Annotated in this window: 55 protein-coding genes (1 of these 55 running past the window's edge); 31 read left to right on the forward strand and 24 right to left on the reverse strand. The window is 41.0% G+C overall.

Going from position 1 to position 57,671, the window contains the following annotated elements:
* Positions 1–209: 209 nt before the first annotated feature.
* Entirely contained in the window at positions 210–950 is a 741-nt protein-coding gene (locus VJ786_RS00005) for a hypothetical protein (protein ID WP_134776011.1), read from the forward strand.
* Between the two features lie 61 nt (positions 951–1,011).
* On the opposite strand, the gene gcvH is transcribed toward VJ786_RS00005, so the two are convergent.
* Complete coding sequence (gene gcvH, locus VJ786_RS00010; protein ID WP_134776010.1) at positions 1,012–1,392, reverse strand: glycine cleavage system protein GcvH; 381 nt, start codon at positions 1,390–1,392, stop codon at positions 1,012–1,014.
* A gap of 74 nt (positions 1,393–1,466) precedes the next feature.
* Between gcvH and VJ786_RS00015 the strand changes: the two genes are divergently transcribed.
* Positions 1,467–2,660 carry an anhydro-N-acetylmuramic acid kinase gene (locus tag VJ786_RS00015; protein WP_336556966.1) on the forward strand — a complete coding sequence of 398 codons (1,194 nt, stop codon included), beginning with the start codon at positions 1,467–1,469 and terminating at the stop codon, positions 2,658–2,660.
* 82 nt (positions 2,661–2,742) lie between these two features.
* Here the strand turns inward: VJ786_RS00015 and VJ786_RS00020 are convergent, their stop codons facing one another.
* From VJ786_RS00020 to VJ786_RS00065, 10 genes are all read right to left on the reverse strand, one after another.
* The gene (locus VJ786_RS00020; protein ID WP_134776008.1) at positions 2,743–3,405 is read right to left on the reverse strand and encodes a DUF2461 domain-containing protein; all 663 of its coding nucleotides are present in this window, start codon (positions 3,403–3,405) and stop codon (positions 2,743–2,745) included.
* 4 nt (positions 3,406–3,409) lie between these two features.
* Entirely contained in the window at positions 3,410–4,207 is a 798-nt protein-coding gene (locus VJ786_RS00025; protein ID WP_336556967.1) for a phosphatidate cytidylyltransferase, read from the reverse strand.
* A complete protein-coding gene (locus VJ786_RS00030) occupies positions 4,197–4,427 on the reverse strand; it encodes a putative signal transducing protein (RefSeq protein WP_134776006.1) in 231 nt (76 codons plus the stop codon). The genes VJ786_RS00025 and VJ786_RS00030 overlap by 11 nt, the downstream gene beginning before the upstream one ends.
* Positions 4,405–5,334, reverse strand: coding sequence for a CPBP family intramembrane glutamic endopeptidase (locus VJ786_RS00035; RefSeq protein ID WP_134776005.1), 930 nt, complete (start codon positions 5,332–5,334; stop codon positions 4,405–4,407). The genes VJ786_RS00030 and VJ786_RS00035 overlap by 23 nt, the downstream gene beginning before the upstream one ends.
* Positions 5,334–5,999 carry a DsbA family oxidoreductase gene (locus VJ786_RS00040; RefSeq protein ID WP_134776004.1) on the reverse strand — a complete coding sequence of 222 codons (666 nt, stop codon included), beginning with the start codon at positions 5,997–5,999 and terminating at the stop codon, positions 5,334–5,336. The genes VJ786_RS00035 and VJ786_RS00040 overlap by 1 nt, the downstream gene beginning before the upstream one ends.
* Positions 6,000–6,128: 129 nt before the next feature.
* Entirely contained in the window at positions 6,129–9,443 is a 3,315-nt protein-coding gene (locus tag VJ786_RS00045) for a S41 family peptidase (protein ID WP_336556968.1), read from the reverse strand.
* A gap of 151 nt (positions 9,444–9,594) precedes the next feature.
* Positions 9,595–10,335, reverse strand: coding sequence for a zinc ribbon domain-containing protein (locus VJ786_RS00050; RefSeq protein WP_099367181.1), 741 nt, complete (start codon positions 10,333–10,335; stop codon positions 9,595–9,597).
* Entirely contained in the window at positions 10,335–11,432 is a 1,098-nt protein-coding gene (locus tag VJ786_RS00055) for a Nif3-like dinuclear metal center hexameric protein (RefSeq protein WP_336556969.1), read from the reverse strand. The genes VJ786_RS00050 and VJ786_RS00055 overlap by 1 nt, the downstream gene beginning before the upstream one ends.
* A gap of 1 nt (position 11,433) precedes the next feature.
* A complete protein-coding gene (locus VJ786_RS00060; protein WP_134775993.1) occupies positions 11,434–11,919 on the reverse strand; it encodes a hypothetical protein in 486 nt (161 codons plus the stop codon).
* 47 nt (positions 11,920–11,966) lie between these two features.
* Positions 11,967–12,680: an SAM-dependent methyltransferase gene (locus tag VJ786_RS00065; protein ID WP_134775992.1), complete on the reverse strand. Its 714-nt coding sequence runs from the start codon at positions 12,678–12,680 to the stop codon at positions 11,967–11,969.
* A 292-nt stretch (positions 12,681–12,972) separates the two neighbouring features.
* Between VJ786_RS00065 and apaG the strand changes: the two genes are divergently transcribed.
* From apaG to VJ786_RS00085, 4 genes are all read left to right on the forward strand, one after another.
* Complete coding sequence (apaG, locus tag VJ786_RS00070; RefSeq protein ID WP_099367185.1) at positions 12,973–13,359, forward strand: Co2+/Mg2+ efflux facilitator ApaG/CorD; 387 nt, start codon at positions 12,973–12,975, stop codon at positions 13,357–13,359.
* Between the two features lie 103 nt (positions 13,360–13,462).
* On the forward strand, positions 13,463–15,310 hold the full coding sequence (locus VJ786_RS00075) for an ABC-F family ATP-binding cassette domain-containing protein (protein WP_336556970.1): 1,848 nt from the start codon (positions 13,463–13,465) through the stop codon (positions 15,308–15,310).
* Positions 15,311–15,364: 54 nt separating this feature from the next.
* The gene (gene mnmG, locus VJ786_RS00080) at positions 15,365–17,224 is read left to right on the forward strand and encodes a tRNA uridine-5-carboxymethylaminomethyl(34) synthesis enzyme MnmG (protein ID WP_134775990.1); all 1,860 of its coding nucleotides are present in this window, start codon (positions 15,365–15,367) and stop codon (positions 17,222–17,224) included.
* A gap of 200 nt (positions 17,225–17,424) precedes the next feature.
* The gene (locus tag VJ786_RS00085; RefSeq protein WP_245153248.1) at positions 17,425–18,978 is read left to right on the forward strand and encodes an Ig-like domain-containing domain; all 1,554 of its coding nucleotides are present in this window, start codon (positions 17,425–17,427) and stop codon (positions 18,976–18,978) included.
* A 27-nt stretch (positions 18,979–19,005) separates the two neighbouring features.
* Here VJ786_RS00085 and VJ786_RS00090 read toward each other — a convergent pair whose 3' ends face one another.
* Both VJ786_RS00090 and nadB read right to left on the reverse strand, forming a co-directional pair.
* A complete protein-coding gene (locus tag VJ786_RS00090; RefSeq protein ID WP_099367189.1) occupies positions 19,006–19,524 on the reverse strand; it encodes a gamma carbonic anhydrase family protein in 519 nt (172 codons plus the stop codon).
* A gap of 9 nt (positions 19,525–19,533) precedes the next feature.
* Positions 19,534–21,123 (reverse strand): L-aspartate oxidase, encoded by a 1,590-nt coding sequence (nadB, locus tag VJ786_RS00095; protein ID WP_099367190.1) that lies wholly within the window; start codon positions 21,121–21,123, stop codon positions 19,534–19,536.
* Between the two features lie 495 nt (positions 21,124–21,618).
* Here nadB and nadA point away from each other — a divergent pair, with 495 nt between their 5' ends.
* Both nadA and thiL read left to right on the forward strand, forming a co-directional pair.
* On the forward strand, positions 21,619–22,617 hold the full coding sequence (gene nadA / locus VJ786_RS00100) for a quinolinate synthase NadA (protein WP_134775988.1): 999 nt from the start codon (positions 21,619–21,621) through the stop codon (positions 22,615–22,617).
* Positions 22,618–22,619: 2 nt separating this feature from the next.
* Entirely contained in the window at positions 22,620–23,657 is a 1,038-nt protein-coding gene (gene thiL / locus VJ786_RS00105) for a thiamine-phosphate kinase (protein WP_134775987.1), read from the forward strand.
* Between the two features lie 328 nt (positions 23,658–23,985).
* On the opposite strand, the gene VJ786_RS00110 is transcribed toward thiL, so the two are convergent.
* Positions 23,986–25,593, reverse strand: coding sequence for an acyl-CoA carboxylase subunit beta (locus VJ786_RS00110; RefSeq protein ID WP_134775986.1), 1,608 nt, complete (start codon positions 25,591–25,593; stop codon positions 23,986–23,988).
* Positions 25,594–25,727: 134 nt separating this feature from the next.
* On the opposite strand from VJ786_RS00110, the gene VJ786_RS00115 reads away from it, so the two are divergent.
* Genes VJ786_RS00115 through VJ786_RS00125 form a run of 3 tightly spaced genes read left to right on the forward strand, consistent with a single transcriptional unit; the run spans position 25,728 to position 28,456 of the window.
* Complete coding sequence (locus tag VJ786_RS00115) at positions 25,728–26,876, forward strand: acyl-CoA dehydrogenase family protein (RefSeq protein WP_099367194.1); 1,149 nt, start codon at positions 25,728–25,730, stop codon at positions 26,874–26,876.
* A complete protein-coding gene (locus VJ786_RS00120; RefSeq protein ID WP_134775985.1) occupies positions 26,869–27,720 on the forward strand; it encodes a hydroxymethylglutaryl-CoA lyase-like TIM-barrel protein in 852 nt (283 codons plus the stop codon). Before VJ786_RS00115 ends, VJ786_RS00120 begins: the two co-directional genes overlap by 8 nt.
* Positions 27,710–28,456: an enoyl-CoA hydratase/isomerase family protein gene (locus tag VJ786_RS00125; RefSeq protein WP_134775984.1), complete on the forward strand. Its 747-nt coding sequence runs from the start codon at positions 27,710–27,712 to the stop codon at positions 28,454–28,456. Before VJ786_RS00120 ends, VJ786_RS00125 begins: the two co-directional genes overlap by 11 nt.
* Here VJ786_RS00125 and VJ786_RS00130 read toward each other — a convergent pair.
* Complete coding sequence (locus tag VJ786_RS00130) at positions 28,453–29,202, reverse strand: segregation and condensation protein A (protein ID WP_134775983.1); 750 nt, start codon at positions 29,200–29,202, stop codon at positions 28,453–28,455. The two genes, VJ786_RS00125 and VJ786_RS00130, sit on opposite strands and share 4 nt — an antisense overlap.
* 111 nt (positions 29,203–29,313) lie before the next feature.
* On the opposite strand from VJ786_RS00130, the gene dxs reads away from it, so the two are divergent.
* Both dxs and dnaA read left to right on the forward strand, forming a co-directional pair.
* The gene (gene dxs, locus VJ786_RS00135) at positions 29,314–31,242 is read left to right on the forward strand and encodes a 1-deoxy-D-xylulose-5-phosphate synthase (RefSeq protein WP_134775982.1); all 1,929 of its coding nucleotides are present in this window, start codon (positions 29,314–29,316) and stop codon (positions 31,240–31,242) included.
* 354 nt (positions 31,243–31,596) lie between these two features.
* On the forward strand, positions 31,597–33,024 hold the full coding sequence (dnaA, locus tag VJ786_RS00140; RefSeq protein ID WP_099367199.1) for a chromosomal replication initiator protein DnaA: 1,428 nt from the start codon (positions 31,597–31,599) through the stop codon (positions 33,022–33,024).
* Between the two features lie 345 nt (positions 33,025–33,369).
* Here the strand turns inward: dnaA and VJ786_RS00145 are convergent, their stop codons facing one another.
* The 6 genes from VJ786_RS00145 to VJ786_RS00170 form a co-directional block, all read right to left on the reverse strand.
* Positions 33,370–33,828, reverse strand: coding sequence for a hypothetical protein (locus VJ786_RS00145; protein ID WP_134778356.1), 459 nt, complete (start codon positions 33,826–33,828; stop codon positions 33,370–33,372).
* Positions 33,829–34,336: 508 nt separating this feature from the next.
* Complete coding sequence (locus VJ786_RS00150) at positions 34,337–34,717, reverse strand: DUF4890 domain-containing protein (protein ID WP_336556971.1); 381 nt, start codon at positions 34,715–34,717, stop codon at positions 34,337–34,339.
* Between the two features lie 79 nt (positions 34,718–34,796).
* Positions 34,797–35,822 carry a tetraacyldisaccharide 4'-kinase gene (lpxK, locus tag VJ786_RS00155; protein ID WP_134778354.1) on the reverse strand — a complete coding sequence of 342 codons (1,026 nt, stop codon included), beginning with the start codon at positions 35,820–35,822 and terminating at the stop codon, positions 34,797–34,799.
* Between the two features lie 2 nt (positions 35,823–35,824).
* Positions 35,825–36,286, reverse strand: coding sequence for a gliding motility lipoprotein GldH (locus VJ786_RS00160; RefSeq protein ID WP_134778353.1), 462 nt, complete (start codon positions 36,284–36,286; stop codon positions 35,825–35,827).
* An 11-nt stretch (positions 36,287–36,297) separates the two neighbouring features.
* Positions 36,298–37,728: a PSP1 domain-containing protein gene (locus VJ786_RS00165; RefSeq protein ID WP_209023083.1), complete on the reverse strand. Its 1,431-nt coding sequence runs from the start codon at positions 37,726–37,728 to the stop codon at positions 36,298–36,300.
* Between the two features lie 10 nt (positions 37,729–37,738).
* Positions 37,739–38,881 carry a DNA polymerase III subunit gene (locus VJ786_RS00170; protein ID WP_134778475.1) on the reverse strand — a complete coding sequence of 381 codons (1,143 nt, stop codon included), beginning with the start codon at positions 38,879–38,881 and terminating at the stop codon, positions 37,739–37,741.
* 129 nt (positions 38,882–39,010) lie between these two features.
* Here VJ786_RS00170 and dnaN point away from each other — a divergent pair, with 129 nt between their 5' ends.
* The 15 genes from dnaN to VJ786_RS00245 all read left to right on the forward strand — a co-directional run bounded on the left by dnaN (position 39,011) and on the right by VJ786_RS00245 (position 52,360).
* A complete protein-coding gene (gene dnaN, locus VJ786_RS00175) occupies positions 39,011–40,132 on the forward strand; it encodes a DNA polymerase III subunit beta (protein ID WP_099365138.1) in 1,122 nt (373 codons plus the stop codon).
* Between the two features lie 13 nt (positions 40,133–40,145).
* Complete coding sequence (locus VJ786_RS00180) at positions 40,146–40,802, forward strand: DedA family protein (protein WP_099365137.1); 657 nt, start codon at positions 40,146–40,148, stop codon at positions 40,800–40,802.
* Between the two features lie 71 nt (positions 40,803–40,873).
* Positions 40,874–41,518: a DedA family protein gene (locus VJ786_RS00185; RefSeq protein ID WP_134778350.1), complete on the forward strand. Its 645-nt coding sequence runs from the start codon at positions 40,874–40,876 to the stop codon at positions 41,516–41,518.
* Positions 41,519–41,576: 58 nt separating this feature from the next.
* Complete coding sequence (locus VJ786_RS00190; protein ID WP_245153247.1) at positions 41,577–42,149, forward strand: CAP domain-containing protein; 573 nt, start codon at positions 41,577–41,579, stop codon at positions 42,147–42,149.
* A 40-nt stretch (positions 42,150–42,189) separates the two neighbouring features.
* A complete protein-coding gene (locus tag VJ786_RS00195) occupies positions 42,190–43,062 on the forward strand; it encodes a YicC/YloC family endoribonuclease (protein ID WP_336556972.1) in 873 nt (290 codons plus the stop codon).
* A 1-nt stretch (position 43,063) separates the two neighbouring features.
* Positions 43,064–43,633, forward strand: a complete 570-nt coding sequence (gmk, locus tag VJ786_RS00200; RefSeq protein ID WP_099365133.1) for a guanylate kinase — start codon at positions 43,064–43,066, stop codon at positions 43,631–43,633.
* A gap of 2 nt (positions 43,634–43,635) precedes the next feature.
* Positions 43,636–44,214: a nicotinate (nicotinamide) nucleotide adenylyltransferase gene (gene nadD, locus VJ786_RS00205; RefSeq protein WP_134778347.1), complete on the forward strand. Its 579-nt coding sequence runs from the start codon at positions 43,636–43,638 to the stop codon at positions 44,212–44,214.
* 71 nt (positions 44,215–44,285) lie between these two features.
* Positions 44,286–45,065 carry a 5'/3'-nucleotidase SurE gene (gene surE, locus VJ786_RS00210; protein ID WP_134778346.1) on the forward strand — a complete coding sequence of 260 codons (780 nt, stop codon included), beginning with the start codon at positions 44,286–44,288 and terminating at the stop codon, positions 45,063–45,065.
* Positions 45,066–45,383, forward strand: a complete 318-nt coding sequence (locus VJ786_RS00215) for a hypothetical protein (RefSeq protein WP_134778345.1) — start codon at positions 45,066–45,068, stop codon at positions 45,381–45,383. It begins immediately after the preceding gene.
* The gene (locus VJ786_RS00220; RefSeq protein WP_134778344.1) at positions 45,346–46,215 is read left to right on the forward strand and encodes a 1,4-dihydroxy-6-naphtoate synthase; all 870 of its coding nucleotides are present in this window, start codon (positions 45,346–45,348) and stop codon (positions 46,213–46,215) included. Before VJ786_RS00215 ends, VJ786_RS00220 begins: the two co-directional genes overlap by 38 nt.
* A 129-nt stretch (positions 46,216–46,344) precedes the next feature.
* Positions 46,345–49,641, forward strand: coding sequence for a preprotein translocase subunit SecA (gene secA / locus VJ786_RS00225; protein ID WP_134778343.1), 3,297 nt, complete (start codon positions 46,345–46,347; stop codon positions 49,639–49,641).
* Positions 49,642–49,646: 5 nt separating this feature from the next.
* Positions 49,647–50,102, forward strand: a complete 456-nt coding sequence (locus tag VJ786_RS00230; protein WP_099365128.1) for an SPOR domain-containing protein — start codon at positions 49,647–49,649, stop codon at positions 50,100–50,102.
* A gap of 12 nt (positions 50,103–50,114) precedes the next feature.
* Positions 50,115–51,305 carry a M20 metallopeptidase family protein gene (locus tag VJ786_RS00235; protein WP_099365127.1) on the forward strand — a complete coding sequence of 397 codons (1,191 nt, stop codon included), beginning with the start codon at positions 50,115–50,117 and terminating at the stop codon, positions 51,303–51,305.
* Between the two features lie 3 nt (positions 51,306–51,308).
* Positions 51,309–51,875, forward strand: a complete 567-nt coding sequence (locus VJ786_RS00240; RefSeq protein ID WP_099365126.1) for a hypothetical protein — start codon at positions 51,309–51,311, stop codon at positions 51,873–51,875.
* The gene (locus tag VJ786_RS00245; RefSeq protein ID WP_134778342.1) at positions 51,872–52,360 is read left to right on the forward strand and encodes a GNAT family N-acetyltransferase; all 489 of its coding nucleotides are present in this window, start codon (positions 51,872–51,874) and stop codon (positions 52,358–52,360) included. Before VJ786_RS00240 ends, VJ786_RS00245 begins: the two co-directional genes overlap by 4 nt.
* A gap of 4 nt (positions 52,361–52,364) precedes the next feature.
* Here the strand turns inward: VJ786_RS00245 and VJ786_RS00250 are convergent, their stop codons facing one another.
* Positions 52,365–53,672: a M20/M25/M40 family metallo-hydrolase gene (locus VJ786_RS00250; protein ID WP_099365124.1), complete on the reverse strand. Its 1,308-nt coding sequence runs from the start codon at positions 53,670–53,672 to the stop codon at positions 52,365–52,367.
* 124 nt (positions 53,673–53,796) lie between these two features.
* Here VJ786_RS00250 and VJ786_RS00255 point away from each other — a divergent pair, with 124 nt between their 5' ends.
* The 3 genes from VJ786_RS00255 to VJ786_RS00265 all read left to right on the forward strand — a co-directional run bounded on the left by VJ786_RS00255 (position 53,797) and on the right by VJ786_RS00265 (position 56,316).
* Positions 53,797–54,111: a rhodanese-like domain-containing protein gene (locus VJ786_RS00255; protein WP_099365123.1), complete on the forward strand. Its 315-nt coding sequence runs from the start codon at positions 53,797–53,799 to the stop codon at positions 54,109–54,111.
* A 199-nt stretch (positions 54,112–54,310) separates the two neighbouring features.
* Positions 54,311–55,735 carry a Glu/Leu/Phe/Val family dehydrogenase gene (locus tag VJ786_RS00260; RefSeq protein ID WP_099365122.1) on the forward strand — a complete coding sequence of 475 codons (1,425 nt, stop codon included), beginning with the start codon at positions 54,311–54,313 and terminating at the stop codon, positions 55,733–55,735.
* 332 nt (positions 55,736–56,067) lie between these two features.
* Complete coding sequence (locus VJ786_RS00265) at positions 56,068–56,316, forward strand: DUF6358 family protein (RefSeq protein ID WP_099365120.1); 249 nt, start codon at positions 56,068–56,070, stop codon at positions 56,314–56,316.
* A 23-nt stretch (positions 56,317–56,339) separates the two neighbouring features.
* On the opposite strand, the gene gcvT is transcribed toward VJ786_RS00265, so the two are convergent.
* A complete protein-coding gene (gene gcvT, locus VJ786_RS00270) occupies positions 56,340–57,419 on the reverse strand; it encodes a glycine cleavage system aminomethyltransferase GcvT (RefSeq protein WP_134778341.1) in 1,080 nt (359 codons plus the stop codon).
* Between the two features lie 81 nt (positions 57,420–57,500).
* Positions 57,501–57,671, reverse strand: the final stretch of a protein-coding gene (locus tag VJ786_RS00275; protein WP_336556973.1) for a pseudouridine synthase. 513 nt of this gene lie beyond the right edge of the window; the window shows 171 of its 684 coding nt (coding positions 514–684); its start codon lies off the right edge, out of view — the gene reads right to left on this strand; its stop codon occupies positions 57,501–57,503.

Raw genomic sequence — 57,671 nt, forward strand, 5'->3', positions numbered from 1 at the left:
AAAAACAAATTTTCAGAAATCCTTAGAACAAAAATGACCGAGTAAGATAAATCTTGTACTCAGTCATTTCTTTAAATCTCATTAAAAAGTTGAGACTTTTTCAGTGCCCTCCATTCGTGTTGAGGCCTTTTTATTTTAACAATATTTGCTGATTATTCTTTATATTTAAAGAGAACTTTTAAAAATCAGATTACTATTAACCATAATTCATGAGAAAATTATTCTTATTATTTCTGTTGGGAACAGCTGTTTCCACAGTGAGTGCACAGACTACCGAATTTAAAATCAAACTGCCATTAAACAAAACGTTTACCCAAGTTGCAAAAGCCAAAATTGATGTGGAAGGAGGAACTGGAGGAACTATAATGGATATGAATATCAAGACAGAAATGACGGCCAGCAAATTGGAAAACAATATTTACACCGTTGATAACGTCATAAAAGCGGTAAAAATTGATCTTGATGCAGGTATGGCACAAGGAAGTTATGATTCTGAAAACCCTTCAGACGATGAAATTGGAACCATCTTCGCGGCACAGTTTGAACCATTACTTGGTAAAAAGATGGCAACGAAAATGACCGAAGCGGGCGCAGTGAGCAGCGAAGATGAAGGGACAACCGCTCTTAGCCCTTTTGAAAACCTAACTTCTGGATCTGTATTACCGGATAAACCAGCGGCTCCAGGATATACATGGACAACCAAGGAAACTGCAAATGAAATGACAGTAATTAGGAATGCTAAATATCTTTCCAAAACAGCAGAGGGATACAATTTTGAATTTACAGGAGATATCCAAGATTCATCAAATACCAAAATAGGTAATTATTCAGGTACCTACATATTAGATACCAACACCCATTACCCAAAAGTAATGACAATAAAAATGAAATTGGATCAAGATGGGCAAACCATCAATTTAGATTTGAACAATATCGTCCAAGGTTTATAACCTTCCCATAAAAAAAGAGGCAGATCCGTGGATCTGCCTCTTTTTTTATGTATTAAAATACTTATGCGTTAACTTCTGATTTATATTGATCAGCAGAAAGCAAGCCATCAACATCAGCAACATTGCTTAATTTAACACGGATAATCCATCCTTCACCGTAAGGATCAGAGTTAACCAATTCTGGAGATGCATCGATCGCATCGTTTACTGCCAATACTTCTGCATTAACAGGCATAAAAAGATCAGATACAGTTTTTACCGCTTCGATAGTTCCGAAAACCTCATTAGCAGCAACCTCTTCACCAACAGTATTGATATCAACGAATACGATATCGCCTAATTCGCGTTGCGCGAAGTCTGTAATACCAATAACAGCTTCATCACCTTCCACACGAATCCATTCGTGGTCTTTGGTGTACTTTAATTCTGAAGGAAAATTCATGTCGTAATTATTTGTTTTTCCTTCAAAAATAGGATTAAGAATGCATATTACAAATTTAAATGTATTTTTATCCTATGAATACCTGCATCGAAAGCCTTTACCGCATCGCCCAGAAAAAGGAACGTTTGATCCTCGGATTAATGTCCGGAACTTCCCTTGATGGTCTAGATATCGCGCTTTGCCGCATCAGTGGTTCTGGCCCAAGCTCTAAAATCTCACTTGAAAAATTTATAACCCTGGATTATCAGGATGATTTCCGGAACTGGATTAGGGAAATATTCGCCAAAAGGCAGATTGATCAACAGCTACTCTGCGGAATAAATGCTTATGTAGGCAGCACACACGCTGCTTTAATCCTTGAAGCATTAGCTTCTTGGGGCTTAGCTCCTGCGGATATAGACTTGATCGCCAGCCATGGGCAAACCGTCTTTCATGCGCCTCAATCCCTGACAAAAGACCATCGCTTACCCAATAGCACCCTACAGATCGGAGATGCGGATCATATTGCTGTTAAAACAGGTATCATCACCCTATCCGACTTCCGGCAGAAACATATTGCCGCCGGTGGCGAAGGTGCTCCTCTAGCCGCTTATGGCGATTACCTGCTCTTTAGCGACCCTAAAGAAAACAGGATCTTATTGAATATTGGAGGTATCTCCAACTTTACCTTCCTTCCAAGCATCGGTTCGGAACAAAAAGCCTATGCTACCGATCTGGGTCCTGGAAACACCATAATGAACCAGTTCATGCACCAACATTTCGGATTGGAAATGGACAAGGATGCTGAGATGGCCAACAAAGGGAAAGTACAGTCCGAACTGCTAGATCTATTGCTGAATGAACCCTTCCTGAGCCTGGGTTTTCCAAAAACCACCGGTCCAGAGTTGTTCAACCTCGTCTACCTGGAAAAGAAAATAAAAGATAAAGATCTGGAAAAGCTTTCCAAGGAGGATATCATGGCAACGCTCAATACCTTCTCGGCCAAGACCATGATACTGGGAATCCAAAAAGCCACTGCAGAACTGGAAAGTTTTCAGGTGTATGTAAGTGGTGGCGGACTCCATAATCCGCTGTTGATGAAACAGCTGGAAGAGACCTTTCCTAATCAGGTTCAGTCTTTCTCCAATTTAGGAATAAATCCTGATGCCAAGGAGGCTTGTCTATTTGCGGTGCTGGCCAATGAAACCGTAGCAGGTAATCCAGAAGATGTGAAAAACATCAAGAACTCCCCTGCTGTCTGTATGGGAAAGATCAGCCTCCCTTTATAAGTGCTGTTTGATAGTAATAAGCGCTTTTTGATGTTTATAACCTCTGATAGATAAACTCTAATAGACGGATTAAACTGCTTTATTATTGCTCAATCGCCTGATGAATAAAATCCTTAAAAGGAATCATCGAGGAATAGGTCTCAATTACCGTATTTAAAGCCTTAGGAGACTCCATTTCCTTTCTGCTAATATTCTTATGCAAGATAAAGCTTCGGTGCTTTAAAAGGTCTATATTCGGGTTATCTGCCGCATATCCTGCAGGAGGTCGCTGCAATCTATCTTCTGCAGACATTTCCTCCGCTTTCCAGCCCCCTTTTTCCAATGCCTTGAACAATTCCTCCGCACTGTAATCGATCTCCTGACGAATGGAATCCAAATGTTGCTTTTCTGGCCTCCAATAGCCTACCGCCAAAAAAGTTCCTTCCGGTTCAATATGGATATAATATTCCGGCCCGGCCAATTTTCGGCCATCAATGGAAATACCCGCTGCAAACCAGGATTTATAAGGATCCTTATTCTTTGAAAACCGAACATCCCTGTAAATCCGGAACAAGCATTTCTTTGCAGAGATATCCGTATTGATGTGGGGATCCAATTTTGAAAGCTCCAAAATGATCGCCTCAATAAATGCCGTTACATTCGCTAAAGCAGCCTCATAAGCCGGTTTATTTTCCTGGAACCACTCTCTGTTGTTGTTCTCTTTCAGGTTGTTCAAGAAATCAAAAGTAGATTTTTCGATCTTCATGCTATTAAAATAAAGTCAGTACGATAAAAACCAATGGTGCAGCGATCAGCAGTCCATCAAAACGATCCAGAAAACCACCATGGCCAGGCAAGATCTGTCCGGAATCCTTAATGCCTAAGCTTCTTTTCAACATGGACTCCACCAGGTCACCTAAGGTTCCAAAAATCCCGATGATCAAGGCCATAGAGATCCATTGGATCTGCGTTAGTCCTACAAAATAATGGTTCAGTAATAAGGAAACCAAAATTGCCAGGACTACCCCTCCGATAAAGCCTTCCCAGGTTTTATTCGGGCTGATACGTTCAAATAATTTATGTTTTCCTAATGCTCTGCCCGATAGGTAAGCGCCCGTATCATTGGACCAAAGCATGATCAAAAATCCCATCGGGATATTCGGATTGAAGGTTGTATCCAAAAATCCCAATCCGATAAAAAACAGAAAAGGAACACAGCCATACCATAATCCCAAAACGGTATAAGCAATATCATGGAAAGGTTTTTCCCTTTTGAGGTACAGGGAAGAGATGAATAGGAGCGAAACCAAAGGAACCGCCAATAACAGGCTCAAGGGCTGAAGCTGACCCAAAAAGACCGCCGAAGCCAATAGCGCCATTACTGCTGCGCAGATCGTTCCTATCCACATCAGCGGTTTGGTATCCGCCGTTTTACAGATCCCGAAGAACTCCCTTGCGGAAAAAATTCCCAACAAGGAAAAAAAGGCCGCAAATACATAGGCATTGAAGATGGTTGCTGCCACCAGAACCAGCACAAAGAAAAAACCGGTAATCGCTCTAGTCTTCATGCTCTAGGTCTTCTTCGGAGAAACTATCGATAAGGGCAACGGCCTCCAATTGATGTTCCCTATCAACAAGCAGTTCAATGTTTCCAAAAACAGGATAAGAAGAATCCTGTTTGTTCATCAATACGGCCGGAATATCATTTTCAACCAGCATCTGTTTCACGATCTCTGCCCGGACCCGGTCTGTATAGGTCCTTATTTTAACCCAATTGGGATTGCTCATAGATTTTCTTTTTATGGGTAACCTGATAAAAATAATAGCCCAATGCTATGCTAAATACCACACTCAATATATAATAAACAGTGGAATAGGATTCCATGTTCTGTAAATCTTGAAAAGATTTTCCTTGTTTCTGATAATAGTAGGCGACCAAAGTCACGGTAAAGTTATTGATAAAATGGCCAAATATCGGCACCCAGATGTTTTTACTCCAATAAAAGGCATAGCCAAAGATCAATCCGAGGATCATCCTTGGAAAGAAACCATAGAATTGCACATGGATGGCCGAGAAGATGATGGCGGTTAACCAGATGGCAACATGCATATTGGGAATGATCCGTCCCAGAATACCCTGCAATGCCCCACGGAAATAATATTCCTCCACAATGGCCGGTACAATCGCCATGACCAAAATATTCAACAGTAGGCCAGGAATATTATCCACCATAACAATATTTTCGGTCAAATCGGCCATGCTGTCTTCCTTATCCCGCATCCATTCCTCTACGCCTCCAAGCGAATCCGGCAACATCATTTGCTGGTTCAAACGGCTGATCCATTCCATGCTGGGATTAAAGGCCAGCAGAAACAAAAGCGTCAATAAAAGCAATTTGAATATATGTGTCCTTTCGGTAGGAAAATAATCGAAGACCTGTTTTTCACGTTGTTGGAGCAACAAGGCTGGAAACAAGAATGTTCCGAGGCTGCTCACCATCAATGAGGTATAAAGGAAACCCTTGGAACCCATGACGCTGCTCATATCCTGACTTTGCAGGATGGATCTAAAATCACCTGAAAACAGCAGATAGCCAATTACCGCAATAAATTGGGTGACAAAGGCACATACCAATGTCAAGATCAATAAAAGGAACAGTGATTGCCAGGCTGAGCCCTGCTTTTGGTAATCCATTAATTATTCGTGATTTCTGGTTTGTTATCCTTCCATTCCTGAAAACTCTTTTCCAAGACCTCTGTAAATGCTTCTACGCCTTGGGCGCCAGAAACAGCATATTTACGATCAAAGAGAAAGAATGGTACGCCGCGGATACCGATCTGTATGGCCTCGTGCAGATCCTGCCTTACCGCCGTTGCATACCTATCCGTCTGTAAAGCCTCTTTGGCTTCTTCTGCTAATAATCCCACCTCAGTAGCCAACTGTACCAAAACCTCCTGTTTCTCTATGTTCAGACCCTCTGTAAAATGGGCCTCGAACAAGCGTTCCTTCATTTCCTTGGCTTTCCCCTTGGATGCCGCAAAATGGATCAACTCATGGGATTTAAAGGTATTTGCAGGAATATTGGTATCAAAATTAATATCCACGCCTGCCTGTTTCCCCATTTGTACCACATGATTGGTCATATCCTTCGCTTGTTCCATACTGATCCCCTTGGAACGGCTTAAAAACCCATAGGTACTATCGCCTTCCACATGGGTATATTCCGGGTTCAATTGATAGCTCTTATATTGCACTTCAATATCCTCCTTGAATGGTAAAGCATTTAAGGCTTTATCAAATTGATGTTTCCCGATATAACAAAAGGGACACATAATGTCTGACCAGATTTCTATTAGCATACTCAAATTTAGCAAGATTTCCCAGTATCTGGAAAAACAAAGCAATTTGGATCCAACAAAGCAACGGATACCCAACAAAAGAAGCCATACCCCAAACGGATATGGCTTCTCCTTATTTATTAAAATATATTAATTCACCCGAACCGGATCTTTTGGTTTTTTAAGTTCCTTGTATGGATAAGTTTTCATTTCCTCCAACAACAATTGAACTGTTTTTTCCAATTGTGGGTCTCTACCTTCGATCAGGTCCTTCGGCGTCTGCTCGATAAAGATATCCGGTGCTACCCCTTCATTCTCGATGATATAGTTTCCATTTAGGTCAAATACCCCGAAATTAGGTGCTGTAACACTTCCTCCATCCAACAATGGCGGGTAACCACTGATACCGACCAAGATTCCCATAGTAGTCCGACCAACCAATTTTCCCAAACCTTTATGGCGGAACATATACGGCATCATATCTCCTCCAGAACCAGCATTTTCATTGATGATCATCGCTTTAGGTCCAAAAATTCCATTACCTGGAGTCGTGAAGCTTTTTCCATCACGGATTCCCCAACCGGCAATCAGATCCCTCGATAATAGGTCGATCACATAATCGGCCACCGAACCTCCACCATTGTTACGTTCGTCCAATAAAAGCGCTTTCTTGTCCATTTGCGAGAAATAATACCTGTTGAAAGAGACATATCCCTCTCTACCTGTATTTGGCATATAAACATAAGCAATCTGGTTATTGCTCAGCTGGTCTACTTTTTTGCGGTTTCTTTCTACCCATTCTTGACGACGAAGACCAACTTCGTTGCCAAAAGAGATCGGTTTTACCACCACATCCTTCGCACCGGAAAGACTTGGTTTATCATTCACCTTCAGGTTGACCTGTTTTCCAACCGTATTATCGAATAAGCTATAGATATCGATATCTGCTGTCAGTTCCTTACCATTTACAGCCAAGATATACATACCTTCATAAATGTTCAAACCAGGCTCTGCCAATGGCGCTTTAAAAGAAGGGTTCCAGTCCATACGGTTATAGATTTTGGAAATCTTATAACGGTTATTCTCGATCATATAATCCGCGCCCAAAACTCCCGAAGAAACAGAAGGTGCAGATGGTTCATCGCCAGGATAGATATAACTATGCCCAACAACCAACTCGCCCATCATTTCGTTCAATAGGTAACCCAGGTCCGAACGGTGGTTTACATAAGGAAGGAATTTCTCATATTTTTTCTTTACAGCTGCCCAATCCGCACCATGCATGTTCTCCACATAGAAGAAATCCTGCTGCATGTTCCAAACCTCATTGTAGATCTGTTTCCACTCCTGTTCTGGTTCTACCAATAATTTGATGTTATCCAATTTCAGTTTACCACTTTCACCCTGAGGTTTCTGACCCGCATTCACGATGTAATAACCTTGACGGTTGCTGTACAACATCTGTTTTCCATCTGCAGAGATGGTAAATCCGCCGGCGTTCTCTACCAACGATTTCTCTTCCAGTTTATTCAAATCGAAGGCATAGATAGTACGATCGCGTGTATAGATCAATTGATTCTCCACATGCCCATCAAAGCCATAGGATCCCGCAGGGATCGGTAAAGCCATGATTCTGCTATTAATGTTGGCGAAATCTACCTTGATATCTTTGGATTTCTCGTTTTTAGCATCCGATGATTTAGGATCAGCACCTTTTTTATCAGCTGATTTTCCATTAGACTTACTGTCTTTTGCATCCTTATTCTCTTGCTCCTTCTTTTCCTCTTTCTTCGGTTCATCCGATTTTACCGTTTCTTCATCACTTTCGTTCTTGAAAATGGAAGGCGTTTCGCTGGATAATAGGAAAGCGTAAGCATTGTATTGCGGACGACGGTCGTATGCGGTCATGTGCAGTCCGGAATTGGTCAAACCTACATCAGTACTGCTCAGGAATACCAGGTATTTACCGTCTTTGGTAAAGATCGGAGAAGACACATTGCTCATGCCGTCTGTGATCTGTTGGGTCTGCTTGGTTTCCAGGTTATACATGTTCACTGCAGAAACACCATTAGGCAATGTTTTTACAAAAGAAAGCCATTTGGAATCTGGCGACCAGCTAGGTTGGAACATGTTATAGGAACGTCCGGTATGGGAGCCTAAATAATCATCAGCCACTTTTACCACCTTCTTGCTATTGATATCTACATAATAAAGGTTAAGATGTGAATCATTGAAGAATAACTTCTTGCTATCAGGCGACCATGTTGGTTGAAAATAGAAATTGGTTTCTCCTAATTTGATATGGATCGGCTCGTCCACGGCCTTTTGATCACGCAATACCAATTCATATTTTCCATTCTTGTCAGAAAGGTAGGAAATCCACTTTCCATTGGGAGACCAAGCCGGAAAACGTTCATGGCTTCCTGGAGAATTGGAGATATTGCGGGCATCACCCTTATCTTTTGGTACCGAGAAGATCTCGCCCCTGGATTCGAACAACGCTCGCTGCCCGGTTGAGGAAATCTCCCAACCACGGATACTTTCATTCAGATCCGCATATCTGGAGCGTTTGTACATCGCATCCGCATTCAGACTGATGCTGATCGGTTGGTGTTTTTTACTCGCCAAATTCAGGATGTGCAGCTTTCCTGCCTGCTCGAACACCAGTTCAGCAGCATTTCCGTTCAACGTCCTGACATCATAATCAGCAAACTTCGTTAGTTTCTCCACCTGTTTGCTCTTCACGTCATAGCTGAAAATGTTTACTGTTTTATCCCTATCGGAAAGGAAATAAACCTTATCGCCCAACCAAACCGGTTTTACATCATTACATTTTTCACCTGGAACGATCTGAATATCGTTGGTTTTGGTATCAAAGATCCAGATAGAAGGCATACCACCACCGCGATAACGCTTGAAAGCCACACGGTCGCGTTCAGTAGGATCGCTGTTTTTGATGTATGCCCAATAACGACCATCTGCCGATGGTGAACCCTGGTAGGCCTCTGGCATAGGCAAAGGATAATCTACGGAAGCATTGATCTTGGATTTGTAAAGACGGCTTCCTAGGGAATAGGTAAGCTCTCTTTGGGTAGTGAAGTAAACCTCGTCATTGGAGATCCAACCCCTCAAGACATCTGATGCCGGATGGCTGGTGATTCTCTTTGGTGCTCCTCCTTGTACTGAAACCACATAAACATCGGTATTACCATCGTAGTTTCCCGTAAATGCGATTTGGTTTCCATCGGGAGAGAACATTGGGTTCTGTTCGACTGCTGGGTTTACCGTTAGTCTTCTTGGGTTCTGGCCGTTTTTATCCGCTACCCATATATCACCTCCATATACAAAGGTAATGTGCTTGTCACTTATACTGGGATTCCGTAATAATAAGGTCTCTCCAGCTTGTTGGGCCATAACTAATTGACCCGCCGAAAGTGCAAGAATGGTTAATATTGATTTTAACATATTCATGATTTGGAATGAAGCCTAAAAATAGGAAAATTAGACTGTTTATTGTTATTCAGGCGGTTCTATATCTTAAATATTACCTAATTGTTAAAAAAAGAAGGGCTACCTGATGAACAGATAGCCCTTAAAAATATTATTTGAAAGCAAATTACGATGCTTCTTCGTTTGCAATTTCCTCATCAACCAGGATACGACCACAGTGTTCGCAGATGATGATTTTCTTACGTTGACGGATTTCTGACTGCAATTGAGGTGGAATCTTGTTGTGACAACCTGAACAGCTATCACGCTCGATAGAAACGACTGCCAATCCATTACGGAAAGACTTACGAAGTTTCTTGATCACCTTCAATAGACGCTCTTCGATTTGGGTTTCAGCTGCCGCAACATCTTTCAACAAATCATCTTCTTCAATCTGTGTTTCCGAAGTGATGGTTTCCAATTCTTGTTTTTTGCCGCCCAATTCGCCTTTGCTGAAATCAACATTCTTCACAGTAGCATCATAAGCTTCTGTTTTGTTCTTGATTTCGAACTCAGCTTCACGAATACGTTTTTCACATACCTGAATTTCCAATCCTTGAATTTCGATCTCTTTAGAAATAGCATCGTATTCACGGTTGTTTTTTACTTCATTAAGTTGTGATTCGTATTTTTTGATGGAAGCTTGCGCATCTTTGATCATGTTTTTACGTTTCACAATCGAGTCTTCTAATTCATCCAACTCATTGCGAATTTTTTCGATACGGGTGTCAAGACCTGCGATCTCATCCTCTAAGTCTGCTACCTCAATAGGTAACTCTCCACGTACCTGGCGTATCTTATCAATTTTTGTTTCAATTGATTGCCACGCCCATAAAGCTTTTAATTTTTGTTCTACGGTTTGTTCCATTAACTGTAGTATTTTATAGGATTTGTATCTATTTCTGTCAATAGGACAGCAAAGTTAGCAAATTTTTTCGTAATTACTTCCAACAATAATTCTTGAGTAAATTGTTCACTTTCAAAATGTCCGATATCAGCGATGACGATTTCTTCTTCGGCATCAAAAAACTCATGATATTTATAGTCTGCGGTGATGAAAATATCTGCACCAGAGCGCTTTGCATCGTTCAACAGGAACCCTCCGGCACCACCACAGAGCGCCACTCTTTTTATCGGTTTACCGGATAAACTGGTATGGCGGATGACCTGTAATTGAAACTGTTCTTTCAAAAAGGCTAGGAATTCCTCCTCACGCATGGGCGTTTTTAGGTTTCCGATCGCTCCGGATCCTACCGATGAAAGGCTGTTATCCAGGCTGATGATATGATAGGCCACTTCCTCATAGGGATGTGCGGCCAACATGGAAACCAAGATCTTTCTTTCGCGCTGTACGGGAAAGATCACTTCTATTTTGGTCTCCTCTACCCTTTCCTGGCTACCCACAGCGCCAATCGCTGGATTGGCTCCTTCCAATGGCCTAAACGTTCCATATCCTACTGTATTGTAGCTGCATTCGTCGTAATCGCCGATGGCTCCGGCACCAGCTTCGAATAGCGCATTTCGCACTTCCTCCACATGCGTGCGGGGCACATAGACCACCAATTTCTTTAACAATCCTGCCTTAGGCCGTAAAATGGCCTGGTTTTCCAGTCCTAATTTGTCGGCCATCTTGCTGCTTACCCCTCCGGCAATATTGTCCAGGTTGGTATGGATGGCATATAGCGCAATATCATGCTTTATCGCCTTTATAATCGTTCTTTCGACATAGTTTTTACCATTAAATCGCTTCATCCCTGAGAACACAATGGGATGATGGGAAATGATGATATCGCATCCTTTTTCTATGGCATCTTCTACCACGGCTTCGGTACAATCCAAGGAGATCAGCGCCTTGTGGACCTCCTTATTTGGGTCGCCCACGATCAAACCGGAGTTATCATAGCTCTCCTGGTAATTGGATGGCGCCAATTCTTCCAAAAACTGGGTTATATCTTTGATTTTCATGTTAGTTGTTGGTTTGATTATCCTTCCATTTATTATGTTCGATGATCAACTCCCTGAATTGATTGACTTTATACCAATAACTGATGAAATAGATCAGCATGACAAAGAAAATCACAAAAGTCACAAAGACCGGAATTGGAAAAAATAGTCCGAACGGTGTGAGATAGATCAGAAATGACCAAGCATAGGCTAATCCTGCTTTGAGTGCCGGATTTTCTTCCACTTCTATTTTACGATCAAAAAATTCATTGTTGAGGGAATAGGAAAGCTTCCTTGCTACTTCAAAATTCCAATATACATTGATGAATGGAATCACAAGGATCCACGCTTGATTGGGCTTTATGAACTGATTTTCCGGTGCTATTAAAGCTAATGTTTTGCGTATGGTATTGGCATATAGTGCCCATACAATTAGGGTGAAAATAAAAACGAATATACTGAGTCTATATAACTCATCTATCAACTCAGGAGATAGGGTTTCTGGCATTTAATGTTCTGTTATATTGATCCGCACTAAAATATTAAAATTACGATTTACCCAGCAAATAATAGAAAAATACAGGGTTTCTTATGGAGATCTATTTTCGTATCCTTCCATTGACTGATGGATTGGGTGAAAATATATTCATCCCCTGCTGTAATATTACAGGCAATACAAAGTTTTGTTTGCGGTTTACAGCTCTTTAAAAGTTCTGCTAACAATTGATTATTCCGGAAAGGTGTTTCGATAAAAATCTGTGTGGATTTCTCTCGCTGACTTATCTGTTCGATATCTTTTATTTTTTTGGACCTTGCTGATTTATCGATGGGCAGATATCCGAGAAAACTAAAGTGTTGTCCGTTGAAGCCTGAAGCCATCAAGCTCATCAGAATGGAATTCGGTCCCACCATGGGAATTACCCGGATGCCTCTTTTGTGGGCTTCGGCCACCACATCAGAACCCGGATCCGCTATGGCCGGGCAACCGGCTTCCGACATCAAGCCGATATCTTCACCAGCAACCGCATTCTTGAATATTTCATGGTAATTGATCTTCTCCCGCTGATGCTTGCCATAATCGTGAATGATCAGTTCCTGCTGCGGACGTTTCAAACCCGCTTCTTTCAGGAATTTTCGAGCTGTTTTTTCGTTCTCTACCACATATTCCTTGATATGGTTGATTATATCCGCATGTAATAAGGTATAAGATGCTTTCTCAGCTTCCTGAGCCAAGGGTACAGGTATTAAATACAAAGAGCCTTTTGCCATGTTACAAACCTAATCAATTTTAGAGAAATTCAGGTTGACTTCTTGCGGCAAGTAGGGTGCAAGTGACATGTAAGTGAGTTGTAAGTGCTAAAAGGCACTTACAACTCACTTACACCTCACTTAAATCTCACTTCCAGCCCGTCTACAATCTGAAAAAAGTTTGAAGAAAAAATGGGTTTTAAACATTAAATTTCAAGGGATTATGTAATTTATTTGTCTAAAAAACGTAATTTAACTAGTACAATGGTTGAAGATAGTTGTGCATCTAGGGTAAATTAATATATTTGAAGCAATGACGACACAAACTACATCTGGCGTGAAAATTTCCGTTGAGTCTACTTATCAATCCGAGTATTCCAATCCTGATAACGAGCATTTTATGTTTGCCTATCGTATCACGATTGAAAATAACAGTGAATACACGGTGCAATTATTAAGAAGACATTGGAACATCTTTGATTCTACCGGCGATATCAAACAGGTGGACGGCGATGGTGTGGTTGGCGAGCAACCCATTTTAGCTCCGGGTGAAAGCCATCAATATGTGTCGGGCTGCAACCTCAAAAGTGACCTTGGTTTTATGGAAGGATATTATGAAATGATCCGGGAGATCGACAATTCCATTTTCCATGTTCACATCCCTCGTTTCAACCTGATTGCCTCCTACAGGCTGAATTAATGGGACACTTTTATCAGTATAAGTACACATTTCATATTTAAGGGTTAAGGAGTAACAAATATTTAATAATTTTGTGCTTGGAATTTTACGTCAAAACATCTAGGTGAGTATTTTAAGCACAGAACAAGTTAGCCATTCATTTAATGATCGCTGGTTATTTCAAGATTTACATTTTGCTTTACAGAAAGGCGACCGTGTAGCATTGGTCGGTATCAATGGTACCGGAAAATCTACCTTATTGAAGATATTGGCCGAACTGGTCGTCCCTACAAAAGGTAGGGTTGTTAAAGAGCGCGGACTCCGAATTGGTTATCTACCACAAGAACCCGATTTCTCCTACCTGAATACCATCAATGATTTCATATTCAGCTTGGATAATGAGCAGCAACAATTAATCAAAGAATACGAACAATTAGTTGAAAATCAAGATTTTAACTCAAAACATTTCATGGATATCACCGAAAGGTTGACCAACTTGAACGCTTGGGAATATGAAAACAACATCAAGACCATCCTTAATAGGTTCCAGATCAAAAACTTCAATCAGCAGATCGCATCCTTGAGTGGAGGCCAAAAGAAACGCTTGGCTTTGGCGAAGCTCTTGATTGATGAACCGGATATCTATGTATTGGATGAGCCGACCAACCACTTGGACATTGAGACCATTGAATGGTTGGAAAAACTATTGACCACCGGACAGAAGACGGTATTGTTGGTTTCCCACGACCGTTATTTTCTCGATAATATCTGTACAGAAATTAGGGAGTTGGATAAAGGGCAGGTCTATTCCTATAAAGGAAATTACGCCTACTTCTTGGAGAAGAAAGCCGAGCGTGAAGCAACAGAAATTGCGGCGGCGGATAAGGCCAGAAACCTATGGAGGAAGGAGCTCGATTGGATGCGCCGTCAGCCACAGGCAAGGGGTACTAAAGCGAAGGCGAGAATTGAATCTTTCTACGACTTAGAGGAGCGATCCAAGGGTCCGAGGAAGAAAGATAATGTGGAGCTTTCGGTTAAAGTTTCCCGCCAGGGAAATAAAATCTTGGAATTAGATAAGGTTGGATTTGCTGTAGCCGGTAAAGACATCATTAAGGATTTTTCCTACATATTCAAGAAGGGAGACCGAATTGGTCTAGCCGGAAAGAACGGAAGTGGTAAGTCTACTTTTTTGAATTTGATTACAGGCATCCTCCTGCCTACTTCAGGTAAAATTGATGTGGGCGAGACGACCAAATATGGTTACTATAAACAGGAAGGTTTGAGCTTCTCGACGGATGAGCGCGTGTTGGACATTGTCAAGAATGTGGCCGATTTCATCGAGATGAAAAGTGGAGAAGTGATCACGGCTTCCCAATTATTGACTAAATTTTTATTTCCACCGGAGAAGCAATTTGGTTTGGTAAGCAAACTGAGTGGTGGAGAAAAAAAGAGGTTGCAATTGATGCGGGTGTTGATGGCCAATCCGAACTTCCTGATACTAGATGAGCCATCCAATGATCTGGATATTGATACCTTGAATATCCTGGAAGAATTTTTAGAGGAGTACCCTGGGGTATTGATCTTAGTTTCCCACGACCGTTACTTGATAGACAAACTGACGGAACAATTGTTCGTCTTCAAAGGAGATGCCGAGGTAGTGATCTATAATGGTAACTATGCCGACTTCAAATTGGAGCAGGAAGCCGTAGAGAAAAAGGTAGAGAAGAAGGTTGAAAAAGTTCAACCGGTTCAAGAGAAAAAGAAGAAGCTAAGCTTCAAGGAACAGCATGAGTTCGAGTCCTTGGAAAAGGAAATCGAAACCTTGGAGAACCAGGTGAGTGTGTTGACCGAAAAACTTTCGAGCACAACGAACCATGTGGAGCTTCAGGAAATAGCGGAAGAGATAGAAAAGAGCAAGACCAGTCTTGACAGCAAAACAGAACGCTGGATGGAGTTGGCAGAATTTATATAATACGTTTCACGTGAAACTCCTTTATCAGTTCCACGTGAAACTTGAGAATAATCTATGTTTAAAAAATATAATGTAATTGTAGTTGGGGCCGGCCATGCCGGATGTGAGGCAGCAGCAGCAGCGGCTAACCTGGGTTCCTCTGTTTTGCTCATCACCATGAACATGGGGGTGATCGCACAGATGAGCTGTAACCCGGCTATCGGTGGTGTGGCAAAAGGTCAAATCGTAAGAGAGATTGATGCCATGGGTGGATATACTGGTATCATTGCTGATAAATCTACTATACAATTCCGCATGTTGAACCTTTCCAAAGGTCCAGCCATGTGGAGCCCAAGAACACAGAATGACCGTATGCGCTTTGCTGAAGAATGGCGTTGGCAATTAGAGTCCATTCCTAATTTGGATATGTGGCAGGATACGGTAAAAGAAGTCATCGTAGAAAACGGAAAAGCTGCAGGTGTGATTACGTCAATGGGTATCCGTATAGAAAGTGATGCTGTAGTGCTTACTAATGGAACGTTCCTTAATGGGGTAATCCATGTGGGCGAAAAGAAATTTGGTGGCGGTAGAACTGGGGAAAAAGCGGCGACAGGATTGACCGAACAGTTGGTGTCTTTAGGTTTTGAATCCGGTAGAATGAAGACTGGTACTCCTCCCCGTGTAGATGGAAGAAGTCTGAATTATGAACGGATGGAAGAGCAATGGGGTGATGAAAATCGCGGACGTTTTTCCTATACCAATGTAGAGGTTCCAACCGAACAACGCTGTTGTTGGATTACCTATACGAACGATAAAGTACATGAGGTTTTGAAAACAGGATTTGAAAAATCTCCTATGTTCACCGGAAGAATCAAAGGTTTGGGACCACGTTATTGTCCATCGATCGAAGATAAAATCAACCGTTTTGCGGAGCGCGAAAGGCATCAGATTTTTGTTGAACCCGAAGGATTCCGTACGGTGGAAATTTATGTTAATGGATTCTCTACTTCCCTTCCGGAGGACGTACAATTAAAAGCGTTGCAATTAATCCCAGGATTTGAGCAGGCGAAAATGTACAGACCGGGATACGCCATTGAATACGATTTTTTCCCACCGATGCAATTGGATCTAACCTTGGAAACGCTAAAGGTAAAACACCTTTTCTTTGCAGGACAGATCAATGGCACCACGGGATATGAAGAAGCAGGAGCACAGGGTTTCTTGGCAGGGATCAATGCGCATCAACGCATCAACGATCTGCATGAATTAATATTGAAAAGATCGGAATCTTATATCGGCGTATTGGTGGATGACCTGGTAACAAAAGGTACAGACGAGCCTTATCGGATGTTCACTTCCAGAGCAGAACACCGCCTATTATTGAGACAGGATAATGCGGATATTCGCCTTACCCCTATCGCCCATAAATTAGGATTGGTATCCGATGAAAGATTACAGATCGTAAATGATAAAGTAAAAAACTCGGATGATATCGTGGAGTTCCTAAAAACAAATTCAGTTTCCATCGACAACATGAACCAAGTGTTGGCCGAAAAAGGAAGCAGTTCTATCAGTCAAAAAACAAGATTGTTCAATATCCTAAGTAGACCACAAGTCGAGATGAATGACATCATCAGAGCGGATAAAACCTTAGCAAACTACTTATCGCAATTTGATAAGGAAACTATTGAACAAGCAGAGATCAAAGTGAAATACGATAGTTACTTTGAGAAGGAAATGGAAATTGTGAACAAGATGAAGAAAATGGAGGACAAAGAAATCAATCCAGAATTTGATTATAATTCCTTAACTTCATTATCGATCGAAGCAAGACAAAAACTATTAAAAGTAAAACCTAGAACATTAGGCCAAGCTTCCCGGATTTCGGGTGTTTCTCCTGCGGATATCAGTGTTTTAATGGTACATATGAGTTAAAATACTGAATATCAGTTATTTAATTAAATAAAGAAACGAAGTAAAATAAAGCGATTTAAGACATTATTTTAAAATTTATGACTCAGGATTCAAAAAAAGATAAAAACCCGTCAGATCAATTAAAAAGCACCTTATTTCAAAGAATAGCTTTTTTATGCTTTATTTTTATGCTGAGTTTGAGTTTTATGCAGTGTGCGAACATGCAAAGACCAACTGGAGGACCCAAGGATTCCATTCCACCAAAAATTCTGAATGAGTCGCCGGCAAACCTTTCCCGAAATTTTAAGGATAAGGAAATCGTCATCACTTTTGATGAATATATCAAATTGGCCAATTGGCAGCGCGAGTTCAACCTCTCCCCCGATGCCAGTACTTCTATCCAACCAAAAGTCAAGAAGAAGAATCTGATCATTACCCTACCAGATTCATTAGATGCCAACACCACGTATACCATCAATTTTGGAAAAGGCTTGGTCGATTACAACGAGAGCAATCCATTGATGAACTATACCTATGTTTTCTCTACAGGTGACAAATTGGATTCCTTAACCATAGAAGGATCGGTGATGAATGGCTATACCAAAGAATTCGATCTGAGCAAGGACAAAGAAGTCATAGCTATTTTGATTCCGACGAGCAAAGATTCTATTTTCGGTAAGAAAAAAGCCTCCTATTACACCAGTGTGGATTCATCTGGAAACTTTAAGTTCAATAACCTGCGAGAAGATACCTACCGGGTATACGCTATCAAAGACATCAACAACGATAAAATCTTCAATGGGGATGATTGGATAGGGTTCCAGAATGATAGCATTGTATTACAGGAGAATGTATCAGGCATCAAACTAGAATATACCCAATCCCATCCGACCATCTTCAGAAACCTGGAAAAAAAGATGGATACTGATGGTTCCATGTTATTCACATTCAATAGAAGCATCAATAATCCAACGGTGCGGATCTTGGAACCCGCTAACCTGGATGCGGATAAGATCATCCGATTAAGTCCCGAAAATGATACCCTGAGGATATATACCTCTTCTATTGATTACGATTCTGTGCGGGTTGAATTATCCGAAAATAACCAGGTATTGGATACCCTGAAGTTTAGAAAAGCAAGAAATATCAAGGTTGATCAGCATATACAACCAATCCTGAACATCAGTACCAAAGTAGATCGGGTAAAGCATATCCAATTGAGTGCTAAAACACCAATTGCATCCGTTGATAAGAACAAGATCCTCCTAACAGAGGACTCGGTATCACGTAGAAATTTTCAATTGCAACAGGATTCTATTGATAAAGAACTTTATCATATCCGTTTCAATTGGCGGCCAAATAAGAATTATGAATTAGTTCTACAGGAGAAAGCCATCTTAGGACCTTTCGATGAATTCAACAAAGAAAGTAAGACAAGTTTCACGTTGAACGAAGCCGATAATTACGGGGATATCAACTTGACGTTCAATGGATTGGATACAGGCAAAAGTTATATTATCGAACTTATTGACGAGAAAAAGGATAAGATCTTTGATAAGAAAATATTACCGGCCGATCACAAACTTTCCTACATTAAATTTCCTGGAGGTAAATACAGTCTGCGGATAATCGAGGACAGCAATGCAAATGGAAAATGGGATCCAGCGGATGTTTATGCGCGAAAACAAGCGGAAAGAATATGGTACCTGGATAGGACGTTTACCATCAGGGCAAACTGGGAACAGAACGAAACCATTGAAGTAAACTTTCCTTAGCCTAAATCAATGGTTCCGATTCAAAATTTAGTTTTCTTCCTGGAACCAAGAAGAATATAGCACATAATTATGTGGTAATTTTTTTAAGAGATTAAGCTGCTCCTCCGTGAGCGGCTTTATTTTTTTGGCAGGAACACCAGCATACAGGAATCCCGATTCACAGATACTGTTCTCCAATACCACAGCTCCGGCTGCAATGATCACATTGCTCTGAATATGGGCTTTATCCATGACTATAGCCCCCATCCCGATAAGTACATAATCATCTATAATACAGCCATGTACAATGGCATTATGCCCGATGTTCACATAATTTCCAATATCGGTACCATTCTTCAGATAGGTTCCGTGGATGGTCACATTATCCTGTATATTGGAATACTTGCCAATACGTATATAATTCACATCCCCTCTGATCACGGCATTGAACCAGATTGAGCAATGTTCCGCAATTTCCACATCACCGACAATGGTACAATTGGGCGCTACAAAGCAGTTTTCAGCAATAATAGGTTGTTTGTCCTTAACAGGAAGTATAGTTGCCATAGATTGGGTTTAAAGGATCGTATCTTCTAATATATTAGCATGTTGCGGATAATCTGTGGTGTAATGCAATCCCCTACTCTCTTTTCGCTGTGTAGCTGATTTAACCACGAGATAAGCCACCTGAATGACATTCCGAAGCTCACATAGCTTAACCGACAATTTGGTGTTCTTATAGAAGGATTCCGTTTCTTCATGGAGTAATCCCAATCTACGCATCGCACGTTCTAACCTAAAATCAGAACGAACAATTCCCACATAATCGCTCATCAACTTTTGTGTTTCACGAAGGTTGTGGGTCACCAAAATATCCTCATTACTCAATTGGGTATTGGAATCATCCCAAGAAGGAATGTCTTCCTGATAGTCGATAGATCCAACAATTTTACTTGCATCTTCAAAAATCCGGTGTGCATATACAGCTGCTTCTAATAAAGAGTTGGATGCCAATCGATTGGCTCCATGTAAGCCTGTTGAAGAACATTCTCCACATGCATATAAACTTTTTATACTGGTAGCTCCGTATTCATCCACCATAATACCACCACATAAATAATGCGCAGCAGGTGATACCGGAATAAAATCCTTGGTCATATCCAAACCAACGGACAGGCATTTTTCGTAGATATTAGGAAAATGGGAAAGAATATCGGCTTTGGATCGATGGGTAATATCTAAATACACATAATCCAATCCGGATTTCTTCATCTCCGCATCAATAGCACGGGCCACAATATCCCTCGGCGCCAGCGATCCGCGTTCATCGTATTCTTCCATAAAGGATTCCCCATTCGCACGTCTCAAAATACCACCGAAACCACGCACAGCTTCAGAAATCAAAAATGCGGGATATTCCCTTGGATTATATAAAGCCGTTGGATGGAACTGTATAAATTCCATATTACGAACTTTACCTTTTGCACGATAGACCATGGCAATACCATCACCTGTGGCAATGGTAGGGTTCGTTGTACTGGAATACACATGTCCAGCTCCACCAGTTGCCATCAAGGTAACCTTTGAAAGGATCTTTTCCACCACCTTGCTTTTTGTATTTAACGCGTAGATACCATAGCAATTGATGTTTTCTGAACGTTTATCCACATGTATACCCAAATGGTGTTGAGTAATTAGATCAACGGCGAAATAATGTGTTAATATCTCAATATTAGGATTCGCATGGATTTGATCCAATAGCGCCCTTTCGATCTCATAGCCTGTAATGTCCTTATAATGAAGGATCCTATGCATGGAATGACCACCTTCACGGGCCAGATCATATTCGCCGGAATCTTCCTTATCGAAAGAAGTACCATAAGCAATCAGCTCATTTATACGAGCAGGCCCTTCTTTCACCACGTTTTCCACAACCTGGGTATCACATAGACCATCTCCTGCGATCAGGGTATCTTCAATATGTTTTTCAAAGCTATCGGTTTCATCCGTTACGACGGCAACCCCACCCTGAGCATATTTTGTATTCGACTCATCCTCATTGGCTTTCGTTACGATAAGCACTTTTCCTAGCTTAGCAGCTTTGAGCGCAAAACTCAAGCCTGCAATTCCTGATCCTACGACTAAAAAATCAACTTTTCTATCCACAACCTATGTTTACTGTTATATCCTTTATTAATACCTAATAAACCAACAAATTAACAAAATATGTGGAAAACCTGTAAATAACTCGTGGAATAAAATTGAAAACTTCTCAAAAATCAACATCGCTATCAATTTCCACACAATTATTACCAAAATATTAAGAGCAAATGAATGTAATATTAACAATTCCCCACAAACAAACATTTCACAAAAAAATATGGAAAAAATAAAGGGTCAAAAATGAGCGGACTGAAAATCAATAGATAAGGCTTTTAGACCTGTGGATAACTTGTGAATAAATAGAGAATATCCATTAAATAAAATTAAAAATCCTAAAATTATCCCCATTATCCACATGCTAATAAACAACAAGATTCTTCTTTTAAAAAAAGAGTTATTAATTATTGAAAAAAAGGAATGTGGATTTCGTTTCATTTTCTTTGTTTACTTTTGTGTAATCGATCAATGAAATCACATTTGTCAATTAATCGAAACCAAATGAATAAAACTTTTGAATACGACTTGGAGGCGAAGGGCTATATTGATGTGGCGATAGACCCGACCATCGATCTGGTTGCAGAAATCAATAAGCTGAAGAAAGAGAAGAATGCCGTTATCCTAGCCCATTATTATCAGGAATCTGAGATTCAGGATCTTGCTGATTATATTGGCGACAGTTTGGGCTTATCGCAACAGGCTGCAAAGACGGATGCGGAGGTGATTGTATTTGCCGGTGTTCATTTCATGGCAGAAACAGCGAAGATACTTTCTCCAAGTAAGAAAGTATTGTTACCTGATCTAAAGGCAGGATGCTCTTTATCAGATAGTTGTCCGCCACATTTATTTGCAAAATTCAAAGAGAAATATCCGGATCACTTGGTGATCACCTATGTGAACTGTACGGCTGAACTGAAGGCTTTATCCGATATCGTTTGTACTTCCAGTAATGCGGTGCAGATTGTGGAAAGTTTACCGGAGGATCAGAAGATCATCTTTGGTCCTGACCGTAATCTAGGGGATTATGTGAAGAAGAAAACGGGTAGGGATCTAGTGCTTTGGAACGGTGCGTGTATGGTGCACGAGATCTTCTCGCAGGAAAGGATCGATGCCTTGCGCGCAGAATATCCAGATGCGAAGTTTATTGCACATCCAGAATGTGAGGAACACATCCTTGCACAGGCGGATTACATCGGTTCTACCTCAGGGATGTTGAAATTTACGATCGAGGATGCGGCAGATACCTTTATCGTCGCTACAGAATCAGGAATCCTACATCAGATGCAGAAGGCCTCTCCTTCTAAGACGTTCATTCCAGCGCCACCAAACAACATGTGTGCTTGTAATGATTGTCCGCATATGAAATTGAATACCCTGGAAAAATTATACAATTGCTTGTATTACGAGCAGCCAGAGATCATTCTTCCAGAGGATATCATCAAACGGGCTCAGCGACCTATTGAAAGGATGTTGGATATTTCTGCAAAATTGGGATTATAACTATGTTCGATAATATTGAAAAAACAAATCTGAATGAAATGGGTGAATTTGGTCTGATCGAGCATCTGACCAAGAATATTCAGCTCACCCAAAAAAGTACCATCAAGGGTGTAGGAGATGATGCCGCTGTATTGGATTTTTCCAATCAGAAGGTTTTGGTTTCTACGGATCTCTTGCTGGAGAATGTTCATTTTGATTTACGGTATGTCCCGCTTAAACATTTGGGATATAAGGCGATACAGGTTAACCTGAGTGATATTTATGCCATGAATGGTATGGCTTCACAGGTTACTTTTTCCATTGGATTATCCTCTAAGTTTCCTTTGGAAGCGGTGGAGGAAATTTATGAAGGTGCTTTGATCGCTTGCCAGAATTATAATGTGGATTTGATTGGTGGGGATACGTCTACTTCAGCGCAGGGATTGGTGATTTCGGTGACCAGTATGGGCTATGCAGAGGAAGCTAAGATTGCTTATCGTTCTGGAGCGAAAGAAGGAGATTTGGTATGTGTTTCTGGGGATCTTGGTGGAGCGTATGTTGGCCTGCAGTTATTGGAAAGAGAAAAGCAGATTTTCTTGGAAAATCCTGGTATACAGCCTGATCTGGAAGGAAAAGATTATATTATTGAAAGGCAGCTGAAGCCGGATGCCAGAAAGGATATTGTGCAGTTGTTGGCGGATCTGGAGATCCAGCCGCATGCGATGATCGATGTTTCGGATGGCTTGGCATCGGAAATCTTGCATATCTGTAAGGCTTCGAATGTTGGTTGTAAACTGTATGAGGAGAAGATTCCTATTGATCCGATGACCTATGAAACGGCAAGGGAATTTGGATTGGATCCTACGGTTTGTGCATTAAGTGGTGGTGAAGATTATGAGTTGTTGTTTACCATTTCTCAATCGGATTATGATAAGGTAAAAGGACAGCTGGATATTTCCGTGATTGGACATATTACGGAGGCATCAGCAGGATGCCAGATGATTTCTAAATCAGGGAATGTGCATGATATTACAGCTCAAGGCTGGAATGCTTTCAGTTAAAGATTATAGATGTTAGATTATAGATTATAGACCTTTCCCTGACTTTGCGATATCCCGTCATTGCGAGGAGGTACGACGAAGCAATCTTCCCGCATGTCATGGTGAGCGTAGTCGAACCATCTGTTGCTGTACAACCGTACAGATCCTTCGACTCCGCTCAGGATGACAAAGACAGCTCAGGATGACAAAGTCCAAAGATTGCTTCGTTCCTCGCAATGACGAAATAGTGGCAACGACGTAATAGTGGTAATGACGGACTAGTGGCAAGGACGAATGGTTCCCAAGGACCAGGTCTATCATCTAATATCTATCATCTATCATCTAAAAACTACACCTGTATCACCCCAACATTATATTTTCCCATGTCAGCATTATGACTAGCTGCTTCTATCCCCATAGAAATGATTTTCCGCGTCTCTGCGGGATCAATCACCCCATCAACCCATAATCTACTAGCCGCATAATACGGACTCAACTGCGCCTTGTATTTCGCTTCTATATCCGCCAATAACTTATTCTTATCCTCTTCCGAAAGGGTAACATTCTTTGATTTCAAGGCTGCTTCCTGGATCTGCAATAAAGTTTTTCCTGCAGATGCTCCACTCATTACCGCAATCTGCGCCGTTGGCCAAGCATAGATCAACCTTGGATCATAAGCTTTTCCACACATCGCATAATTTCCTGCTCCATAGCTATTCCCTACCATAAACGTAAATTTTGGAACTACCGAATTCGCCATCGCATTCACCATTTTAGCACCATCTTTAATGATACCGCCATGTTCCGATCTCGAACCCACCATAAAACCCGTTATATCCTGAAAGAATACCAAAGGAATCTTCTGCTGATTACAGTTCATGATAAACCGAGCTGCCTTATCCGCAGAATCCGAATAGATAACCCCTCCCATCTGCATTTCCGTTGCATTTCCTGGCTTCTTCGCCTTCACCACTTCCCGTTGATTGGCAACAATACCTACCGCCCAACCATCAACCCGTGCCAATGCACAGATCAACGTCTTTCCATAATCCTTTTTATATTCCTCAATACTTCCCTCATCCACAATAGCCTTCAATATTTCCAACATATTATAGGGCTTTAAGCGGTCTTCGGGTAAATATTGATAGATCTTTTCCACCGGATATTCCGGTGCCAAAGCTTCAGTTCTGGAAAACTTATACCTAGGTTCCTCTCCAAATTTATCCACGATATTCCGAATGGCATCCAAGCAGGATTCATCATCCGGATATTTATTATCTGTAACACCTGATATTTCAGAATGCGTAGATGCCCCACCCAATGTTTCATTATCGATTACCTCACCAATAGAAGATTTCACCAGGTAAGAACCCGCCAAAAACACCGAACCCGTACCTTCCACGATTAAGGCATAATCTGACATGATCGGAAGGTAGGCACCACCGGCAACACATGATCCCATGATTGCAGCAATCTGGGGAATCCCCATCGCTGAAATCTTGGCATTATTCCTGAAAATTCGTCCAAAATGTTCCTTATCTGGAAATATTTCATCCTGCATCGGTAGGTAAACCCCGGCAGAATCCACCAAATAAATGATGGGTAAATGATTTTCCATCGCAATTTCCTGCGCTCGGAGGTTCTTCTTACAGGTCATGGGAAACCATGCTCCAGCTTTTACGGTTGCATCATTAGAAACCACGATACATAATCTTCCTTTTACATAGCCCATCACGACGACAACACCTGCGTTCGGGCAGCCTCCATGTTCCAGGTATTGCCCATCTGCTGCGAAGCTTCCAATCTCTACATATGGGCTCTCATCGTCGATTAAATAGGCAATTCGCTCCCAAGCAGACATTTTTCCCTTTTCCTTTTGTTTTTGGATTTTATCTAATCCTCCACCTAAAACAAGGTCCTCGTGCTTCCTACGAAGTTCATCTAAAAGTTGTTGCATTTCGATTGAAATTATATAAAATATAAAGGTTTATAGCGTTAAATTATTTTAAATATCATAAAATATAATTTGTTTTTTATAATATTTGTAAAAAATAATTAGAACCCAAATATAAACTAAAATAAAATAATATTATGCATTACGTTGATTCTGACGAACAATTGTCAATGGTAAAGGAAAGTGCGCGTAATTTTGCGAACACCTACATTAAACCCCATGTGATGGAATGGGATGAGGCACAGATTTTCCCTAAAGATTTATTCAAAAAGCTTGGTGAGCATGGATTCATGGGTATTATTGTTCCTGAACAATATGGTGGTTCAGGCCTTAGTTACCAGGAGTACATCACGATTTTAGATGAAATATCTAAGGTTTGTGGATCGATCGGATTATCCGTTGCTGCCCATAATTCCCTTTGTACAAACCATATCTTAAGTTTTGCGAACGAAGAGCAGAAAAAGAAATATTTACCGAAGTTGGCTAGCGGAGAATGGCTAGGAGCTTGGGGATTAACAGAACCTGGATCTGGATCTGATGCAGGCGGTATGAATACCGTAGCGGTAGCTGATGGAGATTATTTCGTATTGAATGGCGATAAAACATTTATCACCCACGCTATATCAGGTGATGTGGCTGTGGTGATGGCGAGAACCGGTGAAAAAGGAGATAAAAAAGGAATTTCTGCTTTTATCGTTGAAAAAGGAACACCAGGTTTTTCTGCTGGAGCTAAAATGGATAAATTAGGCATGCGTGCTTCAGAAACCGGTAGTTTGTTCTTCGAAGATTGTCGTATACACAAAGATCAGTTGATCGGTGAGATTGGGGATGGTTTTGTACAGGCCTTGAAATTATTGGATGGAGGTCGTATTTCCATTGCTGCTTTATCCTTGGGTATTGCCCGTGGCGCCTACGAATGCGCGTTGAAATATGCCAATGAAAGAGAACAGTTCCAAACTAAGATTTTTGATTTTCAAGCGGTTGGTTTTAATTTAGCGGATATGGCGACCAAGATCAATGCTTCGGAATTATTGATCCGCCAGGCAGGTTATCTGAAAGATCATGGTAAAAAAGTAACAAAAGAAGGCGCTATGGCGAAACTTTTTGCTTCTGAAGTTGCTGTTGAAGTATCCAATGATGGTGTTCAGATATTGGGGGGATATGGTTTTACCAAGGATTTCCCGGCTGAGAAATATTTTAGGGATGCAAAATTATGTACCATTGGTGAAGGAACAAGTTCCATTCAGCGGATGGTGATTGCAAGAGAAATCAAGAAAGATGCTTAATCAATCCATTAGTTTGGTAGACTGTCCTCGAGATGCCATTCAAGGCATGAAGGTGCAGATTCCTACCTCAAAAAAGATAACATACATCAATAGCTTGTTGGAAAGCAAGCTATTTGATTGTATTGATTTTGGAAGTCTCGTATCTCCGAAAGCAGTACCTCAAATGGCGGATACCCAAGAAGTGTTGGAAGGATTGAACCCTTCTGACACGAAATTGTTGGCCATTATTGCAAACTATAAAGGAGCTGAAAGAGGCGTAGAATTGGGAAGGATAGATTATTTAGGCTATCCCTTTTCTATTTCTGAAACATTCCAAAGGAACAACACGAACAGTACGATAGCGCAGGCTTTTGATACTGTGAGAAGTATACAGGATTTATTGGCTTCCAAAGGGAACCAGGAGTTGGTGGTGTATATATCGATGGCTTTTGGTAATCCTTATCAAGATCATTGGGATACCGACCTGGTATTGGATTGGGTCAATAAGCTGAAGCATGCTGGAGTGAAGAATTTCTCCATTGCGGATACCACTGCTGAAGCCACACCAGAGGTAGTAAAAGATCTTTTCCTGAAGTTGAAACAAGAATTTCAAGAAATTCCATTCAGTGCACACCTACATTCTGCCATAGAAAATGCCTTGTTGAAGGTCAATGCGGCCTTTGATGCGGGATGCAGACGTTTTGAAGGGGCTATTTTGGGATATGGTGGATGTCCTTTTGCCAAGGATGACCTGGTAGGTAATATTCCGACGGAATTATTGATCGATCGTTTCCAGAAAGGTACCTTTGAGCAGGCAGCGAAATTGATGCAGGGATTCCAAGATTTGATAAACAATGAAGTATAATTTTATTTCCACAAAAGTTGAGGGCCATGTCTTTTACCTGACCTTGGATAGAGAGGCCAAACGCAATGCCTTTACGCCTACGATGGTCAATGAGTTGGCTTATGCGCTAGAAGAGGCAAAACAAAATCCGACGGTCAATTTATTGGTATTACAGGCTAAAGGACCTGTTTTCTGTGCTGGAATGGATCTGAAGACCTATCAGGACAGAAGCTTGGATCAATTGAATCCAGCTATTGAAAATAAAAATATATCCTTGGGTGAGGTTTTTGATCAATTCAACAAACCCTCCATTGCCATCTTGGATGGTGATGTGATCGCCGGAGGGTTTCTCTATATTTTGGGCTGTACCTATGTTTTTGCCAAAAAAGAAGTGCAATTCAAACTCCCAGAACTATCGTTTGGCATATTTCCTTTCCAGGTTATGGCCAGTCTATCACGGGTCATGTCCGAAAAAAAGATCATGCAGCTATGTCTTGACCCTAACGCTTTTGGAAGTGAAAAGGCGATGGAATTCGGCATATTGGATGGTATCAAATCCGATGAGGAAATACAGGAATTTATTGCATCATTTGCGCAGAAAAGTACCTTTGCGATGCAGGCTGGAGCCGATGCGCTAAAGGCGATCCGCGATATGGAAAGTGCGAAGCAATACGATTATCTGTTGTCCTGCCTAGAGCAATTGAAAGATCGGGAAGAAGTGAAGCAGCAGATCCAATCAGGAATCAAGAAACCTTAGGAGACGCGTTTTTCTATCCAGAAATTATTATAGCCCAATCCGATCTGAATATCCAATATCTTTTGTTGGAGCATTTCCAGAACCGCTAGGAAATTATAGACAAATTGAACTTTATTTTCAGAATTTGCTTTTAGGGCAGAAAAATCCATGGTATTGTTGATGTCAATGAGCTCAGCAATGGCTTTTTTCTGCTGTTCAATGGTATAAGGATATTTGATGACGGTATGTTTTACCTCTTGGATCTTGTGCGAATAGGTATACATCAGGCGTTCATAGACCAACATCAGTTTGTACAGGTCAAAGGAAGCCAGATCTTCTTCAATGGAACGAATGCCGGTATTGGCCAATTTAAGGTCGAAAGCCGTATTTCCCCGTTCATAAAGTTTCGTGCGATTCTCTTCCATGATTTTTAGCTCCTCACAGACTTCTTTGAACTGTTTATAGAGCAAAAGCTTCTGCACCAATTCCTTTTTAAGATCGATTTCATTCTCATTTTCATCGAGATCCGGTCTTGGAAGGAGCATTTTGGCCTTGATACGCATTAGGGTAGAAGCCACAAAAATAAATTCGGAAGCCAATTCAATGTTCAGGGACTGCATATGCTGGATATATTCCAGGAAATCGTCCGTAATTTTTGATATGGGGATTTCATGGATATCCAGTTCATCGCGTTCGATGAAGAATAACAACAGGTCGAAAGGACCTTCAAATTGTTCCAGTTTGATCTCGTAGTTTGTCGTATCCATGAATTGGCATCAAAATTAAGAAAACAAACAGGATTATAAAATTGTATATATATACCGTATGTTAATGGAATTAATTGTTACTTTGTAACTTATTTCGAAAATTTTCACGTTATGCAGGTAGAAGCAGGACCGCTATTACAGAAAATTCAATACCCTTCTGATCTTAGGCAGTTTAAAGAGTCTGATTTAGAAGAGGTTTGTAAAGAGTTAAGGCAATATATTATAGATATTGTATCCGTAAATGGCGGACATTTTGCGGCGAGTTTAGGTGTTGTGGAGTTGACCGTAGCATTGCATTATGCCCTAAATACGCCCTATGATCAGGTACTTTTTGACGTAGGCCACCAGGCTTATGGTCACAAAATATTAACCGGTAGAAGGGATAATTTTCATACCAACCGTATATTGGGTGGTCTCTCTGGTTTTCCGAAACGTAGCGAGAGTGAATACGATGCTTTTGGTGTTGGCCACTCTTCCACTTCCATTTCTGCTGCTTTAGGAATGGCGGTTGCTTCGGCGTATAAAGGAGAGACAGATCGCCAACATGTGGCCATCATTGGAGATGGTGCATTGACCGGCGGTATGGCCTTCGAAGCATTAAACCATGCCGGAATCGAAAAATCCAACCTGTTGGTTATTCTGAACGACAACTGCATGTCGATCGACCCCAATGTTGGGGCAATGAAGGAATACCTGACCAGTATTACCACTTCTAAGAGCTATAATCGTTTTCGGGACGATCTGGTAGCTGTATTAGCGAAGATCTCTAAGAACGGTCCAAATGCCTATGGTTGGGCGAAAAAGCTCGAGCTGAGCATCAAAGGCACCTTATTGAAGAACTCCAACCTGTTCGAATCATTAAATTTCAGGTATTTCGGTCCAGTTGATGGACATGATGTGAATAAATTGGTCAAAACCATTGAGGATTTGAAACATATCAATGGACCTAAACTTTTACACGTTGTTACGGTGAAAGGAAAGGGCTATGCCTTGGCTGAAAAAGATCAGACCAAGTGGCATGCACCAGGTCTATTCGATAAGATCACCGGTGAGATCAAGAAATCGGTTAGTGATAAGCCACAGCCACCAAAATATCAGGATGTTTTTGGACATACCTTGGTTGAATTGGCGGAGAAAAATGATAAGATCATGGGTATTACCCCAGCAATGCCTTCCGGTTCATCGATGAACATCATGATGAAGGCGATGCCGGAAAGGGCCTTTGATGTCGGTATTGCAGAACAACATGCCGTTACGTTCAGTGCGGGTCTTGCTGCCCAGGGCTTGGTACCTTTCTGTAATATCTATTCCTCCTTTATGCAGAGGGCATTTGATCAGGTGATCCATGATGTGGCCTTACAGAACCTGAATGTAATCTTCTGTTTGGATCGTGCCGGATTGGTAGGCGCTGATGGTCCAACCCATCATGGCGCTTATGACATTGCTTATATGCGTTGTATACCTAATATGGTAGTTTCTTCGCCGATGAATGAAGAAGAACTACGTAATTTAATGTACACTGCACAATTGCCGGATAAAGGACCATTTACCATCCGTTATCCTAGAGGTAATGGGGTGATGCCCGACTGGAAACTTCCTTTCAAAGAAATTGAAGTTGGTAAGGGCCGTAAAATATGCGATGGTGAGGAGATTGCTATCCTGAGTTTCGGAAGTATCGGAAATGAGGCCTGCAAAGCCATAGTAAGATTAAGAGAGGACGGTATACATCCTGCGCATTACGATATGCGTTTTGCCAAACCGTTGGACGAGGAATTATTGCACGAAGTATTCAAGAAATATAAAAAGGTGATTACGGTAGAGGACGGTTGTTTACCGGGCGGTATCGGATCGGCGATTCTGGAGTTCATGGTAGATCATCATTACCAGGCCGAAGTAGTACGTTTGGGTATCCCGGATGGTATTGTGGAGCATGGAGAGCAAGCCGAGCTATGGCAGATTTGTGGTTATGATGCCACAGGTATTGAATTGCAGGTTCGTAAAATGACAAAAGGAATAAAAACAGAAAGTTTGGTCGGATAATTGCTTAAGAATAAGCGGTTATTCAAAGAATTAGAAAATATAGGAAAGGGGTGCCATTGGTACCCCTTTTTTAAGTTAAAAGTTTTCCACAATCTAAATCTACAGCCTTAAATTTTCATCTATAATGTAAAAAATTTCTTATCGGAATTCAATATGTTAATAAAATAATTTTGCTTAACATTTTAAGGGGAAAATTGCTAAAAAATGCTTATAATTCATTGAATAACAGTGATATCTTGTTTTTTTGATTTTTTAATTTTTTAGCTCAAATTTTTTTGTCATATTCGTTGTAGGCAAAAGTTATAAACAAGATTTTTGTCAAATATTGGTTATCAAGTTATTAACAAAAACAGAATGGAAAAAACGTGTACAAGTGTTTGGGAAAATTGTCTTTCAGTCATAAAAGATAACATTCCAACGCAAAGTTTTAAAACATGGTTCGAGCCCGTTAAAGCTGTACGTCTTGAAGGAAACGTTTTAACTATTCAAGTACCAAGTTTGTTTTTCTACGAGTGGTTGGAAGAGCATTATGTTGGTATCCTCAGAAAAACAGTTAAAAAGTTCTTAGGAGAGCAAGGTCGTTTGGAGTATAATATTGTGGTGGAGAAATCTTCTGCCAACACACCTTATACCACGAACATGCCTTCTAATGGAAATGGTGCGGAAGGAAAGAAACAATCTATTCCAATCCCTGTAGCGATCAATAAGGATTTCAAGAATCCATTTGTATTCCCGGGGTTGAAGAAGATGCATGTGGATCCACAATTAAACCAAAACTATACATTTGATAATTTTATTGAAGGTGAGTGTAACCGTTTGGCGCGTTCTGCCGGTTTTGCGGTAGCAAACAAGCCTGGAGGTACTTCTTTCAACCCACTGATGGTCTATGGTGATGTAGGATTGGGAAAAACCCACCTGGCTCAGGCTATTGGTAATGAGATCAAACGTAATTTACCGGACAAATTGGTTATCTATGTATCTTGTGAGAAATTCTGTCAACAATTTGTGGATTCCCTGAAGAACAATACTATCAACGATTTTGTGAACTTCTATCAAGCGATGGATGTGATCATTATGGATGATGTGCACAATTTTGCAGGTAAGGAAAAGACACAGGATATTTTCTTCCATATATTCAATCACCTACACCAAACTGGAAAACAGATCATTTTAACATCAGATAAAGCACCTAAAGATCTATCCGGATTAGAGGAGCGTTTATTGAGCCGTTTTAAATGGGGATTATCCGCCGATATTCAGGTTCCAGATTTGGAGACCAGAATGGCGATCTTGAAAAAGAAAATGTATTCGGATGGTATTGAATTGCCGGAGAATGTGGTGGAATATGTGGCGAATCAGATTGATAATAGTGTAAGGGAATTGGAAGGTGCTATGGTTTCTTTACTGGCGCAATCTACATTGAATAAACGGGAGATTGATTTGAATCTTGCCAAATCAATGTTGAAGAACTTTGTGAAGAATACGCATAAGGAGATTTCTATGGAGTATATCCAGAAGTTGGTTTGTGAATATTTTGAGGTTCCTGTGGAAATGGTGAAATCGAAGGTAAGGAAGAGGGAGATTGTACAGGCAAGACAGATTTCCATGTACCTGGCGAAGAACCATACGAAATCATCCTTGAAGAGTATTGGTAATTTCTTTGGTGGAAGGGATCATTCTACGGTGATTTATGCTTGTCAGACGGTAGAGGATTTGATTGAGACGGATAAGAAATTTAAGACGTATGTTCAGGATATACAGAAGAAGCTGAAAGCTTCTTAGGTAAGAGAATAAAGACTTGAAAGTCCTTCAGTAATGAAGGACTTTTTTTTATACTACTACATTGGGAGGTGTATGCATCATTGGGAGCCTACGTCATCGCGAGCTTACGTCATTGCGAGGAACGAAGCAATCTTTCGATTAGTGTAAAGATTGCTTCGTCGTACCTCCTCGCAATGACGGACAAAGTTTCCCAATGACGGGGAAAGTTTCGAAAAGTCCCCCTATCACAAAAAACTCCTCCCTATCACGGAGAAAGGTCCTTCAAATTTGAAGGACCTTTCTTTATGAAACATGAATAATAGTCTATAAATTATCTATTTCTATAGTCAATCAGTCAAGAGGTTATTATTTTTGTTCTTGTTGTTGTTCTTGCTGTTCATTTTGTTCTTGTTGTTGCTCCTGACCTTGTTGCTCTTCCTTTTGTTCTTCTTTAGGTTGAACAACCGGTTCTTGCATTTTTTCTGATTTTTTCGCTGCACGTTCCTCTACAATCTTAGCATAAAGAGGTTTTTGCTCATCAGTCAACAATTCACTTACTTTTTTATCCATATCAGCTGTCAATGCAGCGATTTGGGTTTGCTTAGCATCTTCTGCTTGTGCAGTATCTGCTTTAATAGCTAATTTTGCTTTTTTGTGCTCCAATACAATGTTATAAACTGAAGCTTGTTGTTCTTCTGTCAATTTCAGGGTTGAAGTCCATTCAGTGACAGTTTGTTTTGCTTTTTCTTCAGGGTTTACATCCTGTGCAAAGGTCAGAGTTAATGAGAATAATACTGCGGATACTGCTAAAAATAACTTTTTCATGATTTAATTTTTTTGTTTAACGTCTAATTATTTACTCCGTTTTTGTACAATAATAACAGCCAAACCCACCACTTTATTGTTTATTTGTATCAGGTTTGTTACTTTTTAACATTTCTTAACAAGTAATATTTACGAACAATAGGATATAAATTAGCTAAAAAGCCCCTTTAATTACCTCTAAAGGCAATATTGTAGGATAAGTTTAAAAAACTGAAGACACAACAATTAATCTTATCGTTAATTATCCATTTTCTCCATGTACTGTCTAAGCTAGCACTTCAATATATGTTTGATTTAAGGTTAGAATCGTGCTTTAAGTAGGGATAAAGCATGGTTAAAGTAGTGTGGTAGTATGTCTAGCATACATTTTAGTTACTTTTAGGTTACTTTCAGTATGCTTTTACACCGAAGCCAACCATAAAAAATAGAATCCTATAGCAGCCCATTTAACCACAAAAAAAGCCTTCCAAATTTTGGAAGGCTTTTGCTGTTTATTTTATAGGTAGTTTTAGTTCTGTACTCTACGTTGTCTTTGTTCTGGGCGGTTTTTAGCCATTTCCTCATATTTAGTACGTTGTTCAGGAGTCAAAATGGCCTTGATTTTCTTTTGTTGATCCTCACGCATTGCCTTCCACTTTTCCATTTTTACTTCTCTGCTTTCTTTTTCATCTTTGAATAGCTCTTGCTGTTTTTTACCACTTGCCAAAAACCATTTATTTAAGGAATCTTTTAGAACAGTGGTAAGTTTTAATTCTTTATCCAGGCGTTCAACTTGTCTTTTGGCCATATCTTCCGGATTACGCATTCCTTCGCGTTGCGGACGATCCTGTGCTTGACTGAATGTTACGGCAGCACATAATAATGCAGCTGATAATATTAACTTTTTCATATGATATCAATTTTATTGTGCTATAAATTTGATAAAATATTTCCGTAAGTATCTAATATTTAGCCGTTTTTAACCTCTGTTAAGGTTCATTAACAGTCTTTTCCAATAATTGAAGGAATTCAGTCTCCTTATCGATCTGAAAAGTGATTGGAAGGTAATAAATAGGTAGGAAGGAAAGCTTCAACAGATCAAGCCGCTGGGCATCCTTTTCCGTGGTCAGGATGATCTTATTGTTGGAATCTAGGCCTTTATATTGCCGGATGATTTCCTTGTAATCCTGGTCCTTAAAATCATGGTGATCCTTAAAGACCATATGCACACGTTTTTTGGATGAATTGGAAAGCTCTTCCAATAAAGGTTTTGGATTCGCAATGCCGGTTATAAGGAGGATATCCACATCCTGCAATGAAAAGGGTTTTTCTAAAGGATTGGAAAGCCATACAGGTTCCAGGTATTGCAATTTGGAATAATAGATCGGCGCATTACTATATCGCCTGATCTTTTTTTCGATCCGCAATTTCTGCTCTTGGGAAACCTGTTCAGGACATTTGCTGATCAATACCACATCCGCCCTCTTAGTTTGGTTGAAGGTATCCCTGAAGTTTCCTGTAGGCAATAGGATGATCGGATTAAGAATGGAATGAAAGTCGAACAATAGGATATTGCATTTCGCGGTTATCTTTCGATGCTGGTAGGCATCATCCAGAATAATCAGGTCATGGTTCCTTTGCAACTTTTCGATGCCTTCGGCCCTATTTTCATCTACGGCTACCGTAATAGCCGGGAAATTCTTTTTAAACTGCAGGGGCTCATCCCCTACCATAGCCACATGATCATCTGGGCCAACCAAACGGAAACCTTTGGTTTTTCGGCCATATCCGCGGCTTAGGGTGGCCATTTTGTATTTATCGCTAAAGTATTGGATCAGGTATTGGGTGAGGGGGCTTTTTCCAGCGCCACCAATCGCTAAATTGCCGACGACGATGCTCCTAACAGCAAATTCCCTGGTTTTGAAAATACCAAGGTCATATAATTTGTTTCGGAGCCAAATTATGAGGGTATATAGGATGGTAACCGGAAATAATAACCACCTTAGCAATTGCATAATTATCTTTTTATGAGCTTGATCCCCACATCGTTGACACCTCGAAGGGGGTTCTCTGCCATGTTCTGTTCAAAAGAAAAACTATATTTTCCGGTATCCGGAAAGGAAAGACCTTCTTTTAACAGTTTGGTCTGTTCATAGAGATTGCCGGCGGATTTACCTATCCAGCGGCCATCTGGCTCCGCCAAACTGAATTCATACCGGGTGGACTTATTGGCCATCCCCGGTCCTTCTTCATGTAAAAATACATAAATGTTGGAAAAGGGATAGGACACCGCATGCCTCAAATTGATGTAAACATCGTATTGGGCATCCTTATCCGTTATCTGCACGGTATAGGCGGGTTTAAAATTGTAATCCCAACTGACGTTGGGAATTACTGTGTTTTTTTCATAGAAAGGAACATTTTCCTGGCAGGAAGCAAGGAAAATCATCGTAATAAAGAGCATGAATACTGCTTTCATCTTCAATGGAATTAACCTTCCTTATTCCCGTCCTGGTTTTTATTATTGTTCGGTTTTCTGTTCCGATTGTTCGGTCTTCTACGCGGTTTATTAGCATTTTCCGCAGAAGGATTCCCTTCCTTCGTATTCGAATCTTTAGGACCTTCCTTCGGATTTACCTCCTTAGGACCATCATTTCTCCTACGCTGATTTTGTTGCGCTCGCTGATCCGGTCGCTGGCGCTGTGCATTATCCTGCTGACCCTGACCCTGACCCTGTCTTTGACCGGCCTGCGCATTTTCACCAGTAGGTTTCTTTTTAGGTTTCTTTTTCTTCTTCCTACGGTTTTTATCATCCAAACGGGTAAGACTATCCTGGCCGACCACATTTTCGTAATCTGGCGCAGCTGCCTTAGGCTCTTCTACCTTTTCGGTATTGATCAATTCTGGTGCTTTCCGACCCTGAGCATTGATTTCGGCGATTTCCTTCACCCGATCTACAGGAAGTGGAATCCAACTTTCCGCATGCGGATAAGAGAACCACATGGTTTTCTTGAAGATATCGGTTTTTTGTAGGTAGGCCACACCAGCTACCGTTTCAATACGGTCTACATTGTTCGGGATATCCTTCAGGGCATCCATATAGCTATCCAACTCATAGTTCAAACAACATTTCAGTTTACCACATTGTCCGGCAAGCTTCAAGGTGTTCAACGAAAGGTTCTGGTACCTTGCTGCCGCTGTAGAAACGGTCTTGAAATCCGTTAGCCAGGTTGAACAACAAAGCTCGCGCCCACAAGATCCAATACCACCAAGGCGGCTGGCTTCCTGGCGCATACCAATCTGTCGCATCTCGATACGGATCCGAAACGCTTCGGCCATTCTTTTGATAAGTTCGCGGAAATCGACACGACCTTCTGCGGTATAGTAGAAGGTTGCCTTTGTCTTATCACCTTGGTAATCCACATCTGAAATCTTCATGGATAAACCCAGTTCCAGCGCTAAATTTCGCGCACGGTGCATGGTTTCCCATTCCAGATCTTTCGCCAGGTTATACTTAGCAATATCGTTCTCATTTACCTTTCGGTAAACTTTCTTCACGACATCTTCTGGTTTTACGTTGTTTTTCTTCAATTGAAGCCTTACCAACTCGCCGGTTGAGGCCACATGGCCAATGTCGTATCCCCCGGTATTGGGTTCTACGGCGACCATTTCGCCCATTTCTAAGTAGAGATTATCTGAATTCACATAAAACTCCTTTCTAGAGCCTTTAAAGCGAACTTCAACAATATCAAACGGTTTATAGTTGGAAGGAAGGTCCATATCGACCAACCAATCGTATATATCTAATTTATTACATCCGCTGGTCATACAAGTACCGTTGTTATTACAACCTGCAGGTACTGTACCTAATTTACTGCTGCTTCCGCAACCACCACCGGATGAGCAACTGCCACATCCCATATTTTGTATTTTATATATATTGAGTCCCCTGGGGGAACGTATTGTATTTAAATAATAAAACTAACTGCAAAGATAAATCTAAAAATAATATTTTAGGATTTGCATTTCTTTCCACAGAATAATGTGTTTTTTCCAGCATTTCGATAGCTGCTTCCAGTTTTTCCAAGCTGCTGATCTCGCTGAACTTCTGTACAAATTCCAATTCGGCATCCTTTAAAAAGACCAGATTGGGCATTCCTTGGTTTAAAAGCACGATCTGCCTTAGGACATTAATGCTATACACTAAGAACAATTTTTGGTTCTCACGGCCCAATTTACTGATCTCTTCCTCACAGATCTGGATGATGTTCAATCCGGAATCCGTTACGATAAACCTGAACCATCGGATCAATAGATCGAAATTGGTATTGTCTTCCTCGTGCAATTGTTCGAAAGCGGATTGCATGTTCCCATCAGCAATAAAAGCGATCTCGTTCGCCCGTGATGGGTCAATCCTTTTTTCGTTGATCAGGTATTCCGCGATATCCTCTTGGGGCAATTTGTTCACTTTGACCAATTGCGTCCTGGAGATAATGGTATTCAAAATCTTATCTTGGTTTTCTGCCACCAACAAGAACAAGGTCTTTTCTGGTGGTTCCTCGATAAGTTTTAAGAGTGCATTTCCCTGGGTATCCAAGTATTCGGGCAGCCACATGACCAAGACCTTATATTCGGCCTCAAAAGACTTAAGGCTTAATTTTTTGATGATGGAATGGGCTTCCGCAATATTGATGTTCGCCTGTTTGTTCTCGGCTTCCAATTGGTTCCTCCAGTAGCTAAGCCCCATATAAGGGTTCGCCAGAAAAGCTGCACGCCAATCTTCCATATAGGTGCTAGCGGTTTCTTCGGATTTTTTAGCAAAGAATGGATAAGAAAAGTGAAGATCCGGATGGATCAGTTTTTCATATTTCAAGCAGGAGGCACATGTACCACAGCTATCAGATGCGGATCTGTTTTCGCAATTGATATATTGGGCATAGGCCACGGCAAGAGGGAGTGCACCGGAACCTTCGGGGCCTAAAAATAACTGCGCATGACTCACTCGATTCTCCTGAACCGTCGCGATCAATTGTTGCTTTAGTGCATCATGTCCTATTATTTTCTCCAACTGCATACCTGATTGCACAAATGTACAAATTTAAACCCGTTGCTTTTTAAGAATGTCCCTCTTATATCGAATTAGGATTGTAATTATTTAGATTCTTTTACGTATTATTGCATATAAAAATCTATTAAAACAGAAATGAGATTTATTGTATCCACCTCTATATTACTCAAACAATTACAAGCTATTAGTGGGGCTTCCAGTTCAAGCACCGTATTACCGATTCTGGAGAATTTCCTATTTGAAATAAAAGACAATATCCTGACGATTTCGGCTACGGATCTACAAACCAGTATGGTTACGAATCTTCAGATCGAGGCGAAAGAAGAAGGTCGCGTGGCGATGCCTTCCAAAATCTTGATCGAGACTTTAAAAACCCTACCGGATCAGCCGGTCGCTTTTTCGGTGGATACCAATACCTTGGCGATTGAGATCTCTGCTGGAGATGGTAAATATAAATTGAGTGGAGAAAATGCGGATGATTTTCCAAAAATTCCTGTGGTAGACAATATTTCTACGGTAAATATTCCAGCGGGAACTTTATTGGAGGCCATCAATAAAACCATTTTTGCGGTAAGTAATGATGAATTGCGTCCTGCGATGTCGGGTGTTCTGGTTCAATTGGCTGAACAATCGACTACCTTCGTGGCAACGGATGCGCATAAATTGGTGAGATACCGTCGTACAGATGTTACGGCAGAAAAAGCGACTTCCATTATCCTTCCAAAGAAAGCCCTTTCGCTATTGAAATCATCTTTACCAGCTGATGATGTGAATGTTTCTATTGAATATAACAATACGAATGCTTTCTTTCAGTTCGGAAATATCAACCTGATCTGTCGTTTGATCGATGAGCGTTATCCGGATTACGAAGCGGTAATTCCTCGTTTGAACCCTAATAAATTGACCGTAGATCGTTCTTTGTTCCTGAATACCCTTCGTCGTGTGGTGATTTTTGCGAACAAAACCACGCATCAGGTTCGTTTGAAGATCAATGGCAGTGAATTGCATATCTCTGCAGAGGATCTGGACTTTTCGAATGAAGCCCACGAGCGTTTAAGCTGCCAATTTGAGGGTGAAGACATGGAGATCGGATTCAATGCGAAATTCTTGGTGGAGATGTTGAACAATCTTTCCTGCGAAGAAGTTGTTTTGGAAATGAGCACGCCAAACCGTGCAGGGCTATTGGTGCCAGCGGTTAAGGAAGAGCATGAGGATATTTTGATGTTGGTGATGCCAGTGATGTTGAACAATATTTAATTAGCAGAAGACCTTGGATTTTATATACGCGATTATTGACTTTATTCTCCACATTGATGACCATTTGGTGGAGATTGTCAACAACTATCAGACCTGGACCTACCTGATCCTATTTTTAATCATCTTTGCGGAAACGGGATTGGTGGTTACTCCATTCCTTCCTGGGGATTCCTTGTTGTTCGCAACAGGTGCCATCATTGCGAAACCGGAAACGGATCTGAATGTATTTGTGATGTGGATACTGTTGATGGTGGCGGGAATTATCGGAGATATGGTCAATTATCATATTGGAAAATACATTGGTCCAAAAGCCTTCAGCGGAAAATATAAGTTCCTGAAAAAGGAATATTTAGAGAAAACGGAGAAATTCTATGAGAAATATGGTGGCAAGACGATCATTTATGCGCGTTTTGTGCCCATCATCCGAACTTTTGCGCCATTTGTGGCTGGAGTAGGATCGATGTCTTATGCGAAATTTGCCTCTTATAATGTTATCGGAGCGATCCTTTGGGTTACCTCCTTTTTATTCATCGGTTATTTCTTTGGTGGATTGCCTATTATTAAAGACAACTTTACCATCGTGATATTTGCTATTATATTCTTATCCATGCTGCCTCCGATCATTGAGGTGGTAAAGGAAAAATATGGAAAAAAGAAGGAAGCTCAATAAGCTTCCTTTTTTGTTTTAATGGCTTGGTAATTGGTGCAATTGTTGTGTAGGTAATACTACTTTTTACTATTATGGAATTCATATCTGCCCTCATTGATTTTATTCTTCATATCGATAAACACCTGATCCAAATCACACAAGAATATCAGGCTTGGACCTATCTTATTTTATTCCTGATCATATTTGCAGAAACGGGTCTGGTGGTGACACCATTTTTACCGGGAGATTCCGTTCTATTTGCGATGGGCGCTTTGATCGCAAAACCGGAGACCAACCTGAGTTTAGGGATCATGATCCTGCTGTTGATATTCGCAGCCATTTTAGGGGATTTTGTGAACTATGAAATAGGGAAGCATTTTGGAAGCCGGGTGTTCAAGCCGGGCTCTAAAATATTTAAACCCGCTTATTTGGAGAAAACGCAGCAATTTTATGAGAAGTATGGTCTGGAAACCATTATCTATGCCCGTTTTGTTCCGATCGTGCGCACATTCGCTCCGTTTGTGGCAGGTATAGTCAGGATGCCTTATCGCAAATTTGGGCTATACAATATTGTGGGCGGTATATTATGGGTATCTCTATTTCTTATTGGAGGATATTTTTTCGGTCAGATTCCACTGGTGAAGAATAATTTTTCCATTGTTGTCCTGTTGATCATCCTGATATCCCTCTTACCGGCTATTATCGAGATCTTCTGGAATAAGAAAACAGCTTCCTAATTCCTTTTTGAATTAAACGCTTCGTTTGCAAAACAGTCTTTATAGAAAATACATGCCTATGCGATTCGTTTTACTTGCACTCCTATTGTGGGTGAACCCTATTTTTGCCCAGAAATCCATTAAGACCGACCGTCGGGAAGCGAAGAAGGCTTTTGAATACCTGAATGATTTCCGAAGTAATCCGGACCGGTATGCAAGGGATTTGGGAATATCCAGATTAAAGAACGTGACTCGGACGAGGTTGGTCTGGAACGATCGATTGGCAAAAGTGGCGGAGGCTAGGGCATACGATATGGCCAAGCGGAATTATTTTGACCATGTGGATCCGGATGGTTATGGCCCGAACTACCATATTCATCAAGGAGGCTACAGCCTGAATCCGGATTGGTTGAAGAAGCGGCGGGATAATAGTTTTGAGTCTATTGGGGCCAATCATGAAACGGCCGTAGATGTGATCAAGTCTTTTATTATCGGTAGAGGGTCTCCGGGTTTCATGCATAGAAAACATGTGTTGGGCATGACGGATTGGTATGGATCTTTGAAGGATATCGGGATAGGTTTTGTCCGCGTTCCGAAAGGGTCTACCTATAAAACCTATATGGTGGTACTGATCGCCAAACATGATTGGTAATTAAGAAAAAACTTTAGGCTAAGATTTTATACCTTTGCATATGATAAAATCGATGACAGGTTATGGTATGGGAACCGCTGAGAATGGTTCTGTAAAATATACCGTAGAAATAAAATCGCTAAATTCTAAATTTTTAGAGCTTAATCTGCGTTTACCGAAAGCGGTTTCCGACAAGGAACTATTCCTTCGTGGGGAATGCAGCAAATTGATCGAACGCGGAAAAGTGAACATCAGTGTTTCTACTGAATATGTAGACCAAACCGCCAAGGCAGCTAGCATCAATGCCGATTTACTCAAAGAATATTACCAACAATTACAGCAGATCGCTTTTCAATTGGGCGATAGCAAAGCGAACATGTTTGAACTTGCCTTGAATATGCCGGAGGTGATCAGCAACAACGATGAGGTGGATGAGGAAGAGGGAAAAGTGCTGGTAACAGCTTTCCATGCTGCCGTAAAACAATTCAATAATTTCCGTGAAGACGAAGGTGTTGTGCTTAAAGTAGACTTGGCGCATCGTGTGGAATTGATTTTATCTCACCTGACCGAAGTTGAATCCGTTGAAGGAAGCCGTATCCCATTGATTCGCGAACGCATCAACCAATATATGGAAGAAGCGGTTGGGAAAGAAAATGTGGATATGAACCGTTTCGAGCAGGAATTGGTATTTTACATCGAAAAACTGGATATTACGGAAGAAAAAGTAAGGCTGCGCAGCCATTGCAACTATTTTATCCAAGCCTTGAATTCCAATGATTCCAATGGTAAAAAATTAGGGTTTATTTCGCAGGAAATGGGCCGTGAGATCAATACCTTGGGTTCAAAAGCGAATAATGCGCAGATCCAGCAGATCGTGGTAAAGATGAAGGATGAGCTGGAAAAAATCAAAGAACAATTATTAAACGTTTTATAGCATGAGCGGGAAGCTATTGATATTCTCTGCCCCTTCTGGCGCAGGAAAAACCACTATCGTAAAAAGATTACTGGAAAAACATGGCGATAAGATCTCATTTTCCATTTCGGCAAGTACGAGAGCACCTCGTGGGCAGGAAGAAAATGGGGTGGATTATTACTTCATCTCTACCGATGATTTCTTGCATAAGGTAGCGAAGCATGAGTTCATTGAATTTGAGGAAGTTTATTCGGGCACATTTTACGGCACTCTACGTTCTGAAGTTGAGCGAATTTGGGATGCTGGGAAACATGTTATTTTTGATATCGATGTAGTGGGTGGTTTGCGCTTGAAGTCTAAATTCCCGGATCAGGCATTGTCGATATTTGTGAATCCACCTTCCTTGGAGGTCTTGAAAGAGCGTTTGAAGGGCAGAGGGACGGATTCGGAGGAAAAGCTGCAGGAACGTTTTGCGAAAGCGGAATTGGAGTTGTCCTATGCGGATAAATTTGATGTGATCTTGCAGAACAATGATCTGGAGACCGCTTGTGCGGAGGCCGAGCGATTGGTGTTGGATTTCATTAATTCATAAGTATGGCAAATAAGGTTGGATTGTTTTTTGGTTCATTCAACCCCATTCATATTGGGCATCTGATCATTGCCAACTATATGGCGAATTATACTTCTTTGGATGAGGTTTGGTTTGTGGTCTCGCCACAGAACCCTTTCAAGGATAAAAAGAGCTTAGGGAATATCTATGATCGTTTGGAAATGGTAAATCTGGCCATTGAAGGCGCGGATAACCTGAAAGCGAGTGATATTGAGTTCCATTTGCCTCAACCTTCCTATACGATTGATACCTTGGTTCATTTAGCGGAGAAATTTCCGACGAAGGAGTTTGTGTTGATCATGGGTGAGGATAACCTACAGGGATTCCATAAATGGAAGAATGCCGAAGTGATCTTGAGGGATTATAAAATTATTGTTTATCCAAGGCCGGGTTATGATGGTGGTGCATTGAAGAGCCATGCATCTGTCACAATGACCGAAACACCTGTCATGGAACTGTCATCTACTTTTTTGAGGCAGGCGATTAAGGAGAAAAAATCGATTAAGTTTTATACGCCGGATGCGGTGATTGATTTTATTGATAAGAAGGGATTGTATTCTTAAAAATATTAGTAATTTAATATAAGGTTGATTTCGGAAGGAATCAACCTTTTGTTTTTTTCTTAACTTCGCATATGACAAAAAAGAAACCTACCATCTTGGTAGTTAACGATGATGGCATCACGGCTCCTGGCATCAAGGTGCTATTGGAAGTGATGCAGGAATTGGGAGAAGTGGTGGTTGTGGCGCCTGATAGCCCACAATCGGGAATGGGACATGCCATTACCATTGGCAAGCCGCTTCGATTGGATAAAATCGACCTATATCCTGGAGTAGAAATGTATAAATGCTCCGGTACACCTGTAGACTGTGTTAAACTTGCTGTTAACAAGATATTCAAGGGAAAAAAACCTGACCTATGTGTATCGGGAATCAACCATGGGCTTAACTATTCCATCAATGTTCTTTATTCCGGAACGATGTCTGCTGCGGTAGAGGGGGCAATAGAAGGGATTCCATCGGTTGGCTATTCGCTAGATGATTTCGCCTACAATGCCGATTTTTCCCATACAAGACCTTACGTAAAAGCAATAGCGATGCAGGTTTTGGAACATGGACTCCCTAAAAACAGTCTACTGAACGTGAATTTCCCTAATGTGAAAAAGGAAATAAAGGGCATAAAAGTATGTCGGCAAGCAAATGCCAAGTGGTTTGAGGAGTTTGATGAGCGCCTAGACCCTTACCAAAGGGAATATTTCTGGATGACGGGTAAGTTTGATCTACAGGATCGAGGCGAAGATACCGATGCTTATGCCATCAACAATGGTTTTGTTTCGATCGTTCCTACGCAATTTGATATGACGGCACACCATGTGATTCCGGAGTTGAATTCATGGAGTTTTGATATTAAATAGATGAAGAATAATTTATTGATCGGCTTTGTGCTGGGCTTAATTTTTCCGGTCTTGGCCTTTTTTCTGACCAAGCATACGGATGTTCAGATGCAGCTTTTCCCCGATAAGCCAACAGGATTGTATGTTATTGCGGGAGCCATCAACCTGATGAGCTGTTATGTTTGCTATAAAAAAGGATTGGATAAAGTTGGAAACGGTTTTGTGTTGGCTACCTTTCTAGGCATGTTGCTGATGGTCTTCAGCAAAACCTTGTTCATTCCAACGGAAAAAGATGAAGAATATGGAATTAACATTAGGGTTTTCACCCTGTCCGAATGATACGTTTATATTTGATGCGTTGATCCACAATAAGATAGCTTGTGATGATCTGTCGTTTCACGTGGAATATCATGATGTGGAGACCTTGAATGAAAAGGCTTTCCGTGGAGAGTTGGATATCACCAAGTTGAGCTACCATGCATTTGCTTATGCCACAGAGGATTATGAACTTTTGGACGCGGGAAGTGCTTTAGGCTTTGGTGTTGGACCTTTGTTGATCAGCAAGGATCCTGCTTTGGCCGAAGAGCTGCGTGCTTATGCCGGCAAACCTCTTCCAGAACACTTTCTTGGGCTGAAAGTGGGCATTCCTGGAAAATATACTACAGCCAATTTCTTATTAGGATTGGCCTATCCGGAGCTGACCAATAAGCAGGAAATGGTTTTTTCGGATATTGAAAAATCTGTTCTGGATGGTTCTATCGATATTGGCCTGATCATACACGAAAATAGGTTCACTTATATGGATCGTGGGCTGTACAAAATCCAGGATCTTGGCGATTATTGGGAGAAAACAACTGGCTCCCCGATTCCATTGGGAGGTATTGTGATCAAAAGATCATTGCCTGAGGAGGTAAAGCTCCAGGTGAATCGGTTATTAAGGGAAAGTGTGGCTTTTGCATTTGCCAACCCCAAATCAGGGATTGACTATATCCGTTCTCATGCGCAGGAAATGGATGAAGCCGTGATGTACAAGCACATCGAACTGTATGTGAACAAATATTCAGAGGATCTTGGAGAAGAGGGTAAAAAAGCTGTAATTGAATTGTTTGAACAGGCTAGGGCCAACAATTTAATTCCTTCGAGCACTAAAAGTATATTTTTAGTAAAATAATTGATAAAAAAGGTTTTGGGTTTTGTTAGTTATCAACCTTAATAACTAAATTTGCCCGATTAGTGTCAAAATGTCTGCATCTTTTGTTTGGAGTCATTATTGTACAAGCGATTACAGAAATAAAAAATTATGTTAAAGTTTTTAAGTAAATTATTCGGTAGTAAGTCTGAGCGAGATATCAAGGCTATCATGCCTTTAGTAAATAAAATCAAGGAAGAGTATGAGAAATTGGCTGGCTTATCACATGATGAGCTTCGTGCGAAAACTCAAGATTTTAAAAATAGAATCAGCGCTTACTTGCAAGACATAGATAATGAAATCGCAGATTTAAAAAAGAATGCAGACTCGACAGAGGATATGGAAGAAAAAACTTCCATATACGATAAGATCGATAAATTAACAAAAGACCGTGATAAAAAGCTTGAGGAAGTATTGTTAGAGATATTGCCTGAAGCTTTTGCTGTTGTTAAGGATACGGCTCGCCGTTTTACCGTAAACAAGGCAATCGAAGTTACGGCTTCTGATTTTGATAGAGAAATTGCTGCCCGCAAACCGAACGTGACCATCAATGGCGATAAAGCTGTTTGGCAGAACTCTTGGTTAGCGGCAGGAACCGAGGTAACCTGGAACATGATCCACTACGACGTACAGTTGATCGGTGGTATTGTGTTGCACCAAGGAAAGATCGCGGAGATGTCTACGGGTGAGGGTAAAACCTTGGTAGGAACACTACCAACCTATTTGAATGCATTGGCTGGTCAAGGTATCCACATCGTAACGGTGAATGATTACTTGGCACGTCGTGACTCGGAGTGGAACGGACCAATCTTTGAATTCCACGGAATGAGTGTGGATTGTATCGACAAGCACCAACCGAACTCCCCACAACGTCGTCAAGCCTACCTAAGCGATATCGTTTATGGTACGAACAACGAATTTGGTTTCGATTATCTACGTGATAACATGACCAATACGAAAGAAGCCATGGTTCAACGTAAATTGCACTTTGCGATGATCGATGAGGTGGATTCGGTATTGATCGATGACGCGCGTACGCCTTTGATCATTTCTGGTCCTATCCCAATGGGCGACCAACATGAATTCCATCAGTTGAAACCAAGGATCGAACGTTTGGTAAATGCACAGAAAGCATACATCAACACAGTATTGAACGAAGCGAAGAAAGCGATTGCAGCTGGAGATACGGATGTGGAGAAAGGTGGTTTAGCTTTATTACGTGCTTACCGTGGTTTGCCAAAGAACAAAGCGTTGATCAAATTCCTATCCGAAAGTAATCACCGTCAGGTATTGCAGAAGGTAGAGAACTACTATATGCAAGAGCAGAACCGCCAGATGCCTAAAGCTGATGCGGAATTGTTCTTTGTAATCGATGAGAAAAACAACCAAGTAGAACTTACGGAGAAAGGTATTGAACTGATCACGGCTACAGGTGAGGATCCAAGCTTCTTCATTCTACCGGATGTAGGTTCGGAGATTGCAGAAATCGAGAAAATGGATGTTGCTTTGGAAGAGAAAGCCGCTAAAAAAGAAGAGTTGATGCGTGATTATTCCATCAAATCGGAGCGTATCCATTCGATTAACCAACTTTTAAAAGCGTATACCCTATTCGAACGCGATGACCAATACATCGTGGATGAAGGTAAGGTGAAGATCGTTGATGAGCAGACCGGTCGTATCATGGATGGCCGTCGTTATTCTGACGGATTGCACCAAGCGATCGAGGCTAAGGAAAACGTGAAGGTAGAAGATGCTACGCAGACCTATGCAACGATTACCCTTCAAAACTACTTCCGTATGTACCACAAATTATCAGGTATGACGGGTACCGCTTCTACAGAAGCTGGTGAGTTATGGGAAATCTACAAGCTAGATGTTGTTGAAATTCCAACAAATAAACCAATTCAACGTGATGACCGTCAAGATTTCATCTACCGTACAGCACGTGAAAAATATAATGCCGTAGCGCAAGAGATCCAAAAATTGACAGAAGAGCATAGACCAGTATTGGTGGGTACTACTTCGGTTGAGATTTCGGAATTATTAAGCCGTATGTTGAAATTACGTGGTATCAAGCACAATGTCTTGAACGCGAAATTGCACCAGAAAGAGGCTGATATCGTTGCGGAAGCGGGACGTCCGGGACAAGTAACGATTGCTACCAACATGGCGGGTCGTGGTACGGATATTAAGCTTATTGAAGAAGTTATCAATGTGGGTGGTTTAGCGATCATCGGTACAGAGCGCCATGAGTCTCGTCGTGTTGACCGTCAGTTAAGAGGTCGTGCGGGCCGTCAAGGAGATCCGGGTTCTTCCCAATTCTTTGTTTCCTTGGAAGATCCATTGATGCGTTTATTTGCATCGGAGCGTATTTCGAACCTGATGGTTAAAATGGGTGTTGAAGAAGGCGAAGTAATGCAACATAGCATGTTGACCAAATCTATCGAACGTGCGCAACGTAAGGTAGAGGAGAACAACTTCGGTATTCGTAAGCGTCTATTGGAATATGATGACGTGATGAACTCCCAACGTTCTGTAATCTATACCAAACGGAAGAATGCTTTATTTGGAGAGCGTTTAGACGTGGATTTGAACAATACCATCTATGATGTTGTTGAAGATGTGGTATTACAGGCGAAAGAAGATAATTCTTACGATGAGTTCCAAATTGAGGTGATCCGTATTTTTGCGGTTAACCCAGAAATCTCCCAAGAAGAATTCAGCAGCAGCACAGCGAACAGCTTGGTAGAGAAACTGTTTGATCAGGTTATCAATTTCTATCACCGTAAATCGGAGCAAGTGGCTACACAGACCTTGCCTGTGTTGACCAATGTGCTTGCTGAGCGTGGTGGAATGATCGAAAATATTATAATTCCATTTACAGATGGTATTCGTGGCATCCAAGTTGCTACAAATTTGGTTAAAGCTGTAGAAACTGAGGGTAAAGAAGTTTTCAAATCATTTGAAAAGGGAATTGTGTTGGCATTGATCGATGAGGCTTGGAAAGAGCACTTACGTGAGATGGATGATTTAAAACAATCTGTTCAGAATGCGGTTTATGAACAAAAGGATCCGATCATTATTTATAAGATGGAAGCCTATAACTTGTTCAAAACCATGTTAGCAGGTATGAACAAAGATATCGTCAGCTTCTTGTTCAAAGGAGAAATCCCTGGACAGGAGCAACAACCGCAGAACATTCAGGCAGCACGCCCAGAGCAAAAGGTAAAAGTAGTGGAATCTAAAGCGGAAATCAGCTCTCCGACTGGTGTTAGTGAAGAGGATCTGAATACTCAGGAGCCTCAGGTAACTCAGCCGATCCGTAAAGAGCAAGCGATTGGAAGAAACGACGAATGTCCTTGTGGTTCTGGTCAGAAATATAAGAACTGTCACGGAAAACAAGCATAAATAAAATGATTAATAAAGGATTTATTGTAGGTTGCATCATCTTATTGTCTACACAGATTACGAAGGCACAGGATGGAAAAGTAGAGGTAGTAAAGGACACATTGATTAGCCTATTACAAGACTTCAGAGCATTTCATGCAATAAATCCAACTGCTTCTAAAGCACCAGTAAGTTTGGAACCTAAAATCTTGGACAAATCGAAGGCACGCCGGGTGAAAGTGCGAGGTTTTAGGGTACAGATTTATTCTGGTGGTAATAGGAATGAAGCAACCAATGTTCAGAATAGCTTTATTCGCCAAAACCCTGATATGAACGCTTATCTTGATTACGTGGAACCGAATTACAGGGTAAAAGTTGGTGATTTTACCAGCCGTTCTGAAGCTACAGCATACATGAGACGTCTTCGTGGTACATACAGCAATGTATTTGTATTTGTAGAGGATGTCTGGACGTGGCAATAGTGGAGGAAAATCATGTCATCAATCAAATCCAGGATTCAAGAGCTAGCGCAATCCTATTTTCAAGATACGGTCAATAACCGTAGGTTTCTACACCAAAATCCAGAACTTTCTTTTGAGGAATACCAAACATCTGCCTTTGTAAAAAGGGTTTTGGATGATTTGCAGATCCCTTATGAATCCATGGCAAACACGGGAGTGGTGGCCTTGATAAAAGGTGATTTACCGTCTGACAAGGTATTGGCCTTGCGTGCGGACATGGACGCTCTACCGATCACCGAGGTAGAAGGACGCAGCTATGGTTCACAGAACATTGGCGTAATGCATGCCTGTGGGCATGATGTGCACACTTCTTCCCTATTGGGTGTTGCGAAGATTTTATCAAGTTTAAGAGGTGACTTTGGAGGAACGGTCAAACTGATTTTCCAACCTGGAGAAGAACGTTTGCCGGGAGGAGCTTCCCTGATGATCAAAGAAGGGGTATTGCAGAACCCAAGCCCTCAAGGTATTGTTGGTCAGCATGTGATGCCTTTCATCGAGGCAGGTAAAGTTGGCTTTCGATCCGGTAAATATATGGCCTCCTGCGATGAGTTGTTCATGACGGTTCGCGGAAAAGGTGGTCATGGCGCTCAACCCCATCAAAATATCGATCCAATTGCGATAACCGCACAAATCATCACGGCTATGCAGCAGATTGTTAGCCGCAATGCCGATCCACGTACGCCTTCGGTTTTATCCTGGGGTAAGATCGTGGGTAATGGCGCTACGAACGTTATTCCAGATGAGGTTTACTTGGAAGGAACGTTTCGTACGTTTGATGAGGCTTGGCGTGCAGATGCGCATGAGAAGATGCTGAAGATGGCGGTAGGTATTGCAGAAAGTATGGGTGCAAGTTGTGATTTTGAGGTACGTAAGGGCTATCCTTTCTTGATCAATGAACCGGTTATTACGGAAAAGGCACGTTCTTATGCCGTTGAATATTTAGGAGCAGATAACGTGTTGGAACTGGATCTATGGCCTGCAGCGGAGGATTTTGCCTATTATTCTCAGGAAACCAATGCCTGCTTCTATCGATTGGGTACTGGAAATGTAGAAAAAGGAATCAATTCAGCGGTGCATACCCCGACATTTGATATCGATGAAGAAGCATTGAAAACCAGTATTGGTTTAATGTCTTATATTGCTGTTTCCTATTTAGCGGATTAGGCCATGTCTTCCCACCACATCGTTCGAGAAAACCAAGAGCCTGCTTTATTTATTGGAGATCCACATCTTTTGGCGGATGAATATGTCAATCAATTGTTGGAGTGGAGCCCAACCATTATTACTTTATCTTTCCATTACGAAACGCTTAAATCCAGAGGGATCAAGATCGATGTGCTTTTGAATTCGGAGGAGTTGATTCGGGAGGAATTGGAGGAAAATCTAGTGGTTATTCCTTATTGGGAGGATTATTTGGCGGTGCTTTTCCAATATTTGAAAGAGCGGAAGAATTATGCCGTGAACCTGATTATGGATCAGATAGGTTGCAAGGACCTTCTGCCCTATCTGCCTGATTTCACAGTCAATGTTTTTAATGGATCGTATAAGTTGATCTTCATCAAACAGTATGATAAATGGTTGCCGGAAGGCTATCAATTATGGATCCCTGATTCGGAGTCTCTTCGTATTTCGAACGTGCGATGGATTACTGAAAGCCTATTCGAGGTTGAATCGGATGGTTTTGTAAAGATTGCCCCTTTGTCGGATTACATCATGTTAGGAGAAGAATTATGATTAAGATTATTCCAGCGACCGTAAATGATGCCCGGATCATCCACGAATTGGCCCATGCCATCTGGTATCCGACCTATAAGGATGTGATCAGCCTAGATCAGATTGATTTTATGTTGGAGAAATCCTATACGGAGGAAGCACTTATTGCGGCGATGGAAGCTGATGTTTCCTTTTATATCTTATTAGAAAGAGGCTTTCCGGTGGGTTTCATGTCCTTGGAACCGCAAAAGGAATGTTTACGAATCGGGAAACTTTATCTTTTGCCCAATACGCAGGGAAAGGGATATGGTAAGGTGTTTATTGATTTTGCCGCCGAACAGGCTCTGAAAGCTGGAATTACTGCGCTCGAACTGAATGTCAATAGAAATAATCCGGCTTATGGCTTCTACCTAAAACAGGATTTTGAGGTAGTAGAGTCTGTGGATATCCCCTACTACCAATATGTTCTGAACGATTATGTGATGCGCAAGCCGCTTCAACCCTAATGTATTAATCTCTTAATTTTTCTACACGAGAAGGTGTCTGTTCGCCTTTGATGATCCCTCCCAATCCTGCTGCAATAGCTTCAATACTCGATTTGATATTCTGGATATCCAAGGTTTCTACTTCATCATCCACGGTATGGTAATAGATGTCCTTATCGATCTGGGATGTAGAGAAAGTATGCGCAGGTACGCCCAATGCGGCCAGAACTGCATTATCGCTGCGATAGAATAGGTTCTGTGTTTTGTAAGGATCCGGATGGAACGTAAAAGCGGAACCCTTAAGGTTTTCCTGCATCAGTTTGCCTAAGTTGGAGGCATCATATCCGGTGATGTAAAGGCTGTTCGGCCCAAACTTCGAATCCTTTCCGATCATTTCGATATTGATCATCGCAACGACCTGCTCCGGATTGATGTTATTGGAGAAATATTTTGAACCAAACATACCGATCTCCTCTCCTGTAAAGGCCACAAAAATCAATGTTCTTTCGTTGTTGTCCAGCTTTTTGTAATATCTCGCCAACTCGATCATAGCTGTTGTGCCGGAAGCATCATCATCTGCCCCATTAGCAATAGAATCCTGGTTAACTGCTGGCAGGATGCCAATATGATCGTAATGTGCAGAAATCACTACATATTCATCTGGTTTTGATTTTCCTGGGATAATACCGGCCACATTGAACATGGGATGTTCGGATTCATTAGTTTTTTGAGATATTTTACGGTTTGCTGGAAGTTCATCCGCAATGATAAAGATCTTTCCTTTTGTGGTTTTCGGAGCCTGTTCCTTGAAATAGATGTTTTCTCTGCCCATCATCCGTTTGAATCTGGCCAAGAAAGCAGCATGCGCCTTATCGACCAAGACAATAGCTTGGTTGGTATCCTTTTGTACAATCTCCCGGAATCTTTTGGAGAAATCCTCCTCAGCTGATATTCTCAGTTGTTTGACATCCACATTATCTTGATGGATTTGTGAAGGATAATTTCCAATGATCAGGAATTCCTCTGGTTTAAGAGCTTTCCCATCAAATTCAACCGACTCTTCCCCTTGTTTTTTTCGAAGGACCTTAAAAGATTGTCTGTAATTCGCTTCTGCATAAGGTTTAAGGCCAATACTTTTGAATTCCGAAGCAATAAAATCGGCTGCTTTCTCGATATCCGGAACGGAAAGGGATGATCTTCCTCGCATATCGTCGGAGGCCAGGGTATTCAATATTCTGGTAATATTTTCTTTGCTGCTGATTTCAGTGGTTTGGGCAAAGGATAGCTGGCAGGCCAATCCTACTCCTAACAAGGAAAGTAATAACTGTTTCATGTTTATGGTAATAAAGTGAACAATAATGTCATAATTTAAATTGTAGGTTTGAATTTAAAAATTTGGACAGACATTTGCTGTAAATGTAGCTGTAAAATTAATTATATTTGATAAAAAGCAGATCATGAAAGAAATAAGTGTTCAAGAATTAAAGGATATGATGGATCACAACGTTGAATTCCAATTAATCGACGTACGTGAGCCATTTGAATATGAAGTATCGAACTTAAACGGTGTAAATATCCCATTATCGGGAGTGGTGATTGAAAAGGACAAGATTTCTAAGGATATTCCTGTTGTTATTCAATGCCGTTCTGGAAAGCGTAGTGCACAGGCAGTTATGCTTCTGGAGCAAGAAGGTTATACCAACCTTTCCAATCTTTCAGGCGGAATTTTGGCTTGGAAGGAAGCCTTTGACCCAGAAATGGATGTTTATTAAGAAATAATATTCAAAGGAAATGCCCAAGTATACTTGGGCATTTTTGTTTTTATAGATTTTCATTGAAGTTCTGTTAAAATAATTTAGGCTTTATTAAAAAAAGATTAAAAATGATGTTTTCTGAGGCTTTGTTGTTATAAAAATTTTAAAAGAACTAACTTTATAATATTATACCAAAATGTAAACAAATACATTATTTATGTCTAAAGAAGCCAATATAACACAGAGTTTCTTCCAAGGAGTAGCACGTAATTTTGACAAGGCTGCAAAATTCACCAAATTCTCTCCAGGAATCCTAGATCAGATCAAAGCATGTAATTCAATTTTAAGGGTAAAGTTTCCGGTGAAGATCGGAGATGGCATCGAAGTGATTGAAGCCTATCGTGTACAGCATTCCCATCACAAGCTGCCGTGTAAAGGTGGTATCCGTTTCAGTATGGAAGTAGATCAGGATGAAGTAATGGCTTTAGCCTCCTTAATGACCTACAAATGTGCCATTGTGAATGTGCCTTTTGGAGGTGCCAAGGGAGGTATTAAGATTGATGCCAAGAAGTATAGCGAATATGAGCTAGAAAAGATCACACGTCGTTATACGACAGAATTAGTGAAAAAGAATTTCATTGGTCCGGGTACAGATGTTCCTGCTCCGGATTACGGTACTGGTGCGCGTGAAATGAGCTGGATCGTGGATACTTACACTACTTTAAATCCAAATGAAATCAATGCTCAGGCCTGTGTGACGGGCAAACCTATTTCCCAAGGTGGTGTTCGTGGTCGTACGGAAGCAACGGGTTTAGGGGTTTTCTTCGGTGTTCGCGAAGCATGTAAGGTGCAGGAGGACATGGATGCCTTAGGTTTGACGGTAGGTGTGGAAGACAAAAGGGTAATCGTTCAAGGGTTAGGCAACGTAGGTTATTATGCGGCTAAATTTTTCCAGGAAGCGGGTTCTAAGCTTGTCGGTTTGATCGAATATGAAGGAGCAATCTATTCAGAAGATGGATTGGATTTGGAGGCTGTTGTGGCGCATCGTAAGCAGACAGGGTCTATTTTAAACTTCCCAGGAGCAACCAATATTGAGGAGTCGGCTAAAGGATTGGAATATCCATGTGATATCTTGATCCCTGCGGCTTTGGAGTCTGTTATTCATAAAGGAAATGCGGATAAGATCCAAGCGAAGATCGTTGGTGAGGCGGCAAATGGTCCATTGACACCTGATGCGGACGAAATCTTCTTGAAAAAAGGAATCATGGTAATTCCAGATATCTATCTGAATGCTGGTGGTGTAACGGTTTCCTATTTTGAGTGGTTGAAAAACCTGAGCCATGTGCGTTACGGACGTTTGGAGAAACGCTTCAGCGAAAATATGTATGCTGAGATCCTGAACATCATTGAATCCATGACGAACCAAAAGGTATCTAAATTGGAAAGAAAGATTATTCTAAGAGGCCCTGATGAGGTTGACTTGGTGTATTCAGGATTGGAAGACACCATGATCGGATCGTACCAGGAGATCCATCAGATCTTGAAAAACACAGAAGGAGTGGATGATCTACGGACTGCTGCCTTTATCTGTGCGATCAATAAAGTGGGCGAATCCTATAAAGAATTAGGCATCTTCCCGTAGGTAAGCGTTATTATCCTTACCTTTGTTAGTATGAACAAGATGTTTCACCAGACTAAGCAGGCATTTATGTTTAGTCTGGTTTTTTATGCTTTATCTTTTCTATTGCTACTTTTTAAGGTAGGCATGGCCCCAATTATGTTCAGCATTTCCATGTTGTTGTCTTTGGTATGGGTAGTGCTGGTGCTCATGGAGATTATGAAATCAGGGCGCATATCGAATTCAGAAAGACTTTTATTAGCCCTATTTATCATCGTATTCAATATTGTCGCTGGAATCGTTTATTTTTACCTTTTGAGGGAACGGGTTACCGGCATTAAAATCATAAAAAAGAAATGACAAAGAAATTTATATTAAACATTGTACTGAATTTATTCATCGTATTCTTGGTACTTAGTGGCTGGGCGGCTTTTAACAGCGGGAATATGTTGATCTTGGGGATTTCCATCGCCTTAATGGTTGTTCTGATCTATTTAAAAGTAGTTTTATTGAAGCAGGTGAAGCGAGAGGTAAAAACGAAGCAGAATGAAAGATTCCAACAACAACAGCAAAGTGTAAAGCATAAAAAAGGGGCTAGAAAATAGCCCCTTTTCAATTATAATTTATTCTATTTTACGAAAGGAGGTTTTTTAACCACCGCTTTGATCGGTTGATTACGGATCGAAATAAAGATTTCGGTTCCTTCTTTTGTAAATGCTGTATCCACATAGCCTAAGCCAACAGATTTTTTAAGGGAAGGTGATTGTGTTCCAGATGTAACACGACCAATTTTATTACCTTCTGCATCTACAATCTCATAATCGTGACGAGGAATACCTCTATCGATCATTTCAAATCCTACCAATTTTTGGGATACTCCTTTTTCCTTTTCTGCTTTCAGGTTTTCCGAGTTTACAAAATCCTTGGTGAATTTAGTAACCCATCCCAAACCTGCAGCTAATGGAGAGGTGTTATCGTCGATATCATTTCCATATAAACAGAAACCCATCTCTAAACGTAGGGTATCACGAGCACCTAAACCGATAGGTTTAATGCCATAAGGCTTACCAGCTTCCATGATCGCATTCCATACTTGTTCTGCATGTTTATTGTCCACATAGATCTCGAAACCACCTGCACCAGTGTAACCTGTAGCAGATACCAATACGTTCTCTACACCTGCAAATACCCCTTTTTGGAAGGAGTAATACTCCATTGGTGCCAATTCGATATCTGTTAAACCTTGAAGTGCATCAGCAGCTTTTGGTCCTTGAACGGCGAATAAGGAAGTTTCGTCGGAGATGTCTTTCATCTCTACGCCAAATTCATTGTATTTGCTGATCCAGTTCCAATCCTTCTCGATGTTGGAAGCATTGACAACCAATAGATAGGTCTGATCGTCGATTTTATAGGTTAAGAAGTCATCAACAACACCACCGGTTTCATTCGGAATGTAGCCATACTGTACTTTTCCATCATAAAGTTTGGAAGCATCGTTTGAAGAGATCTTTTGGATGAGGTCTAGGGCTTTTTCGCCTTTTAGGATAAATTCTCCCATGTGGCTCACATCAAACATACCTACGCCCGTGCGCACGGTTTCATGCTCGTCGTTGATACCTGAATATTGCACAGGCATATTAAAACCAGCAAAAGGAACCATCTTAGCACCCAAAGCGATATGTACGTTTGTTAACGCAGTATTTTTCATGATAATTCAATGAGTTTTAGTTCTTACAAAAATAGGAATTTAAACGACAAAAGGACGTTGTTTTACTAAAAGTTAAGTATACTATAGGGAAATATTCAGGATTTGGAGTGCTTTTAGGAATTCAGGTTGCAAATCGGCCTGTATAAGGATCTCTTTTCCGGTTTTTGGATGATTAAACTTCAACTGGCTCGCATGCAAAAGCATGCTGTCATGGTTAAAAGTTTCTTTCCAAAGTTTGTTCTGTTTGTTGCA

This window comes from Sphingobacterium tenebrionis (genome assembly GCF_037126265.1).
GTDB lineage: Bacteria > Bacteroidota > Bacteroidia > Sphingobacteriales > Sphingobacteriaceae > Sphingobacterium > Sphingobacterium tenebrionis.

Coding starts and splice junctions, on each gene's coding strand:
- VJ786_RS00045 (WP_336556968.1), bottom strand. CDS start 9,443: ATGTTAAAATCAATATTAACCATTCTTGCACTTTCGGCGGGTCAATTA.
- VJ786_RS00260 (WP_099365122.1), top strand. CDS start 54,311: ATGTCTAAAGAAGCCAATATAACACAGAGTTTCTTCCAAGGAGTAGCA.
- VJ786_RS00025 (WP_336556967.1), bottom strand. CDS start 4,207: ATGAAGACTAGAGCGATTACCGGTTTTTTCTTTGTGCTGGTTCTGGTG.
- VJ786_RS00185 (WP_134778350.1), top strand. CDS start 40,874: ATGGAATTCATATCTGCCCTCATTGATTTTATTCTTCATATCGATAAA.
- VJ786_RS00060 (WP_134775993.1), bottom strand. CDS start 11,919: ATGCCAGAAACCCTATCTCCTGAGTTGATAGATGAGTTATATAGACTC.
- VJ786_RS00110 (WP_134775986.1), bottom strand. CDS start 25,593: ATGCAACAACTTTTAGATGAACTTCGTAGGAAGCACGAGGACCTTGTT.
- nadA (WP_134775988.1), top strand. CDS start 21,619: ATGAATAAAACTTTTGAATACGACTTGGAGGCGAAGGGCTATATTGAT.
- VJ786_RS00015 (WP_336556966.1), top strand. CDS start 1,467: ATGAATACCTGCATCGAAAGCCTTTACCGCATCGCCCAGAAAAAGGAA.
- VJ786_RS00040 (WP_134776004.1), bottom strand. CDS start 5,999: ATGCTAATAGAAATCTGGTCAGACATTATGTGTCCCTTTTGTTATATC.
- VJ786_RS00150 (WP_336556971.1), bottom strand. CDS start 34,717: ATGAAAAAGTTAATATTATCAGCTGCATTATTATGTGCTGCCGTAACA.
- VJ786_RS00125 (WP_134775984.1), top strand. CDS start 27,710: ATGAAGTATAATTTTATTTCCACAAAAGTTGAGGGCCATGTCTTTTAC.
- VJ786_RS00245 (WP_134778342.1), top strand. CDS start 51,872: ATGATTAAGATTATTCCAGCGACCGTAAATGATGCCCGGATCATCCAC.
- VJ786_RS00085 (WP_245153248.1), top strand. CDS start 17,425: ATGCAAAGACCAACTGGAGGACCCAAGGATTCCATTCCACCAAAAATT.
- VJ786_RS00030 (WP_134776006.1), bottom strand. CDS start 4,427: ATGAGCAATCCCAATTGGGTTAAAATAAGGACCTATACAGACCGGGTC.
- thiL (WP_134775987.1), top strand. CDS start 22,620: ATGTTCGATAATATTGAAAAAACAAATCTGAATGAAATGGGTGAATTT.
- VJ786_RS00165 (WP_209023083.1), bottom strand. CDS start 37,728: ATGGGATGTGGCAGTTGCTCATCCGGTGGTGGTTGCGGAAGCAGCAGT.
- VJ786_RS00055 (WP_336556969.1), bottom strand. CDS start 11,432: ATGAAAATCAAAGATATAACCCAGTTTTTGGAAGAATTGGCGCCATCC.
- nadD (WP_134778347.1), top strand. CDS start 43,636: ATGGCAAATAAGGTTGGATTGTTTTTTGGTTCATTCAACCCCATTCAT.
- apaG (WP_099367185.1), top strand. CDS start 12,973: ATGACGACACAAACTACATCTGGCGTGAAAATTTCCGTTGAGTCTACT.
- VJ786_RS00090 (WP_099367189.1), bottom strand. CDS start 19,524: ATGGCAACTATACTTCCTGTTAAGGACAAACAACCTATTATTGCTGAA.
- VJ786_RS00220 (WP_134778344.1), top strand. CDS start 45,346: ATGGAATTAACATTAGGGTTTTCACCCTGTCCGAATGATACGTTTATA.
- lpxK (WP_134778354.1), bottom strand. CDS start 35,822: ATGCAATTGCTAAGGTGGTTATTATTTCCGGTTACCATCCTATATACC.
- VJ786_RS00255 (WP_099365123.1), top strand. CDS start 53,797: ATGAAAGAAATAAGTGTTCAAGAATTAAAGGATATGATGGATCACAAC.
- dnaN (WP_099365138.1), top strand. CDS start 39,011: ATGAGATTTATTGTATCCACCTCTATATTACTCAAACAATTACAAGCT.
- mnmG (WP_134775990.1), top strand. CDS start 15,365: ATGTTTAAAAAATATAATGTAATTGTAGTTGGGGCCGGCCATGCCGGA.
- surE (WP_134778346.1), top strand. CDS start 44,286: ATGACAAAAAAGAAACCTACCATCTTGGTAGTTAACGATGATGGCATC.
- VJ786_RS00145 (WP_134778356.1), bottom strand. CDS start 33,828: ATGAAAAAGTTATTTTTAGCAGTATCCGCAGTATTATTCTCATTAACT.
- VJ786_RS00265 (WP_099365120.1), top strand. CDS start 56,068: ATGACAAAGAAATTTATATTAAACATTGTACTGAATTTATTCATCGTA.
- VJ786_RS00130 (WP_134775983.1), bottom strand. CDS start 29,202: ATGGATACGACAAACTACGAGATCAAACTGGAACAATTTGAAGGTCCT.
- VJ786_RS00195 (WP_336556972.1), top strand. CDS start 42,190: ATGATAAAATCGATGACAGGTTATGGTATGGGAACCGCTGAGAATGGT.
- secA (WP_134778343.1), top strand. CDS start 46,345: ATGTTAAAGTTTTTAAGTAAATTATTCGGTAGTAAGTCTGAGCGAGAT.
- VJ786_RS00120 (WP_134775985.1), top strand. CDS start 26,869: ATGCTTAATCAATCCATTAGTTTGGTAGACTGTCCTCGAGATGCCATT.
- VJ786_RS00115 (WP_099367194.1), top strand. CDS start 25,728: ATGCATTACGTTGATTCTGACGAACAATTGTCAATGGTAAAGGAAAGT.
- VJ786_RS00215 (WP_134778345.1), top strand. CDS start 45,066: ATGAAGAATAATTTATTGATCGGCTTTGTGCTGGGCTTAATTTTTCCG.
- VJ786_RS00170 (WP_134778475.1), bottom strand. CDS start 38,881: ATGCAGTTGGAGAAAATAATAGGACATGATGCACTAAAGCAACAATTG.
- dnaA (WP_099367199.1), top strand. CDS start 31,597: ATGGAAAAAACGTGTACAAGTGTTTGGGAAAATTGTCTTTCAGTCATA.
- VJ786_RS00160 (WP_134778353.1), bottom strand. CDS start 36,286: ATGAAAGCAGTATTCATGCTCTTTATTACGATGATTTTCCTTGCTTCC.
- VJ786_RS00035 (WP_134776005.1), bottom strand. CDS start 5,334: ATGGATTACCAAAAGCAGGGCTCAGCCTGGCAATCACTGTTCCTTTTA.
- VJ786_RS00065 (WP_134775992.1), bottom strand. CDS start 12,680: ATGGCAAAAGGCTCTTTGTATTTAATACCTGTACCCTTGGCTCAGGAA.
- VJ786_RS00240 (WP_099365126.1), top strand. CDS start 51,309: ATGTCTTCCCACCACATCGTTCGAGAAAACCAAGAGCCTGCTTTATTT.
- gcvT (WP_134778341.1), bottom strand. CDS start 57,419: ATGAAAAATACTGCGTTAACAAACGTACATATCGCTTTGGGTGCTAAG.
- VJ786_RS00230 (WP_099365128.1), top strand. CDS start 49,647: ATGATTAATAAAGGATTTATTGTAGGTTGCATCATCTTATTGTCTACA.
- VJ786_RS00020 (WP_134776008.1), bottom strand. CDS start 3,405: ATGAAGATCGAAAAATCTACTTTTGATTTCTTGAACAACCTGAAAGAG.
- gcvH (WP_134776010.1), bottom strand. CDS start 1,392: ATGAATTTTCCTTCAGAATTAAAGTACACCAAAGACCACGAATGGATT.
- dxs (WP_134775982.1), top strand. CDS start 29,314: ATGCAGGTAGAAGCAGGACCGCTATTACAGAAAATTCAATACCCTTCT.
- VJ786_RS00190 (WP_245153247.1), top strand. CDS start 41,577: ATGCGATTCGTTTTACTTGCACTCCTATTGTGGGTGAACCCTATTTTT.
- gmk (WP_099365133.1), top strand. CDS start 43,064: ATGAGCGGGAAGCTATTGATATTCTCTGCCCCTTCTGGCGCAGGAAAA.
- VJ786_RS00005 (WP_134776011.1), top strand. CDS start 210: ATGAGAAAATTATTCTTATTATTTCTGTTGGGAACAGCTGTTTCCACA.
- VJ786_RS00235 (WP_099365127.1), top strand. CDS start 50,115: ATGTCATCAATCAAATCCAGGATTCAAGAGCTAGCGCAATCCTATTTT.
- VJ786_RS00050 (WP_099367181.1), bottom strand. CDS start 10,335: ATGGAACAAACCGTAGAACAAAAATTAAAAGCTTTATGGGCGTGGCAA.
- VJ786_RS00250 (WP_099365124.1), bottom strand. CDS start 53,672: ATGAAACAGTTATTACTTTCCTTGTTAGGAGTAGGATTGGCCTGCCAG.